The sequence below is a fragment of the Micrococcus sp. iso_239 genome (assembly GCF_056173395.1).
In genome coordinates this window covers 114342-170304 of record NZ_CM149672.1, presented here as the reverse complement: position 1 = coordinate 170304, position 55963 = coordinate 114342, and the positions used below count along the sequence as shown (strand labels likewise).

The following is a 55963-nucleotide window of genomic DNA, read 5'->3' as shown; positions in this document are numbered from 1 at the left end:
GCAGGAAGCCGCGGTTGGGCTCGTGGGCGTACGGCACCGGGCCGGCGCCGCGCCACCCCGCCCGGCGCAGCGCGTCCAGACCCCGGTGGTAGCCGACGCGGGCGTACGCATAGGAGTCCACGGTCCGGCCCTCGACCCACGCGTCCTCCGCCATGAGCGCCCACACCAGGGAGGACTCGGGCGCCACCGGCACGATGTCCTCGGGCAGGTCACCTGCCTCGAGCCGGGCCAGCACCTCCGGCTCCTCCGGCAGGCGCGTGGCCGGCGGCTCCATCAGGTTCTTGCCGATCAGGGACTCGGACATGGGATGCCTCTTCTCCTCGCGGACGATGCGGTCGCGGCCGAGTCTATCGACGGCGCCGGACGCCGGACGGATCGCCGTCCCCGCGTCCAGGACGGTCCGGTACCGTAGGCGCAGCGTCCGTCCGCAGCCCCACGCTCCCGGGGCCGGGCCGCCGATGCCGTCGAAGGAGCCTCCATGACCCACCCCGCGCCCGCCCGCCGCCGTGCCCCGCTGGCCGTCGGCGTCGCCGCCCTCGCCCTCGCCCTGGCCGGCTGCGGCTCGGCCGGCCAGTCCGGTGAGCCCGCCTCGTCGACCGCCGCGGCGCCCAGCGGATCGGCGGCCTCGGCCGCGGCCGGCTCGGCCACGGAGAGCCCCACCGACCCCGCGTCCGCCGCGGCGTCCCGCGTCCGTGAGGCCCTCGCGTCGGAGTCCGCCGAGGGCACCCCGCGCGCCGAGCCGCGTCAGGCGTTCGAGACCGTCGGCCCGGGCATCAAGGACGGCGCCGCCACCGAGGCCTGGAAGAACACGGCGGCGGTCCGCAACGACACCGTCTCCGTGATGGACTGCACGCGCGACGTCCTGGACCAGCGCACCCTGGACGCCGTCGCCACGCACATCCCGGACAGCTCGAACATCGAGATCGTGCAGCTGTTCGCCTCGCAGGACGAGACCCACGAGTTCCTCACCTGTGTCTACAACGGCTACTTCGAGTACAGCCCCGGCATGCCCCTGGCGCAGGTCCACTACCAGCACAACCTCGACGGCTCCCGCCTGGAGTGGTGCCAGGAGGAGCCCGCCGCCGTGGCGGACGAGTACACGTTCGACCCGAAGACCGGCAAGGGGCTGCTCGCCCTGCTCCGTCCGGGCATGGTCGGCGGCCAGGACGGCGCCCCCCTGCTGCCCCAGCGCACCGCGTGGGCCTGCTCCGAGGACGGCAGCGAGATGGTCTCCGTGACCATGGGCTCCATGGAGGGCTTCGGGGACGCCAACGGCGGCCTCACCCAGGTGAAGAACTCGCCGGTCGCGCAGAGCACCACCCTCGTCACCGAGACCCGCGACCACCTCGCGGACACCGTGCTGAAGGACGCCGGTGAGTTCCAGGAGGTCATCAAGCTCAGCTCGCCGTTCTTCCTGAACGCGCAGATGGACGAGGAGACCCTGGCCCAGGCCCGGGAGATCCCCACCGGCCGCGTGCCCGACGAGCTGCTGAACAACCAGTCCACGATCGACCGCCCCGAGGGCGCCCCCGGCCCCGTGGCCCCGGGCCAGCCGCCGCGGCCGTTCCAGGGTGCCGCGCGGGAGGCCGCCGAATCCCAGCGGGCCGCGGAGGCGTCCGCCTCGGCGTCGGCCAGCCCGTCACCGACGAAGTCGGCTTCGGCCTCGGCCTCGCCGTCCCCCTCCACGTCCGGGGACTGACGTCCCGGCACGACGACGGCCGGTCACCTCGTGAGGTGACCGGCCGTCGTCGTGGGGCCCGGCGGATCAGGCCTTCGCCGCGGCGTCGTCCTGACCGGCGAAGTGCCGGCGGTACGCGCCCAGGGTGAGGAACGCCGGGTACTCCGGCGGCAGGGCCGACTCGCAGAACACGCGCACCGCGTCCTCGAACCGGTGGCCCTCGGGCAGCGGGCCGGCGAGGATCCGAGCGTGCTCCTCGCGGATCAGCTGCTCCATCCAGCCGCGGTTGGCGGTCCGCACGCCGCCCTCGGTCAGCTGCACACCGGTGCCGTTGTGTGCCCACTGCCAGATCTGGGACCGGGAGATCTCCGCCGTGGCGGCGTCCTCCATGAGTCCGTGGATCGCGGCGGCGCCGTTCCCCCGCAGCCAGGACTCGATGTAGCGGATCCCGACCTCGATGTTCATCCGCACGCCGGCCTCGGTCACCGAGCCCGTGGTCGCGGCGACGTCGAGCAGGGCGGCCTCGTCCGGCACCACGTCCTCGCGGCGGCGGGTGCGGATCTGGTTCGGGGCCTCGCCGAGCACGGCGTCGAACTCCTCCCGGGCGACCGGCACGAGGTCCGGGTGCGCCACCCACGAGCCGTCGAAGCCGTCGCCGGCCTCGCGGGCCTTGTCCGCGCGCACCTTCTCCAGCGCGGCGGCGTTGGCCTCCTCGTTCCGGCGGTCCGGGATCACGGCGGACATGCCGCCGATCGCCGAGGCGCCGCGCCGGTGGCAGGCCCGGACCAGCTGCTCCGTGTAGGCCCGCATCATCGGCTGGGTCATGGTCACCTCCGAGCGGTCCGGGAGGACGAACTCGGCCCCGCGGTCCCGGAAGTTCTTGATGATGGAGAAGATGTAGTCCCAGCGGCCGGCGTTGAGGCCCGCGGCGTGGTTGCGCAGCTGGTACAGGATCTCCTCCATCTGGAACGCCGCGGTGATCGTCTCGATCAGCACGGTGGCCCGGATGGTGCCCTGGGGGATGCCCAGCTCGTCCTGCGCCGCCACGAACACGCAGTTCCACAGCCGCGCCTCGAGATGGGACTCGAGCTTGGGCAGGTAGAAGTACGGGCCGTGGCCGCGGCGGATCAGCTCGTCGGCGTTGTGGAAGAAGTACAGGCCGAAGTCCACGAGGGCGCCGGCCATCGGCTCGCCGTCCACGCGGATGTGGTCCTCGAGGAGGTGCCAGCCGCGCGGGCGGACGATGATGGTCGGCCGGTCCGTGAGCTCGCGCTCGCGCAGCCGGTACTCCTTGCCCTCGGGGGAGGTGAAGTCGATCTGGTCGCGGATCGCGTCGAACAGGTTGACCTGCCCGTCCAGCATCCGGTCCCAGGACGGCGTCGAGGAGTCCTCGAAGTCGGCGAGCCAGCCCGAGGCGCCCGAGTTGAGGGCGTTGATCGTCATCTTCCGATCCACGGGGCCGGTGATCTCCACGCGGCGGTCCTGCAGGCCGGGGGCCAGCGGCGCCACACGCCAGGAGTCGTCCTCGCGGACCCGGCGGGTGGACCGCAGGTAGTGCGGGTTCCAGCCGTCGGTGATGCGGCGCCGGGTGTACTCCCGCTCCTCGAGCAGCCGCCGGCGGCGGTCCTCGGCCAGCCGGTGCAGGCGGCCGAGGAACGCCAGCGCCTCGTCCGTGAGGATCTCGGCCTGCCGCCCGTCGACCGGCCCGTGGACGGTCACCACGGGGGCGGCGCCCTCGGGGATGACGACGGGGATGGCCTGGGTGCTCACGTCATGCGGCAGGGGCGTGTGCTCCCGAACGTCGTCGGCATGGATCTCGTGCAGGGTGGGGGTCGTGGTCTGCGGGCTCATGGGACTGCCTCCTCGCGGTCTCGGCTGAGCGGATCAGTGGAACTGGCCGGACTCCGTGGAGCCCGCCAGGGCCACCGTGGAGCTGTCCGGGTTGATGGCGGTGGACACGGCGTCGAAGTAGCCGGTGCCGACCTCGCGCTGGTGCTTGGTCGCGGTGTAGCCGCGGGCCTCGTCGGCGAACTCGCGCTCCTGCAGCTCGACGTACGCGGACATCTGGCGCTCGTTGTATCCCTTGGCCAGGTCGAACATCGAGTGGTTCAGGGCGTGGAAGCCGGCCAGCGTGATGAACTGGAAGGTGTAGCCCATGGCGCCCAGCTCGCGCTGGAACTTGGCGATGGTGTCGTCGTCGAGGTTCTTCTTCCAGTTGAAGGACGGCGAGCAGTTGTAGGCCAGCATCTGGTCCGGGAACTCGGCCTTGACGGCCTCGGCGAACTTCCGGGCCAGCTCGAGGTCCGGCGTGCCGGTCTCCATCCAGATCAGGTCCGCGTGGGGGGCGTAGGCCTTGGCGCGGGCGATGCAGGGCTCGACGCCGTTGCGGACCTTGTAGAAGCCCTCCGCGGTGCGCTCACCGGTGATGAACTCGGCGTCGCGCTCGTCCACGTCCGAGGTGATCAGGGTGGCCGCCTCGGCATCGGTGCGGGCGATGATCACGCTGGGCACGTCGGCGACGTCGGCGGCCAGGCGGGCGGCGTTGAGCGTGCGGATGTGCTGGCCGGTGGGGATGAGCACCTTGCCGCCGAGGTGGCCGCACTTCTTCTCGGAGGCCAGCTGGTCCTCCCAGTGCACACCGGAGGCGCCGGCGGTGATCATCGACTTCATGAGCTCGTAGGCGTTGAGCGGGCCGCCGAAGCCGGCCTCGGCGTCGGCCACGATCGGCACGAGCCAGTCCTCGACGCTGCTGACGCCCTCGGCGTGCTCGATCTGGTCCGCGCGCAGCAGGGCGTTGTTGATGCGGCGCACCACCTGCGGCACGGAGTTGGCCGGGTACAGGGACTGGTCCGGGTACGTGTGGCCGGAGAGGTTGGCGTCCGCGGCGACCTGCCAGCCGGAGAGGTAGATGGCGCGCAGCCCGGCCTTGACCTGCTGGACGGCCTGGTTGCCGGTGAGGGCGCCGAGGGCGTTGGTGAACTCACCGCGGGCGTTCTCGTCCTTCAGCTGGGTCCACAGCTTCTCGGCGCCGCGGCGGGCCAGCGTGTGCTCCTCCTGGATGCGGCCGCGGAGACGGACGACGTCCTCGGCGGTGAAGCTGCGCTCGACGCCGGCCCAGCGGGGGTTGTTGTCCCAGTCGTGCTGGAGCTGTTCGGCGGAGGCGGGAGTGGAGTGGTGGGGCTGGGTGGTCATGGCGTCCTCCTGAGGATCGGTCCGGTTCGTGAAGGGTTCGGTGCGACGTGTCCGTCGCTGCCGTTGACATCCACCTTGGCCCCGGGCAAGGCCCTCTGGAGCACAAAATCGGTGGAAACTCCGGCCGTTCCTGCCACTGGGTCAGAACGTGACAGTCCTTGCGCCCCCATGTGGCATGGATCACGGCAACGGCCCCCCGCTTGTCAAGAATGTGACTTTCTTTCCGAAACACGTGATCTCCTCCCCGGTTCCGTCTACAGTTCCGCGCATGATGACCCGCCCGCTTCCCGAGGACAGCGCGACCGTGGACACCGTCGCGCTGGGCCGCCGCGTCCGGCACCTGCGCAAGCAGGCCGGCCTCACCCTGGACCAGCTCGCGGAGCGCACGGGAGTCAGCGGCTCGCACCTGTCCCTCGTGGAGAACGCCCGCCGCGAGCCGCGGCTCTCGCTGGTCCAGCGGATCGCGGAGGTCCTGGGCGTGCCGGTCGAGGACCTGCTGACCGGCCGGGCCCCCACCCGTCGGGCCGAACTGGAGATCGAGGTCGAACGGTTCGCGCGCTCGGAGCACTACGCCTCCCTCGGCCTGCCGCCGCTGCGCATCGGGCCCCGCACCCCCACCGAGGTCCTCGAGGTGATCGCGGGGCTGGAGGCCGAGCTGCGCCGTCGTCTGGAGGAGCAGGCCGCCACGCCCGAGGAGGCGCGCCGCGCCAACGCCCAGCTGCGCGCCCGGATGCGCGCGGTGGACAACCACTACCCCGATCTCGAGGCCGAGGCGCATCGACTGCTCGACGCGATCGGCCACACGGGCGGGCCGCTGGGCCTGCACGCGGTCTCGGAGCTGGCCGAGCACCTCGGCTTCACCCTGCGCTTCGTCCCGGACCTGCCGCACTCCACGCGCTCCGTCACGGACCTCAAGCACGGGCGCATCCACATCAGCGGCTCCCGCTCCTCGGACCACGACCGCCGCACCGTGGTGCTCCAGGCCCTCGCCGCCGCCGTCCTGGGCCACGGCGAGCCGCGGGACTACGAGGACTTCCTCGCCCAGCGTGTGGCGGTGAACTACCTGGCGGGCGCGCTGCTCATGCCGCAGCGGGCGGCGTCGTCGCTGCTGCGGGCCGCCCAGAAGCGCCGGGACCTGTCCGTGGACGACCTGAAGGACGCGTTCGGCGTCTCCTACGAGGCCGCCGCGCACCGGTTCACCAACCTGGCCACCGTGGACCTGGGCATCCGCTGCCACTTCCAGAAGGTCCACGAGACCGGGGTGATCCACAAGGCCTACGAGAACGACGGGATCGTGTTCCCCGCCGACCACACCGGTGCGATCGAGGGCCAGCAGGCGTGCCGGAAGTGGGGCGCACGGCAGGCCTTCTCCCGCAACGACCGGTTCCGCGCCCACACGCAGTACACGGACTCGCCCAACGGGACGTTCTGGTGCACCTCGATGATCGAGAACGGCCCCGACGGGCTGTTCGCCCTCTCCGTGGGCACCCCGTTCGAGCATGCCCGGTACTTCCGCGGCGCGGACACCCGCCACCGGGTCACCTCCACGTGCCCCGATCCGCGCTGCTGCCGCCGCCCCGACCCCGAGCTCGAGGCCGCGTGGGGCGGGCACGTGTGGCCCGCGGCCCGCATGCACGCGCATCTGCTGGCGGCCATGCCCACGCAGACCTTCCCCGGTGTGGACGAGCGTGAGGTCTTCGAGTTCCTCCAGGCCCAGGAGGAGCGGGAGGGCTGAGGACGACGCCGGCCCGCACCCTCACGCGAGGGTGCGGGCCGGCGCGGCGGACGGCGGGGTCAGCCGATGCTCTTGCCGGCCGAGTTCAGCTCGGTGCAGGCCTGGACCACGCGGGCGGCCATGGCCTCCTCGGCCTTGGCGCCCCACACGCGGGGGTCGTACTGCTTCTTGTCGCCGACCTCGCCGTCGACCTTCAGGACGCCGTCGTAGTTCTCGAACATGTGCCCGGCCACCGGGCGGGTGAACGCGTACTGGGTGTCCGTGTCCACGTTCATCTTCACGACGCCGTACTCCACCGAGTCGGCGATCTCCTGGGCGGCGGAGCCGGAGCCGCCGTGGAACACGAGGTCGAACGGGCGCTCCTTGCCGAACTTCTCGCCCACGGCCTGCTGGATCTCCTGCAGGATCTCCGGGCGCAGCTTCACGTTGCCCGGCTTGTAGACGCCGTGCACGTTGCCGAAGGTCAGCGCGGTGAGGTAGCGACCGTGCTCGCCGAGGCCGAGGGCCTCCACCGTGGCGATGCCGTCCTGGACGGTGGTGTAGAGCTTCTCGTTGATCTCGTGGGCCACGCCGTCCTCCTCGCCGCCCACGACGCCGATCTCCACCTCGAGGATCTGCTTGTTGGCGTGGGTGCGGGCGAGCAGCTCGCGGCCGATCCGCAGGTTCTCCTCGAGGGTCTCGGCGGAGCCGTCCCACATGTGGGAGTTGAAGATCGGGTCGCGCCCGGCCTTCACCTCGGCCTCGGAGGCGTCCAGCAGGGGCAGGACGAAGCCCTCGAGCTTGTCCTGGGGGCAGTGGTCCGTGTGCAGGGCGATGTTCACGGAGTACTTCTTGGCGACCTCGCGCGCGAACGCCGCGAAGGCCAGCGAGCCGGCGACCATGTCCTTCACGGAGGAGCCGGAGAAGTAGGCGGCGCCGCCGGTGGAGACCTGGATGATGCCGTCCGAGCCGGCCTCGGCGAAGCCGCGGATGGCGGCGTTCAGGGTCTGGGAGCTGGTGACGTTGATCGCCGGGAAGGCGAAGGCGCCGTTCTTGGCGGCGTCGATCATCTCGGCGTACTTCTCCGGGGATGCGATGGGCATGCTGCAGCTCCTAGGCGTCGTCGACTCGGGCAGGCGGGGGAGCGCGGCGGACGCGCCGCCCTCGGGCTCATCCTATCCGCGCGGCCGGACCCGCCCCAGGGTCCCGGACCCGACGGCGCCGCCGGCCTGGGCACGGCCCCGCCGCCGGCCTAGGATGAGCTGCGTCACATTCGCATCCGAGAGACCGGAGACCGCCATGGCCCCCGCCCACCGCCCCTCCCGCCCCCTCGCCCTGGCCGCCGCCCTGGCTGTCGTCGCCGGGTTCGGCGCGCCACACGCGGCCCTGGCCCAGGAGTCCGCCCCGGCCCCCGACGCGCCGGAGGTGAGCTCCGCCGTCGAGGACCTCTCGCAGCCGGCCACGGCGGCCGAGGACGCCCGCTGGAACGCGGCCCGGGACGCCCTGGCGGCCGCCTCGGCCGACAACCCCTTCTACCTGCCGCCCACCGTCGTGCCCGCGACCCCCGGCGCCCTGATCCGCACCGAGCCCACCGCCTTCTACCTGGACCCGGTGCGGCTGGTGCAGGTGCCGGCGCACGCCACGCGCATCATGTACGCCTCGCAGGACGCCCAGGGCCGACCCATCGCCGTGACCGGCACCGTGCTGACCCCCACCGCCCCGTGGACGGGCGGCGGCGAGCGCCCCGTGATCAGCTACGCAGTGGGGACCCAGGGGGCGGCGGACCGCTGCGCCCCCTCCCGCACCCTCTCCACCGGCGTGCAGTACGAAGGCGTGGGGATCACCTCCCTGCTGAGTCGCGGCCACGCCGTGGTCGTCACCGACTACGAGGGCCTGGGCACCCCGGGCACGCACACCTACATGGTCCGGGAGGCCCAGGCGCACGCCGTCCTCGACGCGGTGCGCGCGGCCGCCCAGGTGTCGGGGTCGGGCGTCACCGCGACCGCGCCGGTCGCGCTCGCGGGCTACTCGCAGGGCGGCGGGGCGGCCGCGGCCGCCGCCGAGCTCGCGTCCGACTACGCCCCGGAGCTGGACCTCAAGGGCGCCTACGTGGGCGCCCCGCCGGCCGACCTCGTGCAGGTCGCGGACCGGATCGACGGCGGCCTGTACGCGGCCTTCCTGCTCTACGCGATGGCCGGGCAGCTCGCCGCGTACGACGTGGACCCGGCCACGCATCTCAACGAGACCGGCCTGACGGCCCTCGCCGGCGCGGCCGAGACCTGCATGGTGGGCGGCCTCGCCTACGCGCACCTCGACTCCGCCACACTGACCCACACGGGGCAGGACTTCCCTGAGCTCGTCCGCTCCGATGCCGAGCTGGCCGGGATCCTCGCCGAGCAGCGGATCGGCGCACCGGGCCGCCGTCCGGACGTGCCGGTGATGATCGCGCACTCCGTCACGGACGACGTCATCCCGTACCGCACCGGCCGCGACCTGGGCCGCCGCTGGTGCGCGGAGGGCGCGCGGGTGCGTTTCGACCCGCTCCTCACCCCGACCCACGTGGGCGGCCACGTGGCCTCGCTGCCGCGGATGGGGGCGTTCCTGGACGCGACCCTCGCCGACCGCTGGACCGCCGACTCGTGCGGGTGGTTCTGAGCCTCGGCTAGCGTCGGGGCCAGGACCGTCCCGCCCACCGAAGGAGCAGTCATGCGCGCCGAGCAGGTCACCGATCCCATCGCCTACCACGGCGAGGGCCCCGTCTGGGCCGCCTCGTGGGGCAGCGCCGCCGAGGGCGTGACCGCCGGCGGCGGCCTGCGCTGGGTGGACATGCTCGCCGGGGACGTCCTGTCCCTGCGCACCGACGGGACGGTGGACCGCACGCACGTCGGCGACGTGGCCGCCGCGCTGCGCCCGCGTGCGGGGGGTGGCGCCGTCGTCGCGGTGGAGCGGGGCTTCGCCCTGATCTCGCCCGAGGGCGAGCTGACGACGCTGCCCGAGCTGTGGGGCGCGGACGCCGGGATCCGGATGAACGAGGGCGGCTGTGACCCGGACGGCCGGTTCCACTGCGGCACCATGGCGTACGCCAAGACCCCCGGCGCCGCGAACCTCTACCGGCTCGCCCCCGGCCCCGACGGCGGCGCCGGCGAGGTGGACGTCGTGCTGACCGGCGCGACGACGTCCAACGGCCTCGAGTGGAGCCCGGACGGCACGCGGGCCTACTACAACGACACCCCCACACGGCAGGTGGCCGTGTTCGACTACTCCCGCGAGGAGGGCCTGACGAACCGCCGCGTGCTCGTGGACGTGCTCGACGGCGAGGGCAAGCCGGACGGGCTCACCGTGGACGCCGAGGGCGGGATCTGGGTGGCCGTGATCAGCCACGGGCAGATCCACCGGTACACGCCCGAGGGGACGCTCGACGAGGTGGTGGAGGTGCCCGTGCAGAAGACCACGGCGTGCACCTTCGGCGGCGACGACCTCGGCACCCTGTACATCACCACCTCCTGGGAGAACCTGGAGCGCGGCGAGGACCCGCTGGCCGGGGCCCTGTTCGCCGTCCGCCCGGGGGTGACGGGCCTGCCGGCCCGCCCCTTCGCGGGCTGAGGCCGTCACGCCGCACATCGTCGGCGCGGTCCTGCGCCACCCTGCGCCGTCCTGCGCCGTCCTGCGCCGCGAGCCAGACGATTCTGCGGCCCAGAGTCTCCTTTCAGCGCGGAATCGTCTGGCTCGCGCCGGACTCAGGGGACGGCCGCGTGCTGCCGGATCCACGCGTGCATCGCGATGCCGGCGGCCACGCCCGCGTTGATCGAGCGGGTGGAGCCGTACTGCGCGATGGACAACACCGCGCTCGACGCCGCCCGCACCTCCGCCGAGAGTCCCGGCCCCTCCTGCCCGAAGACGAGCACGCAGGCACGCGGGAAGTCGAAGGTCTCCACCGGCACCGACTCGGGGAACAGGTCCACGCCGAGCACGGGCAGCCCCTCCCCCGCCGCCCACTCCGTGAACGCCGCCACCGTCTCGTGGTGGCGCACGTGCAGGTAGCGGTCGGTGACCATGGCGCCGCGCCGGTTCCAGCGGCGCCGCCCGATGATGTGCACCCCGGCGGCGTTGAACGCGTTGGCGGTGCGCACGACGGTGCCGATGTTCAGGTCGTGCTGCCAGTTCTCGATGGCGACGTGGAACGGGTGCCGCCGCGCGTCGAGGTCCGCGACGATCGCCTCGAGGCGCCAATAGCGGTAGCGGTCGAGGACGTTGCGGCGGTCGCCGTGCGCGAGCAGCTCCGGGTCGTAGCGGGGGTCCTCCGGCCACGGGCCGAGCCACGGCCCGACGCCGACCTCGCGGGGCACGGTGCCGTCCTCGGCCGGCGCGGGCTCGCTCAGCGGCCGGCCTCGGACCGGTCGACGGCCGCCCAGGCGGCCCCGGCGGACACCGCCGCCACGGAGAGCACCGCCGGCCACGCACCGATCTTCTTGGCCAGCGGGTGGGAGGCGCCGAAGCCGCCGAGGTACAGGGCGGCCAGGCCTCCGGCGACGGCCGGCCCCCGCGTGGCCAGCCACGTCCGGCCGGCGTACAGGCCGGCGGCTGCCAGCACGACGCCGCCGAGCGGGCGGATGCCGGTCTCACGGGCGGTCAGGTAGCCGCCGATCAGACCGAACGCGGTGACCGGGGCCGTGGAGACGGCGTGGGCGGGGAGCAGGGTCTTGCCGTCACGGACGACGGGTGGGGCATGGCGCGGAGTCTTCATGGCGCCACCGTAGCGCGCGCATCCTGGAATACGCCGGGGGCCGCCGTCGGCGGAGAATGTCCTAGTGAGCATCATCGACAACGCCGTGTATGTGGACGGGCGGCGCGTCCACACCCCCTCCACCCTCGAAGACACCTGGGAGGCGTGCGAGCGCACCGGCGGCATGGCCTGGCTGGGCCTGTACCGCCCGGACATGGCCGAGCTCCAAGCGGTCGCGGAAGAGCTGCGCCTGCACCCGCTCGCCGTCGAGGACGCCCTCACCGGGGGCGAGCGCGCCAAGCTGGACCGCTACGGCGAGGACTCGTTCATGGTCCTGCACCCGGCCCGCTACATCGACCGCACCGAGACCGTGGAGTTCGGCGAGCTGAGCGTCTTCACCGGCGAGCACTACGTGGTGACGGTGCGTCACGCGGAGGAGCCTGACCTGGCCGCTGTGCGTCGGTTCCTGGAGACGGAGGGCCGCGAGCGCCTCGCGATGGGGCCGTGGCAGGTCACCCTGGAGATCCTGGACCGGGTCGTGGACGACTACTTCCCCGTGGCCGACGGCCTCGAACAGGACATCGAGGAGATCGAGGGCCAGGTCTTCGCCGGCGACGGGCACGTCTCCCGGCGCATCTACCAGCTCTCCCGCGAGGTGCTGAACTTCCAGCACGCCATCCGCGCGCTGCCGTCCATCGTGGAACAGCTCCAGGAGGAGGTGCGCACCCGCCTGCACGAGGACACCCGCCGCCTCGACGCCGACGGCCTGCCCCGGCGCGACGACGCCCACGCCTGGGAGGACGAGGAGCTCAGCGATCAGGCGCGCCTCGAGGTGGAGAACCTGCGCCGCCTGCGTGACGTCCACGACCACACCGTCCAGATCAACGAGCGCGTGACGACCATGCGCCAGATGCTCCACAGCGCCCTCGAGCTGGACTCGACGCTGGCGTCGAAGCGGCTGTCCGAGCAGTCGATCGCCCAGAACGAGCAGGTCAAGCAGATCTCGTCCTGGGCGGCGATCATCTTCGCGCCGCAGCTGGTGGGCTCGGTCTACGGCATGAACTTCGACGGCATGCCCGAGCTGCACTGGACGTTCGGCTATCCGTTCGCCCTGGGACTCATGCTGGCGGTGGCCCTCACGCTGTTCGTGCTGTTCAAGCGCGCGGACTGGCTCTAGGCGGGCGGCGCGCGGGGCAGTCCGAGGCTCAGTCGAGGCCGAGCTCGTCCTTGCCGAACGCGTACAGGTACGGCACGTCCGCCTCCTCGGCCACGCGCTCGGCGGCGCCGGTCGCACGGTCCACGATCACAGCCACGGCCTGGACGTCGCCGCCCGCGTTGCGCACGCCCTCGACGGCGGTGAGCGCGGAGCCGCCCGTCGTCGAGGTGTCCTCCAGCACGACGACGCGGCGCCCGTCCACGCCCGGGCCCTCCACCTGCCGGCCCATGCCGTACGACTTCTGCGCCTTGCGCACCACGAACGCGTCGAGCGCGCGGCCCGCGGCGCCGGCCTGGTGCATCATCGCGGTGGCCACGGGGTCGGCGCCCATGGTGAGACCGCCCACGGCGTCGAACCCGATCCCGTTCTCCTCGAGCAGGCGCAGCATCACGCGGCCGATCAGCGGGGCGGCCTCGTGGTGCAGGGTGACACGACGCAGGTCCACGTAGTAGTCCGCCTCCTTGCCGGAGGACAGGGTCACCCGGCCGTGCACCACGGCCAGCTCCTGGATGAGCTGCTTGAGCCGCTCGCGGTCCTGCTGGGGCGTGGGGACGGTGGGGGTCTGCGCGTCGGTCATGCCGCCCATGCTAGTGCGGGCCCGACCGCCCCTGCCGCTTCCGTCCCGGACTGGCTAGGCTCAGGCCATGAGCGAGATCCAGCACGACGACGCCGTCCAGCATCCCTCCGGCCTGCCCCTGGCGCACTGGCTCACCCTCACCGAGGGCCTGATCGCGGCGCGCGTGGCCGAGAGCCTCGAGGAGCACGGCCTCACCCGCGCCCAGTGGCAGTTTCTGAACACCCTCACGGTGGCCCCGCAGTCCCGCGCCGAGCTCGAGGCCGGCTTCGAGGAGGAGCAGCGCGGCGCGGTGTCCGGTCAGATCGAGGAGCTGGTCGAGTCCCGCTGGGTGACGGTCGAGGGCGACCTCTACACCCTCACCGCCACGGGCCGCACCGCGGGCGCCCGCGTCGGTGAGGCGGTCGAGGCCCTGCGTGCCGAGGCGACGGCGGACGTCCCGCGGGACCAGATCGACGACGCCGTCCGCGTCCTGCGCCGCATCGCCCGCAACCTGGGGCACCCGGACGCGTGAGCCGTCGTCGCCGACCGACCCTGTCCCCGTGCGCGGGGCCGGTCCTACGCTGACCGGCATGCGTGAACTCCAGCAGCGGATCATCGCCGAGCAGTGCGTCCTCCCTGAGATCGACCCCGCGGCCGAAGTCGAACGGCGCGTGGCCTTCCTCGCCGACTACCTCGCGGCCACGGGCGCGTCCGGCTTCGTCCTGGGCATCTCCGGCGGCGTGGACTCCACCGTGGGCGGCCGGCTGGCCCAGCTCGCCGTCGAGCGTCGCCGCGCCCAGCTCGGCGTCCCGGACGCCGTCGCCCTGGGCGGCCCCGGCACCACCCCGCCGGGTGAGGCGGGGGTGGGCGCCGACGTCGTGCCCTCCCGCGAGAACCCCCGGTTCACCGCCGTGCGCCTGCCCTACAAGGTGCAGCACGACGAGGCGGATGCCCGGGCCGCCATGGACTTCGTGGGCGCGGACCAGGACGTCACCCTGAACATCGCGGAGGCCGTGCAGGGTCTGGCCGCCGCCTTCGCCGAGGCCGTGGGGGAGCCGATCTCGGACTACAACCAGGGCAACGTGAAGGCCCGCATCCGCATGACGGCCCAGTACGCGGTGGCCGGCGCCCACGGGCAGCTGGTGATCGGCACGGACCAGGCGGCGGAGGCCATCACGGGCTTCTACACGAAGTTCGGCGACGGCGGCGCGGACGTCCTGCCGCTGGCTGGCCTGAACAAGCGGCAGGTGCGGGCGCTGGGCCGCGAACTCGGCGCCCCCGAGCCCCTGTGGAACAAGGTGCCCACCGCGGACCTGCTGGACGGCACGCCGGGCCAGACGGACGAGGCCGAACTCGGGATGACGTACGAGGACATCGACGACTACCTCGAGGGCAAGGACGTCCCCACCGAGGTCGCGGAGAAGCTCGAGGGCATCTGGCTCCGCAGCCGCCACAAGCGCACCACGCCGGTGACGATCCACGACGACTGGTGGCGCTGAGGCGCCGATCCCACGGTGTCCGCGCCCTTCGATAGCCTGGCCGGGTGAAGATCGCCACCTGGAACGTCAACTCCCTCCGTGCCCGCGCCGACCGCGTCGAGGCCTTCCTCGAGCGCCATGACATCGACGTCCTGGCCATCCAGGAGACCAAGTGCCGGGACGAGAACTTCCCGTGGGAGCTCTTCGAGCGCGCCGGCTACGAGGTGGTGCACAACGGCACCTCGCAGTGGAACGGCGTGGCCATCGCCTCCCGCGTCGGCCTGAGCGACGTGCAGCGCGGCTTCCCCGGCCAGCCGCACTTCGGCAAGGGCGGCGTGGACCCGCAGGAGGAGTCCCGCGCCATCGGGGCGACCGTGGGCGCCGAGGCGGCCGACGGCGTCGCCCCGGTGCGTCTGTGGAGCCTGTACGTGCCCAACGGGCGCGGCCTGGAGAACGAGCACATGGGCTACAAGCTCGAGTGGCTGCGCGTGCTCCAGGAGCACGCGGCCGCTCGCCTCGCCGAGGACCCGGACACCCGGCTCGCCCTGGCCGGCGACTGGAACATCGCTCCGCAGGACGAGGACGTGTGGGACATCGAGCTGTTCCAGCGCGAGGGCTACACGCACGTCTCCCCGGCCGAGCGCGCGGCGTTCCACGCGTTCGAGGACGCCGGGCTGGTGGACGTGGTGCGCCCGCGCCACCCCGGCCCCGGCGTGTACACGTACTGGGACTACACGGGCCTGGCCTTCCCCAAGAAGAAGGGCATGCGCATCGACTTCCAGCTGTGCTCCCCCGCCCTCGCACGGACGGTCACGGACGCCTGGATCGACCGCGAGGAGCGCAAGGGCAAGGGCGCCTCGGACCACGCGCCCGTGGTCGTCGAGCTGGGCTGAACCACGGACGAGCCCGCGATGACCCACGACGACGGCGGCCCGCCCCCGGGTGTCGCGCGCGGCACCGCGCACCTGCGCGTCTTCCAGCCGCTGGCCGCGTTCCCGGACGCGGTCCAGGCGCGGCTGATCGCCGGCGGCCACCGCACCCGTGCCGAGGTCGAGGCCGAGGCGGCCGAACGGGCCCGGCGTCGCCTGGCCCGGCCCGTGGCCGACCCGTTCCCGGAACCCGGTGAGGACGACCTGGTGCGGGTCCTCCAGGACGAGCACCGCTCCGCCTTCTACTGCCCGGACGAGCGGGGCCTGCGCGCCGAGATGGCCGCGGCCATGCTCGAGGAGACGATGCTGCCGCGGCTGCACGAGGCCGCCATCCCGCCGGCGGCGCGCGCCATGAACCGCGGCCGCGCGCTCGTGGCGCTCGAGGACGAGTGGGGCCTCTCCCCCGACCCGGACGCGGCGGGCCAGGACCCGCAGGACGAGGGCGGCGCGCCGGAGCACCACCGCGTGCAGACGCGCACGGCCACGTGGGGTGTGCCGCACGGCTGGCTCACGGTGTTCGACCCCGAGGAGCCGGTGAAGCGCCTCGTGGACGGCGAGCGCACGGCGTACCGGCGCGCCCCGATCGTGGCCGCCCGGGAGCGGGCCGGGCACGCGGCGGCGGTGCTCGCGCGGCACGCCCCGGATGCGGAGCTGATCGGCGAGCTCACGGTGATGGTGGAGTGGCTCGGCGCGTTCCACCCCGACTCGTGGATCGAGCTGGACTACGGCGGCCTCACGCGGCACGTGTGGCCGGACGACTCCGTCTTCGACCTGTGGACGCTCATCGACGCGCTCGAGGAGGGCGACGAGGCGACCGCCGGCGTCGCACAGGAACGACTGAACCGGCGCTGGGCCGCCGTCGGGATGCTGGCCAGGCTGACCTGAGCCGGCCGCCGGCGCACCGGGGTGGGGCCGACCCGGGTGCTCGAGACGCACACCACGCCGCCGACGCCGCTCACGCGGGGCGCGCGCTCCCGCGTCGGGCCTAGGGTGGATCCCATGACCACGCAGCGCCTGAGCACCCCGCCCTCGGAAGCCCGGAACCGGCCCGTCACCCCGTGGTGGGTGGACGCCGTGATCTACCAGGTGTACCCGCGCTCCTTCGCGGACGCGGACGGGGACGGCATGGGCGACCTGCGCGGCGTCACCTCGCGCCTCGACTACCTGGCCCAGCTCGGCGTGGACGCGATCTGGCTCTCGCCCTTCTACCTCTCCCCGCAGCACGACGCCGGCTACGACGTCGCGGACTACCGCGCCGTGGACCCGCGGTTCGGCACGCTCGCGGACGCGGACGAGATGATCGCCGCCGCGCACGAGGCCGGCATCCGCGTGGTCGTGGACCTCGTGCCGAACCACACCTCGTCCGAGCACGCGTGGTTCCAGGCCGCCCTGGCCGCCGCCCCCGGCTCCCCCGAGCGCGCCCGCTACCACTTCGCCGAGGGCCGCGGCGAGCACGGCGAGCTGTCCCCCAACAACTGGGAGTCCACGTTCGGCGGCGGGGCCTGGACCCGTGTGACCGAGGCGGACGGCACCCCGGGCCAGTGGTACCTGCACCTGTTCGACACCACGCAGCCGGACCTGAACTGGGAGAACGAGGAGGTGCGCGAGGAGTTCCGCTCCATCCTGCGGTTCTGGCTGGACCGCGGCGTGGACGGCTTCCGGGTGGACGTGGCCCACGGGCTCATCAAGCAGCCCGGCTACCCGGACGCCGAGCACTCCCGCATGGGCATGGTCACGGACGCGGGCGAGGACGCCGACCCCACGTTCGACCCGGACACCTTCGAGCCGCTCACCCCGTTCATGGACCAGGACCGCGTCCACGAGGTCTACCGGGACTGGCGGCGGGTCCTGGACTCCTACGACCACGAGCCGATGATGGTGGCCGAGGCGTGGGTGGCCCCGCTCTCGCGGATGTTCCGGTACGTCCGCCCCGGCGAGATGCACCAGACCTTCAACTTCACCTACCTCATGGCCGGCTGGGACGCCGCCTCGCTGACCCACGCGATCGACCGGTCCTTCGAGCAGGCCGGCCGGGTCGGCGCCCCGAACACCTGGGTGCTCTCGAACCACGACACGGTGCGCCACGCCTCCCGCTACGGCCTCGCCGACCCGAGCTCCTACCCCGCCGGCATCACGGCCGAGGACGAGCAGCCAGACGAGGCGGTCGGTCGCCGTCGGGCCCGCGCCGCCGCGATGGTGGAGCTGGGCCTGCCCGGCTCCGCGTACATCTACCAGGGCGACGAGCTGGGCCTGCCCGAGCACACCACCCTCGCCGCCGAGCACCGCCAGGACCCGTACTTCTTCCGCACGGACGGCAAGGAGCCCGGCCGCGACGGCTGCCGCATCCCTCTGCCGTGGGCCGCCGACGAGCCGTCCTACGGCTTCTCGACCCCCGCGGACGACGACGGCCCCGCGTCCGCCGCCGAGGGCGTCGCCGCGCCGTGGCTGCCCCAGCCCGCGTCCTTCCGAGCGCTGGCGGCGGACCGGCAGGTTGGCGTCGAGGGCTCCGTGTTCGAGCTGTACCGGCGTCTGCTGCAGATCCGCGGCGAGCTCGACCTGGGCACGGGCACGTTCGCGTGGTCCGAGCACCACGACCCCGCACGCGGGGTGCTGGCGTTCACGGTCACCTCGGGCGGTGGCCGGCACCTGGGCTCGGGCGAGCCGATCCCGGCGCGCACCGTGCTCGTGATGGCGAACCTGTCGACCGATCCCGTCGACCTGCCCGCGGGCCATTCCCGGGCCCTGTTCTCCCTCGAGGAGGCGGAGGCCGTGCAGGACGGGCGGCTCGCGCACGACGCCGCCGCGTGGCTGCTCATGGACTGAGCCCGGCGCGCCCCGGGACCCGCCGGGGCACCCCGGACCTTCCGCGGGGAATCCGCGGTGGGCGAGGTCACATCATCCGGCCCGGCCGGACGAACGCGACGTAACGTCCACGATGACTCGCATCACACCGGACAAAGTGGCATGAACGCTGTGTCACGAGTCACCATGGCGTGTCCTGATCCACCCCCCTTCGAGCGGAGACTTCACGTGAGCACCTCCCCCTTCGGCTCCCGCGTCGCCGAGACCGGCGCGGCCACCGCGGACCGCGGGCAGCTGCACCGCGGCCTGAGCCAGCGGCACATCATGTTCATCGCCCTGGGCACGGCGGTGGGCACCGGCCTCTTCTACGGCTCGGCCGGCGGCATCCAGGCCGCCGGGCCGGGCGTGATCCTGTCCTTCCTCGTCGCGGGCGCCGCCGTGTTCCTCGTGATGCGCGCCCTCGGCGAGATGACGCTCCGGGAGCCCGTCTCCGGGTCCTTCGCCGCCTACGCCTCCCGTTATCTCGGCCCCTTCGCCGGCTACGTGACCGGCTGGACCTTCGTCTTCGAGCTGGCCGTCGTGATCGTCGCGGACACCGCCGCCATCACCACGTACATGGCGTTCTGGTTCCCGGGGGTCCCGGCCTGGGCCTGGGTCGCGGCCACGATCCTCGTGGTCGGCCTGATCAACTTCACGCACGTCGGCAACTTCGGTGAGGCCGAGTTCTGGCTGACGCTCGTGAAGGTCGGGGCCATCGTGGCGATGATCTTCGGCGGTGTGATCCTGCTCTTCACCGGCGCCTCCACCGCGGACGGCACCCAGGCCAGCCTGGCGAACCTCGTGGACCACGGCGGATTCCTGCCGCACGGCATCCTGGGCGTGCTGACCGCGCTCACCATCGTGACGTTCTCCTTCGGCGGCATCGAGACCCTCGGCGTGGCCGCGGGCGAGGCCAAGAACCCGGAGAAGGTGCTGCCCAAGGCCATCAACACGGTGCCGATCCGCATCCTGTTGTTCTACGTGCTGACGATGGCGGTCATCATGGCCCTCGTCCCCTGGAACCAGGTGGACGGCAAGGCCAGCCCGTTCGTGCAGATCTTCGAGGGCCTCGGCGTCCCCTTCGCCCCGCACCTGCTGAACTTCGTGGTGCTCACCGCCGCCGTCTCCGCGATCAACGCCTGCATCTACGCGTCCGGTCGCCTGCTCTACGCGATGGCCCACGACGGCCAGGCACCCCGGGCCTTCACCCACACCAACCGCGGCGGCGTGCCGTGGCTGTCCGTGGCCGTGATGCTGGGCGTGATGGTGCTCGGCGCGGTGCTGATCACCGTGGACCCGAACGCCTTCAGCCTGGTGGCCGGCGTCGCCTCGTTCGCCGTGGTGCTGACCTGGGCCATGATCTTCCTGTCCCACCGCGCCATGCGCAGGCGCGTCGCGGAGCAGGGCGCGGAGCCGTCCCCCTTCCCCATGCCGCTGGGCGGCGTCGGCACCTACCTGGGCCTGGCGTTCGTGGCCACCGTGGTGATCACCATGGCCACCATCCCGGATTCGCGCCAGGCGCTCATCATCGGTCTCGTGTGGGTCGCGGTCCTGACCCTCGCCTGGTTCGTCACGGGCACCCGCACGTCGGCCGCGGCCCACGACCGCACCGGCACCCTGCCGGTGGTCCGCACCCGCCAGTCCCACGAGGACTGACCCCCACGACGACGACGGCCCCTGTCCCGCGCGGGACAGGGGCCGTTCTCGTCGGGGCCGGGAGGGCGCCCGGGGGCGGACGTCAGTGCCCGTGGCGGCGCAGCCGGGTGCGGCGCGGCCCCTCCGAGGCCGGGACGCCGGCGGCCGCATCGGCGATCCGCTGCTGGTGGTCCCGGCTGAGCGAGGCCCACCACTGCGAGGCCGCCACGGGGCCGGCGTCGACCACCTCGTCGTCGTCGGACTCGAGGCCCAGGCGGTCCTTGATGGAGGCCAGCATGGCCTGACGGCGCACCGCCTCCACCCGCGCCACGGAGTAGCCGAGCGAGCGGAACGTGGCCAGGCAGATCAGCAGCATCAGCACGGAGAACGGCAGGCCGATGGTGATGGCCAGGACCTGGATGGCGGACAGGCCGCCGGCGGCCAGCAGGGCCGCGGCCATGAGCGAGGTGGCGATGGCGAAGAAGATCTTCACCGTGGCCTTCGGGTTCACGTCGCCGCCGGTGGCGAGCATGCCCATCACCAGCGAGCCCGAGTCGGCGGAGGTGATGAAGAAGATGCCCGAGAGGATGATGGCGCCGACCACGAGCATCATGCCCGCGGGCAGCTGCTCGAGCACCTGGAAGAGCGCGGTGTTCGAGTCGATGGCGCCGTCCGCGCCCACCACGGAGGTGTACCCGGCCGGGCGGGTGGTCTCGAGGAAGATCGCGGTGCCGCCCAGGATGCCGAACCAGACCACGCAGACCAGGGTGGGCACCAGCAGCACGCCGGCGATGAACTCGCGCACGGTGCGACCGCGCGAGATGCGGGCGATGAAGATGCCGACGAACGGCGTCCAGGACATCCACCAGCCCCAGTAGTACGCGCTCCAGCCGGCCTGCCACGCGTCGCCCTCGGCGCCGTAGAACGCGGAGACGTTGAGCGAGTTCGCGAAGAAGTACTGCATGTAGGAGCCGAGGGACTGCACCATCTCCTTGAGCAGGAACGCGGTGGGCCCCACGATCGCGATGAACAGCAGCAGTCCGGCGGCCAGGATCAGGTTGGTGTTGGACAGCCACTTCATGCCGCGCTCGACACCGGAGACCACGGTGTAGAGCACCACGCAGGTGACCGCGCCGATCATGGCGTACTCGAGCCAGGGGCTGTCCTCGGGCACGATGCCCAGCGCGCGCAGGCCCGCGGACATCTGGGTGACGCCGAGGCCCAGCGAGGTGGCCACGCCGAAGACGGTGCCGATGAGGGCGATGTTGTCGATCAGGTGGCCCCAGCCGCCGCGCACGCGGCGCTCGCCGATCAGCGGCTCGAAGGCCCAGCGCAGCGCGAGGGGACGGCCACGCCGGTGGATGGCCAGCGCGACCGCCACGCCCACCACCGCGTAGATCGCCCAGGGCTGCAGGCCCCAGTGCAGGAACGTGGTGGCCAGCGCCGACTGGGCGGCCTCCGCCTGGGTGGGGTTGGCGGCCGCCACGTCGGGCCGCGGCGAGGTGAAGTGCATGAGCGGCTCGGTCATGCCGAAGAACACGAGGCCGATGCCCATGCCCGCCGCGAAGAGCAGGGAGAACCAGGACAGCGTGGAGAACTCGGGCTTCTCATCGGGCTTGCCCAGGGTGATGTCGCCCTTGCGGGAGAACGCGAGGTAGCCGCAGAACAGCACGAAGAACAGGGCGACGAGGGCGTACCACCACGAGAAGTTCGTGATGATGGCCTGCTGGACCAGGCCGATGCCCACGGTCATCTGCTCGGGGGCGAGCAGCGTGGCCCCCACGAAGGAGAGCACGATGACCGCGGAGGGCCAGAACACCCACGGCAGCAGGACGCGGTCGCGGGCGGCCGCGGCGGAGGTGGCAGGGGCGACGGCGCCGTCGGCCGTGGGGGCGGAGGAGGGGCGGGTGTCGGCCCGCTCAGGATCCAGTGGATTCTTCAAGGGCGGTGTCGGATCGCTCATCCTCCCGACCCTACGTGGTCCCGCGCGCCGGCCCCCCGCCTGAGACGCGGCCGAGTGGACGGTCTCACCCGGCCGGGTGACCGCGCCCACAGCCCCGGCGCGGGCGCCCCCTGGTGAGGCGTGGGCGGCCTCACTAGGGTGTGGGGCACCACGACGACGGCGGCGCCGGACGGGCCCGCCCGTGAGAGGAAGGACCCGCACCATGACCGACGTCCCCTTCGAGGACCGCGAGGACGAACGAGAGCTCGAGACGGACCTGCTCGCCGATCCCAACGCCGCCGGCGACCCCGAGCCGGAGGACGGCCGCGACGGCCAGCCCGTGCGCGGCGGCTCGGACGACCCGCAGCACCGGGCCGGGGAGGGACGTGCCCCGGACTCCCTGCGCAATGCGGAGTCCGCCGCCATGCACATCGAGGAGGACGCCCAGGACCGCACGCGTGCGGACGAGGGCGACGTCGAGATCCTGTGAACGCCCCTCAGCCCCGGTCGGGGACGAGGCCGGTGCGCAGGAGGGTGAGTGCCTCGTCCTGCCCGAGGAGCGGCTGACGCATCTCGTCGCGGAGGAAGTCGAGCATCGCCGCGGCCAGCGCCGGCTCCTCGGAGGCGATCGCGTCCGTCGCGATCGCGGCGTGGAAGTCGAGGGCGAACGCGGCCGTGGCGGTCTCGGCGATGCAGCTGTGGGTGGAGACGCCGCACAGCAGGAGCCGATCCACCCCGCGGCCCCGCAGCTCGGCCGCCAGTCCTGTGCCGTGGAAGGCGGAGTCCCGGGTCTTCACGACCTCGACGGCGTCCGGGGCGGCCGCCGCGACCCCGTCGAGCAGAGCGGCCTGCCGGGTGCCCGGGAAGGCGAAGCCCTCGTCGTCGGCCAGCATGTTCAACGTCCACGTGGAGCGGTCCCGCGCGTGCTCGGTCCGCACCAGGAAGACGGGACGGCCGGCCTCGTGCGCGGCCCGGAGCAGTTCCACGACCGCCGCCGTCAGCTCGGACTGATGGGCGGCCAGCGCGGGATGCTCGAAGTAGCTGTGCTGGACGTCGATCACCACGAGCGCGGTCTCGCCGCCGGTCGCGCGGGCGGAGGGGGAATCGGGCATCGACCCAGTGTGCCCACCGCGTCGCCGCCTGTCAGCGGCCCGTCGCCCCGGACGACGAAGGCCCCCCGCGTCTGCGGGGGGCCTTCTCGAAGTGGTGGCTCCGACCGGCGTCGATCCGGTGACCTTACGATTTTCAGTCGTACGCTCTACCAACTGAGCTACAGAGCCCGGCGACCTTCGTCACCAGGACCATGCGTCACCGGACTCCGTTTCCGAATGCCGGTGATCGGACGATCCGAGCGACCCTGACGGGACTTGAACCCGCGACCTCCGCCGTGACAGGGCGGCGCGCTAACCAACTGCGCTACAGGGCCATGTTCTGTTGTTCTCGCCGCTTTCGCAACGAGTGGAAACTCTAGCAGAGCCTCCGAGCGTCGTGCAAATCCACGCTCCACGTGCCGTTCCGGCCGCCGAGGGCGGCCGTTCTGCGTACCCCCAACGGGATTCGAACCCGTGTCGCCGCCGTGAAAGGGCGGTGTCCTAGGCCTCTAGACGATAGGGGCAGGTCCGATGTCGAGATTCCCGAGGTGGACCCTGGGAGTCTATGGTGGCCGCACACCCTCCGGCAAGTCCGGCCGCCGGCCGGCCGCCCTCCGCACCGCGGAGCCCCGCACCCCCAGGAGCCGCCGTGGACCACCGCCCGTCGCCCGACCAGCCCGCCGCCACGTGGATGAGCGAGCAGGAGTTCGACGACGCCGTCTCCGCGGCCCTCGCCCGTATCCCCGACGAGCTGGCACGGCTGCTGACGAACGTCGTCGTGGTGGTGGAGGACGAGTACGAGCCGCAGCGCTGGGAGGACCCGGCCACCGAGCTGTTCGGCCTCTACGAGGGCGTGCCGCTGACCGAGCGCGCCGAGTTCGCGTGGCAGATGCCGGACCGGATCGTGGTGTTCCGCGGCCCGCTCACCCGCCACTGCACCTCCCGCGCCGAGCTCGAGGACGAGATCACCGTCACCGTCATGCACGAGGTGGGGCATTTCTTCGGCATCTCCGAGGAGCGCCTCCACGAGCTCGGCTGGGGCTGAGCGCCGGTCAGGACCCCGACTGGTCCTGGACCGGGCCGAACGAGGCGCGGCGGCCGAGGCGGACGTCCTCGCGGAACGGGACGACGAGCACCGGACCCTTCGCGTGGTCCGCGACGCCGCGGCTGGTGGAGCCGACGATCGCACCGGCGAAGCCGCCCAGACCGCGCGTGCCCACCACGGTGAGGCGGGCGGTGGCGGTCTGGTCCACCAACACGTCCACGGGGGTGCCGTCCACGAGCTCGGTGAGGACCTCGAGACCGGGGAACTCGGAGCTGATCCACGCGGCGCCGGCCTCGAGACGCTCCCGCAGCTCCCGCTCGCGGGCCTCCTCGTCCAGGCTGACCGCCAGCCACGCGGCATTCGCGCCCAGGGGCGGGACGGCGCACACGAGCTTCAGCGGGGCCTGGCGGAGGCGGGCCTCCTCAGCGGCCTCGAGAGCGGCGGCACGGCCCTGCTCGGAACCGTCGACGCCCACCACGACGGCGGTCCTGTCCCCCGCGCGGCTGGCCTCGACCCCGGCGGGGATGATGGCGACCGGGCAGTGCGCGTGGCCGGGCAGCGCGGCGGCCACCGAGCCGAGCAGGCGGCCCATGAAGCCGCCGCGGCCGCGCGCGCCCGAGACGAGCAGGGAGGCCTCGGCGGAGAGCTCCACGAGGACGCCGGCCGCGTCCCCGATCTCCACACGCAGCTCCGGACGCACCCCGTCGGCGTCGAGCTTGCCGGCGACCTCCTCCAGGAGGGCCTGCACGCCCTCGCGGAGACGGGAGTCGTCCAGGACGGCGCCGCTGGCGTCCGCGCCGTAACCCCAGTACGCGGGGATCGAGTAGGCGGTGACGAGGGTCAGCGGCTCGCCGCGCAGGCCGGCCTCGCGCTGGGCCCAGCGGGCGGCGGAGACGGACTGGTCGGAGCCGTCCACACCCACCAGGACGCCGAGCGGTGCGTCCTCACGGCGGGTGGCGGCGGGCTGGGTCTGGGCGGACATGGCGACCTCCTCGAGTCGGACTCGACGGGCCCCGGGCGGACCCGGCCGAGTGCCTCCAGTCTACGCCTCGGGGCCCGGGACGAGTCCCGTGATCCCGGGCGCGACGCCCGCGGGGAAGCCGCGTGGATCCTCCGCGAGCCGGGCCGGGAAGGCGTCCATGCGCAGGGCACGGGCCAGGCGGTCGCGGGGGTCGGAGCCGGGCGGGGCGTCCGCGGCGGGGCGGGCCACGGGGGCGTCCGAGGCCGCCACGATGACGTTGCCGCGGCGCCGCCCCTTGAGCATGGGCGGATCCGCGATCACCTCGACGTGCTCGAACGCGGCGACGACGGCGGCCACGTCCGCCCGCACCGACGTCAGGTCCGGCCCGCCGCCCACGTTGAGCACGTACAGCCCGCCGGGGGCGAGGACCCGCGCGGCGGCGCGGGCCGCGTCCAGGCCGGTGAGGCCCGGCGGGGTGATGTGGCGGGCGCCCGTCAGGTCCGTGGGGTCCGGGGCGAAGACGTCGCGGATGATCAGGTCGCGGCTGGCCGGGTGGGCCGTGGCCAGGACCTCGGCGGCGTCGGCCACGCGGATGCGCAGGGCCGGGGCGCGGGGCAGGCCGAAGCGCTCACGCGCGAGGGCGGCCAGGCCGGCGTCGATCTCCACCGCGGTCTGATGGGAGCCGGGGTGCGCGTGGTCCACCCAGCGGGCGAGGGCGCAGCCCGCGCCGCCCAGGTGCAGGGCCCGCAGCGGCGTGGGCTCCGGCCAGTGCGCGCGGACGGCCGCGACGGCCCAGCGCATGTACTCGAAGCCCATCCGCTCGGGGTGGTCGGGGTCCAGCGGGGAGGACTCGACCCCGTTGACGTACAGCACGAACGCGCCGGGCTCGTACGGGTCCTCGCGGATCTCCGCGGTGCCGTGGCTGATCTCGTGGACGCCGGGGACGATCCCCTCCGGCTCCGCGGCCCGGCCGCGCCGGGCGGCCGACCCCCGCGACGACGAGGACGCCGCCGACGACCGACCCGACGACCGACCCGACCGCCGGCTCACGCCCCCACGCCTTCGTTCGGGAAACGGGAGCCTCCAGAGGCGCCTTCGTTCGGGGAACGGGAGGTCCCCCGACCGCTTCCGTTCGAGGAACGGGAGCCCGACGCCCGCCCGGAGCGAGTCCGCCGCTCAGCCACGACGCACCATCAACTGCTCGTGCAAGCCCGCCCACGGCCCGGTCATGGGCTCGGGCCCACCCTCGGGCGCGAAGCCGTGCTTCGCGTAGAAGGCCACCGCGCGCGGATTCTCGGCGAGCACGCGCAGGACCGCCGGACGCTTCCCGACGACGGCGTCCAGCAGGAGCGCACCCAGGCCCGTGCCGTACGCCTCAGCCAGGACGTAGAGCGCCATGAGCTCGAGGTCGGGCAGGCCCCCGCCCTGGCTGCGCCGCGGGCCCGCGAGCGCCATGCCGAGCAGCCGGCCGCCGTCGTCGGCGACCCACAGCTCCCGGTCCGAGCCGACCAGCGCGGCCCACCCCGGGACCTGCTCCGGCACGCCCGCGTCCACGGCGTCCAGGTGCGCGGCGGGCAGCAGCCCGCCGTAGGCCTCGCGCCAGGCCTGTGCCTTGACGCGCAGCAGGGGCTCGACGTCGTCGGACGTGGCCGGTCGCACGGTGACGGCCATGGCGGACCTCCTGGGCATGTGGGGCTCCCGTTCCTCGAACGAAAGCGGTCGGGGGACCTCCCGTTCCTCGAACGAAGGTGCCTCCCGAGGCTCCCGTTTCTCGAACGGAAGTGGGGGTGGGCGGGGGTGGGGGGCTGGGGGTCAGCCGGGATCAGCGGGCGTCCGCCGCGTCCCCGTTCCCGTCCTCGGCGAGCGCCGCCTCGAGGCGCTCGAGCTTGCCGTCCAGCTCGCCCGAGTGGCCGGGGCGGATGTCCGCCTTGAGCACGAGCGAGACCCGGGAGCCGTACGAGGAGACCGCGTCCACGGCGCCGCGCACGACCTCCATCACCTCGTCCCAGTCGCCCTCGATCTCCGTGAACATCGAGGAGGTGCGGTGGGGCAGGCCGGAGGCGCGGACCACGGCGACGGCGGCGGCCACCGCCCGGTGCACGGAGGCGGTGTCCGCGTCCCCGGGCAGGTGGGCGGAGTCGGCGGGCTGGCCGGAGGGAGCGACGGAGAAGGCGACGATCATGGCACCAGTGTGCCCGCTGCGCCGCCCGTGGTCACCGGCCAGGGCCGGCCGAGTCGGAGCCCACCCGGCCGGCCACCCGGTCAGCCCCCGATCAGCGGCTGCAGGGCCTTCCACAGCTCGTTCACGCCGATCGCCACGAACACGGCGGCCGTCAGGCCCAGCAGCGTGTTGCGGATCCAGCCGTTGCGGAACTGGGCCGGCACCTCCTTCTTGTTGTTCAGGAACAGCAGCGTCACGGCCAGGAACGGCATGAACAAGGCGCCGAGCGTGCCGTAGAGCAGGATCAGGAAGATCGGGCGATCCAGGAACAGCAGGGTCATCGGCGGGAAGGTCAGCCACAGCAGGAAGAAGCGGCCCGGCTTCGAGGCCAGCGAGGGGGCGTCGTCCTGGTCGAGCTCGTCCGCGGGGCGGCGGAAGTTCGTCCAGAAGTCCGCGAACATCAGGGAGACGCCGTGCCACACGCCCAGAAGCGAGGAGAAGGACGCGGCGAAGAAGCCCACCAGGAACACCACGGAGTACGCCTGGCCGTAGCGCTCGGCGAGCACGTTGCCGACGTCGAGCAGGCCGCGGTCACCGGAGGAGATCGCCAGGCCGGCCGAGTGGAGCAGCTCGACGCCCATGATCATGGTGGCGATCACGAAGATGCCGGTGAGGATGTACGACGTCGCGTTGTCGAACTTCATCACCCGCATGTACTTCGGGACGTTCCAGCCCTTCTCCCGCAGCCAGTAGGCGTACGCGCCGAGGGTGATGGTGCCGCCCACGCCGCCGGCCAGGCCGAGCACGTAGAACATGACGTCCGGGTCGCCGGACGGGATGCGCGGGACCAGGCCGGCGAGGATGTCGCCCACGTTGGGGGCGGTGAGCGCCGCGGAGAGCAGGACGGTCAGGAACATGACGCCGATCAGCACCGCCATGAGCTTCTCGATCAGCCCGTACCGGTTCAGCCACACCAGGCCCAGGCCCACGAGGCCCAGGCCGATCGCGTAGACCTTCATGTCCACGCCCGGGAACAGCGCGGCCAGGGGCAGCGCGGCCGAGCTCATGGCGGTGGCGCCGTACACGAAGCCCCAGATCAGGATGTAGGGGCCGAAGTACCAGGAGGTCCAGGAGCCCAGCGAGCGCCAGCCCTGGAAGATCGTCTTGCCGGTGGACAGGTACCAGCGGCCCACGCCCTCCACGAGCACGATCTTGAAGATCACGCCCAGGATCACGGCCCACAGGAGCATGTAGCCGTAGCGGGAGCCGGCGGTGAGGGTGGCCACGAGGTCCGCGGCGCCCACGCCCGTGGCGGCCGCCACGATGCCGGGTCCCAGCGAGTTCCACTTCGGCCGGATGGGGGTCTCGTTGAGCTCGGCGTCCGTGAACCCGATGATGTCGGGGTTGTGCACGGGGCGGCCGCGGTCGGCTCTCGTTGCCATGGGAGGGTCCTTAATGCTTGACGGGGCGAGTGCAGTCATGTGTATTACGCGCGTGAGAGACACGCCTCACTCACGTCGATCCGCGTCGGCCGGGACGGGCCCCGACGCCGCGGCCTCGGTACCGTGAACGACGAGCCCCGTCCTCCACCGGAAGGTCCGCCATGCCCCAGGGAATCTTCGTCTCCACCACGTCCACCGGCGCCGGCAAGTCCCTCGTCAGCCTGGGCCTGGCCGACTCGCTGTACCGGCGCTCCGGCACGGTGGGCTACTTCCGCCCCGTGGTGCCCGGCGACGACGTGGAGACCGACCCCATGGTGCTGCTGATGCGCGAGCAGTACGGCCTCTCCCCGGAGCAGGCCCGCGGCGGCCTCACCGCGGCCGAGGCCCGCACCCTCATGGCCGAGGGCCGCGGCGACGAGGTCCAGCAGCGCTGCGTGGAGCAGTACGACGCCATGCGGGCGGCGGGCGGCGTCGTGGTGGTGGAGGGCACCGACCTGATCAGCCCGGACCCGGCCGCCGACCTCGACCTCAACGCCCAGCTCGCCCGCAACCTCGGCACCCCCGTGGTCGCCGTGGTCTCCGGCGCGGACCTGACACCCGAGCAGGCGGCCGACGTCGTGGACCTGGCCCGGCGCACCCTCGACGACGCCGGCGTCGAGCTGCTGGCCGTCATGGTCAACCGCGCGGACCCCCGTGACCTCGACGCCGTCGGCGCGGCCGTGCGCCCCGGCCGCCACGCCTGGCCCGTGTACGTGCTGCCCGAGCTGACCGAGCTCGCGCACCCCTCGGTGGCCGAGGTGGCGGACGCGCTCGGGCTCGAGCAGATGGCCGGGCAGGAGACGCTGGACCGCGACGTCGCCGAGGTCAAGGCCGTCTCCATGGAGGGCGGCAACTTCCTCGAGGTCCTGCGCGAGGGCGCGCTCGTGATCGTCTCCGGCGACCGCTCCGACGCGATCCTGGCCACCGTGGCCTCCTCGCTGACCCCGGACTTCCCCACCCCCTCCGGCATGATCCTCACCAACGGCATCCTCCCGAACCGCCAGCTCCAGCGGCTCTACCTGGGCGCGGCCTTCCCCGTGTTCGTCACCCACGACGACACGTTCACCACCGCCGCGAAGGTCTCCCGGGTGCGCTCCGAGCTCTCCAGCGCCCAGCCCCGCAAGACCGCCGCCGCCCTGGGCACCTGGCACCAGCGCGTGGACGGGGACGAGCTGCTGGCCCGCTTCGACCTGCCACGCACCGACGTCGTCACCCCTCTGCGCTTCCTGCACGAGCTGATCTCCCGCGCCCGCGCGGACCGCCGCCGGATCGTGCTGCCCGAGGGCGAGGATGCCCGCGTGCTGCGCGCCGCCGAGATCCTCCAGCGCCGCGACGTCTGCGACCTCGTGGTGCTCGGCCCGGCCGCCGCCGTGCGGGAGCTGGCCTCCCGCGAGGGCGTGGACCTGAGCGGGATCGAGCTCGTGGACCCCGCCGACTCCCCGGACCTGGAGCGCTACGCGCAGGAGTACGCCCGGCTGCGCGCCCACAAGGGCGTGGACGCCGAGCGCGCCCGCGAGGTCATGCAGGAGGGCGCCTACTTCGGCACGATGATGGTCCACCTGGGCGACGTGGACGGCATGGTCTCCGGCGCCGCCCACACCACCGCCAACACCATCCGCCCCGCGCTGGAGTTCGTGAAGACGAAGCCGGGCGTCTCGATCGTCTCATCGGTGTTCTTCATGCTGCTGCCGGACCGCGCCCTCGTGTACGGCGACTGCGCCGTGAACCCGGACCCGGACGCGCAGCAGCTCGCGGACATCGCCGTGGCGTCCGCGGCCACCGCCGCCCAGTTCGGGGTGGACCCGCGCGTCGCCATGCTCTCCTACTCCACGGGCGCCTCCGGCTCCGGGCAGTCCGTGGACAAGGTCCGCGCCGCCACGGAGCTCGTGAGGGAGCGTGCCCCCGAGCTGAAGGTGGAGGGCCCGCTGCAGTACGACGCCGCCGTCAACGCCTCCGTCGCGGCCTCGAAGATGCCCGGCTCCGAGGTGGCCGGCCAGGCCACCGTGTTCGTGTTCCCGGACCTGAACACCGGCAACAACACCTACAAGGCCGTCCAGCAGTCCTCCGGGGCGGTCGCCGTCGGGCCCGTGCTGCAAGGCCTGAACAAGCCCGTCAACGACCTCTCCCGCGGCACCACCGTGGAGGACATCGTCAACACCGTCGCCATCACCGCCATCCAGGCCCAGGCCCAGGGCTGACGCCCCGGAAGGAGTCCCCCGTGCTCGTCCTTGTCATCAACTCCGGCTCGTCGTCCCTGAAGTACCAGCTCCGTGAGCTGGCCGACGACGGCACGGACGCCCCGGTGCCCGTCCTCGCCCAGGGCCTGGTGGAGCGCATCGGCGTCCCCGGCTCCGGCGTGCCGGACCACGCCGCCGCCCTCGAGCAGGTGGAGGCCGAGCTGGCCGAGGCGACCGGCGGGCGCACCATCGACGCCGCCGGCCACCGCGTGGTCCACGGCGGCGAGCGGTTCACCGCCCCGGCCCGGGTGACCAACGAGGTGATCCGCGCGATCGAGCGCCTCGCCCCGCTGGCCCCGCTGCACAACCCCGCCGCCGCCCAGGGGCTGCGCGCCATGGCCGAACGCTGGCCGGACATGCCCCAGGTGGTCGTGTTCGACACCTCGTTCCACCAGACCATGCCCCGCGAGGCCTGGCAGTACGCCCTGCCGGACGAGGTCTACACGGAGCACGGCATCCGCCGCTACGGCTTCCACGGCACGAGCCACGACCTCGTCACCGGCCTCGCCGCGGAGCATCTGGGCATCCCGCGGGGGGAGTTCCGGGCCGTGGTGCTGCACCTGGGCAACGGCGCCTCCGCCACCGCCATCCGCGACGGCGTCTCCGTGGACACCTCCATGGGCTACACCCCGCTGGCCGGCCTGGTGATGGGCACCCGCTCCGGCGACCTGGACCCCTCCGTGGTCACCCACCTCATGCGGAACCACGGCTACGACGCCGAGGAGCTGGACACCCTCATGAACAGGCGCTCGGGCTTGCTGGGCCTGGCCGGGGAGGCGGACATGCGCCAGGTGCTGGAGAACGCCGCCTCCGGGGACGGCCGCGCCCGCAACGCCCTGGACGTGGCCTCCTACCGGCTGGCCAAGTACGTGGGCGGCTACCACGTGGCCGTGGGCGGGGCGCAGGCGATCGTGTTCACCGCCGGGATCGGCGAGAACTCGGCTCCGTTCCGGGCGCGCGTGCTCGACCGGCTCGAGGCGCTCGGGGTGGCCTACGACGCCGAGGCCAACCGCGCCCGCGTGGCCGGGCCCCACACGATCTCCGCGCCGGAGTCGGCGATCCCGGTCCTCGTGGTCCCCACGGACGAGGAGCAGGCGATCGCCCGCTTGACGTGGGAGCTCGCCCGCTGAGCACCGCGCCCGACCGTCCGACCGACGCCCAGCGACATCGCCGCCGGTCCTCCCGGCAGTGATGTCGCTGCGGCTCGGTCGACACGAACGGGGCGCTTCTGCACCCGACCGTCCGGCCCGGTCAGCGCTCACACGTGCGTCCCGTCCGCCTCCACCGCGATGCCCAGCTCGTTGCCCGGGATCGAGGCGAGCAGGCGGCGGGTGTACGGGTGCCGGGGGTTGGTGAAGACCTCCTCCGAGCTGGCCGCCTCCACCACCTCGCCGTCCTTCATGACGCACACGTAGTCGGAGATGAGCCGCACCACCGCCAGGTCGTGCGAGATGAACAGGTAGCTCAGCCCCAGCTCGTCCTGCAGGCGGCGCAGCAGCGTGAGGATCTGGTCCTGCACGAGCACGTCCAGCGCGGAGACCGGCTCGTCGCACACGATCAGCTCGGGGTTCAGCGCGAGCGCCCGGGCGATCGCCACGCGCTGGCGCTGTCCGCCCGAGAGCTCGGCGGGGTACCGGCGGTGGAAGTGGGAGGGCAGGGCCACCTGGTCCATGAGCTCGAGCACGCGCGCCCGCCGCTGCGTGGCGTTGCCCCGCCGGTACGTCTGCAGCGGCTCCTCGATGATCCGGCCCACCGTGAACGAGGGGTTGAGCGAGGAGAAGGGGTCCTGGAACACGGCCTGCACGCGCTGCCGGAAGTCCTTGAGCCCCTCCCCCTTCAGCGCCAGCACATCCCTGCCCTCGAAGGTGATCTCGCCCGAGGTCGGCTCGATCAGCTTGAGCAGCATGCGCGCCGTCGTCGTCTTGCCGGAGCCGGACTCGCCGACGATCGAGACGGTCTTGCCGCGCGGGATCTTCAGGGAGACATCCTTCACGGCGGTGAAGTCCTCGTGCCCGCGCACGGGGTAGACCTTGGTGAGGTCGCGGATCTCCACCAGCGGGGTGAGGTCCTGCTTCGCCAGGGCCACCGTGGTCAGGGCCGCGGTGTCGTCCTCGGCCAGTGCGGCGGGCGCGGGATCGAAGGCCTGGGGCAGCAGGCGGGCCGCCGCCACCGACGGCGCGGCCGCCACGAGCGAGCGGGTGTAGGCGTGCTGCGGGTCCTCGAGGATGGCCCGCGCGTCGCCGGACTCCACCACGCGTCCGCGGTGCATCACCACGAGCTGCTGCGCCCGCTCGGCGGCGAGGCCGAGGTCATGGGTGATCAGCAGCACGGAGCTGCCGAGCTCGCGGGTCATCTCGTCGATCTGGTCCAGGATCACCTGCTGCACCGTCACGTCCAGGGCGGAGGTCGGCTCGTCCGCGATCAGCAGCTGCGGCCGGCACGCCAGGCCGATGGCGATCAGCACGCGCTGGCGCAGGCCGCCCGAGAGCTCGTGCGGGTACTGCTTGGCCCGTCGCGCGGGCTCGGGGATGCCGGCGCGCTCCATCACCTCGACGACGGCGGCCCCCACGTCCTTCTTCGTCGCCATGCCGTGGGTCAGCAGGGTCTCCCCGATCTGCTGACCCACCCGGGTCACGGGGTTGAGGTTGGACATCGGGTCCTGTGGCACCAGCCCGATCCGGCGGCCGCGGATGCCGCGCATCCGCGACTCGGGCAGGCCCACGAGCTCCTCGCCCGCGAAGCGGACGGAGCCTGCCGCGACCCGGCCGTTTCCGGGCAGCAGGCCGATCGCGGCCATCGCGGTGGTGGACTTGCCCGAGCCGGACTCGCCCACGATCGCCAGCGTGCCGCCGGCCGGGAGCGTGAGGGACGCGCCCTCCACGGCCTGCACGGTGCCCTGCTGGGTGGTGAACTCCACATCCAGGTCGCGGATCTCCAGCAGCGGGGCGCCGGCCGCGGGGACCGCGGGTGTCGTGCCGGGGCCGGGCGCGCCGTCGTCGTGCTTGGGGTCCATGGTCAGCGCCTCCGGGAGGTCGGGTCGAGGGCCTCGCGCAGGGACTCGCCCAGCAGGGTGAAGCCGAGCGCGGTGATGGCGATGCACAGGCCGGGCAGGAACGCGAGCCACGGGTTGATGCCCAGCTCGGCCTGCGCGTAGGTGAGCATGCGGCCCCACTCGGCGGTCTCGGGGCGGCCGCCGCCGAGGCCGAGGAAGGACAGGGCGGCCGCGTCGATCACGGCCGTGGCCAGGGTGAGCGTGGCCTGCACGATCACGGGGCCCAGCGAGTTCGGCAGCACGTGGGACATCGTGATCCGTCCGCGCGAGAGGCCGAGGGTCTGCGCCGCGAGCACGTAGTCCGACCCCTTCTGCGTGAGCATCGAGGACCGCAGCAGTCGCGCGAACACGGGCACCTGCGCCACCCCGATCGCGATCATCACCGCGAACGGGGTCTGCCCGAGGATCGCCGCGATGGACACCGCCAGCAGCAGGTTCGGCACCGAGAGCAGGATGTCCACGACGCGCATCACCACGGAGTCCACCCAGCCGCCGAACGTGCCGGCCAGCAGGCCGAGCAGCATGCCGCCGGCCAGGCCGAACGCCGTCGAGATGACGCCGATGAGCAGCGAGGCCTGCGCGCCCCAGATCAGCTTGGAGAGCACGTCCCCGCCGAAGCGGTCCAGGCCCAGCGGGTAGCCGGCCACCTCGCCGGGGCCGGGCACGTGGGTGGGGCGGATCTCGCGCATGCCGGGTGTGGCCGTGCCCGCGTACGGGGCCAGCACCGGGGCGAGGACGGCCACGAGCACGAAGAGCAGCACGATCACGGCGCCGGCGATCGCCGCCGGGTTGCGGCGCAGCCGCTGGAACGCGGCGCCCCACACGGAGGTGCCGCGGGTGTCCGCGGCGGCCTCGGTGGTCGCCTGGGTGGCCCCGGCCTCGACGGGCGCCAGCGCGTGCTCGACGGCGTGCTCGGTGGGTCCGCCGCCGGGGCTGGGGGGCAGGTTCACGCTCATGAGACACGCACCCTCGGGTCGATGAGGCCGTAGGAGACGTCCACGACCAGGTTGATCAGCGAGTAGAGCAGGGCGATGAAGATGATGAAGCCCTGCAGCACCGGGAAGTCGAGCTGGAAGATCGCCTGCGCGAGGAACCGGCCGATCCCGTTGAACGCGAACACCGTCTCGGTGAGCACCGCCCCGGAGATCAGCAGGCCCAGCTGCAGGCCGAGCGTGGTGCTCACCGGCAGCAGGGCGTTGCGCATGATGAACCGGTTTCGGATCAGGCGCGGGGCCAGGCCCTTGGCGCGGGCCGTGCGCACGAAGTCCGCGTCCTGCACGTCCAGCACGGAGGCACGGGTGATGCGCGCGATGATCGCCAGCGGGATGGTGCCCAGCGCGATGCCGGGCAGCACCAGGTGGGTCAGCGCGTTCAGGGCCGCGTCCCACTCCGCGGTGATGATGCCGTCCCACACGTAGAAGTTCGTGTAGTGGGTGGCGTCGATCCGCGGGTCCTGCCGGCCGTCCGTGGGCAGCCAGCCCAGCTTCACCGCGAACACCCACTTGAGGATGAACGCCAGGAAGAACACGGGCACCACCACGCCGACCAGGGACAGCACGACGGCGACGTCGTCCTGCCACCGGCCCACATGGCGGGCCGCCCAGTAGCCGAGCGGGATGCCGATGGCCACCGCGAACACGATCGCGAAGACCGAGAGCTCCAGCGTGGCCGGGAAGCGGTCCGCGAACTCCTCGACCACGGACCGGTTCGTCATGGTCGAGGTGCCGAAGTCGCCGCGCAGCAGCCGCCCCATGTAGGTGAGGTACTGCTCGAGCAGGGGCTTGTCGAAGCCGTACGCCGCGTTCACGCGGGCCACGGCCTCGGGGGTGGCGCGGTCGCCGAGCAGGGCGGTGGCGGGGCCTCCGGGCAGGCTGCGGACCCACACGAACAGCAGAACGGACAGTCCGAACAGGGTGGGGATCAGCAGCAGCAGGCGCTTGCCGATGAGTCTGAGCACGAGGGGCCTCCATGCCGGCGCGGGGGCCGGGCCGGTCGGTGCGAGGGACGGGCGGTGGCGGGCGGGCCGGCGACGACGGCGCCGGGGCGCGGCGCCGTCGTCGCCGGTGGGGCGGGTCGTCCCCGGCCCGCCGGGCTCACTCGGTCAGGTCGATCTCGTTGAAGACCTCGTCGTTGACCGGGCTCGCCGGGTAGGAGGCCACGCGCTTGTCGAAGGCCAGCGACGGGGCCGGGTGGGCGAGCGGGACCGCCGGGACGATCTCGGAGATCTGCTCGTTGATCTCCTGGTACTTCGGCGTCTGCTCCTCGAGCGTCGGGATCTGGCGGGCCTCCTCGAGGGCGGAGAACAGCTCCTCGTCGGTGAAGCCGAACTCGGGCTTCTCCTGGCCGAAGAACACGCCCACGAAGTTGTCCGTGTCGTTGTAGTCACCGGTCCAGCCGAGCAGGTGGATGCCGTGGTCCGAGGTGCCCTGCACCTGGTCGAGGTAGTCCGGGCTCCACTTGGCCGGCTTCGCGTTCACCGTGATGCCCACCTCGGCCAGCTGGCTCGAGAGGTTGGAGAACGCCTGCTCGGGGGTCGGCATGTACGGGCGCGAGACGCCGGTGGGGTAGTTGAAGTCGATCGTGAAGCCGTCCGGGTAGCCGGCCTCGGCGAGCAGCGCCTTGGCCTTGGCGGGGTCGTGCTCGTACGTGGTGACGTCCTCGCTGTACCCGTTCACGGACTTCGGGATGAACTGGGTGGCGGGCTCCGTGCCCTCGGGGAGGGTCTGCGCGATGAGGGCGTCCTTGTCGATCGCGTGGGCGATCGCCTGGCGCACCCTGACGTCCTGGAGCTCCTCCTTCTCCTGGTTCAGGCCCAGGTAGAGGATGGTGAACGGGTCGCGGGCCACCACGTTGAAGCCGGCCTCGGACAGGGCCGCGGTGTCCGCGGGGGCCACGAGGTCGTAGCCGTCGATGTCCCCGGCCTCGAGCGCCTGACGGCGGGCCACCGGGTCGTCGATCACGCGGAAGGTGATGTCCGTGACCTCGCCGCCCTCGCCCCAGTAGTCCTCGTTGGCGGTGAGCTTGACGTCCTCGCCCACGCTCCAGGACTCGAACTTGTAGGGGCCGGTGCCGGTGGGGTGTGCCCGGGCGTACTCGGACATCTGGGGCGACTCGGCGGTGCCGCCGACCTCGTCCGCCTTGTACTCCTCGAGCGCCTTCGGCGACTGCATGGCGAAGGCCGGCAGGGACAGGGAGGAGATGAAGCCCGCGAACGGCTGCGCCAGCGTGATCTTCACCTCGTGCTCGCCGGTGGCCTCGCACTCCTTGTAGACGGCGTCCTCGGGCTTGTCCGCGAAGCCGCGGAACAGCTTGCCGTAGTAGTACGAGAGGGTCTCCGACTGCTGGATGCCCGTGAAGTTGTACCAGCGGTCGAAGTTGGCGCACACGGCCTCCCCGTTGAACGGCTCGCCGTCGTGGAAGGTCACGCCCTCCTTCAGCTGGAACGTGTGGGTCAGGCCGTCCTCCGAGGACTCCCAGGACTCGGCCAGCAGCGGCGCGGGGTCCGCGGTGCCCGGCTTCGTGCCCACGAGGCCCTCGAAGATCTGACGGGAGACCCGGAAGGTCTCGCCGTCGGAGGCGAAGGCCGGGTCCAGGGTCTTCGGGTCGGAGGAGGCGGCGAAGATGAACGAGCCGTCCACTTGGGCGGCGTCGCCCCCGCCCGAGCCGCCGGAGCCGCCGCCGTCGCGCTGGCTCTGGGCGCAGCCGGTGACGAGCAGGGCGCCGGCCGCGGTGAGCGCGGCGGCGGACAGGAGTCGGTGACGCAGACGGGTGGCCATGGGGGCTCCTCCGGGAGAGGTCTCAGCCGAGACGCGGGTGCGAGGGGACCGCGCCGTCGGGTGTGACCTCGGGCACGCTCCTGGACGTGACTATAGCCACAAGCGCGGGCAGGAACGCAACGCAGGCCGCGTCTGCGCGTGCGGCACGGCGCCCTCAGGCCCCGGTGGGCACCCGCTCCCGACGCGCGGCGGCCCGCTCGCGGACCCAGCGCAGCACGTCCTCCGGACGGTTGGTGGTGAGCTCCTGCACCCCCTGGGCGAGGAGGAACTCGGCGTCCTCGCGCTCGTCGACGGTCCACACCCGCAGGCGTCGCCCCGCCGCCAGCCACGCCTTCACGTCCGCCAGGTGCTCCCGCACGTAGGCCACGGAGGGCCCCGCCAGCCCGGCTCGGCCGCGCCAGACGAGCGCCTCGGACCCGGCCAGCGACTGACGCGCCGCCGCACGCACCGCCGCCCGGCTCAGCGGCCCCCGCGCGAGCCGGGTCGGCAGCTCCGTCGGCATGAGGTCCATCAGGGGGCAGAGGGGGTCCGTGCCGGCCAGCGGCGCCACGTGGCGCAGCGCGTCCGGATGGAAGCTCATGAGGGACACCTGCACCTGACCCACCCGGCCGGTCTCCGGGTCCCAGCCGGCCCGCAGCAGCTCCCGCAGCACCCGCTCCTCGAGCTCGTGCCCGAACGGGGAGGGGTGCTTGAGCTCGACGGCCAGGCGCAGCGGCCGGTCCGCGGCCGTCGCGATCGCCAGGAGGTCGGCCAGGGTGAGCACCTGCTCCCCCGCGTCGCCGTACGCGGCGGGCGGCGCCGTCGTCGTGGCGGGCTCGGCCCCCGGACGCCGGGCGTGCCACGAGACGACGTCGAGGCCGCGCAGACGATCCAGCGTGTGGTCCGCGACCGCGCCGTGCCCGTCCGAGGTGCGATCCACGGTGGGGTCGTGCCAGCAGACGACCTCACGGTCCCGCGTGAGCTGGACGTCGCATTCGAGACCGTCCGCGCCCACGGCGAGGGCGTGGAGCATGGCGGCGCGGGTGTGCTCGGGGAAGGCGGCGGAGGCACCGCGGTGGGCGATCACGAGGGCGGGCACGCCGCCAGGCTAGGGAGCGCGTGTGCCGACCACGTCACCGCAGGGTGCCCGGCTGGTTAACTGGTGGGGACCATTCGGTGCACGCGATCAGGAGCCTCCCGTGTCCTTCTCCCCCGACCCCGCCCAGCAGCTGCTCAGCGCCGGTGCCCTCGAACGCGCGGCGGGCCTGCGGCGCATGAAGGCCGTCGCCCTGGGGCTGCTCATCCTGCTGGCCGTGGTGTTCGTGGTCGCGTTCCCGTTGCAGGACACCCACCCGGTGTGGGGCTACGTGCGCGCCGCCGCGGAGGGCGGCATGGTCGGCGCACTGGCGGACTGGTTCGCGGTCACGGCGCTGTTCCGCCACCCGATGGGTGTGCCCGTGCCGCACACCGCCCTGATCCCGCGGAAGAAGGACCAGCTCGGCGCCGCGCTGACCGAGTTCGTGCAGGAGAACTTCCTGGACTCGGAGGTCGCCCACGAGAAGGTCGACGGACTGAAGGTGGCCGAGGCCGCCGGCGGCTGGCTGCGCCGTGAGGAGAACGCGGCTCGCACCGCCCGGGAGATCGCGACGGCGGCCCGGGGCGCCATGGCCGCGGCCGACGACGACGCCGTCCAGGAGCTGCTGCGCCAGCTGATGGAACGCCACATGGTGGCCCCGGACTGGTCCCCCACGCTCGCAGGCGTGCTGGAGGACGTGGTGGCCGGACGGCACCACGAGCGCGTGGTGGACCTCGTGGTCGCCCACACCGGGGACTGGGTGGCCGCCCACCCCGAGCTGTTCGTCGAGACGGTGCGCCGTCGCTCCCCCGAGTGGAGCCCGGACCTCGTGGACCGCCTCCTCGCCGAGAGACTGCACGCCGAGACCCTCAAGTATCTCGCCGGCATCCGCCGCGACCGGGAGCACGAGGCCCGCCGCGCCGTCGACGACTGGCTCGACCGCCTCGCCGACGAGATGCGGAACGAGCCCGCCACCCGCGCCTCGGTGGAACGGTTCAAGCGGAACCTTTTCGCGGACGAACGGCTGCGCGCGTGGGCCGGGCGGGCCTGGGTCTCCCTGCGGGACTCGCTCCTGGACGCGCTCGAGGACCCGTCCTCCGACCTGCATCGCGCGCTCGTGGCCGCCCTGCGCGACCTCGGCGCCCGCCTGCAGGAGGACCCCGAGCTGCGCGACCGCGTGGACGGCCACGCCCGCCGCGCCGCGGCGTATGCGCTGAGCTCCTACGGCCCGGCGCTCACCGGGGTGATCGAGGAGACGGTCGCCCGCTGGGACGGCGAGCAGACCGCGCGCACCCTCGAGCTGTTCGTGGGCAAGGACCTGCAGTTCATCCGCATCAACGGCTCGGTCGTCGGCGCGCTCGCGGGCCTGGCGATCCACGGGGTGGCCACGCTGTTCCTCTGAGCCGCCGCGCCCGCCCCGCACTTTCGAACGCGAGATGGGGCGAATGGGCGCTTTCGAACGTGAGATAGGGCCTCTCTCACGTTCGAAAGCGCGGGGGCGGAGCCGAAGGATGCGGGGGCGGGGCCGTCAGGCGGCGGGCTTGCCCTTCTTCTGCCTGTCGTCCTTCTCGTCCTTGCCGCCGGGCAGGGCGCGACGGATCGCGCCGAGGACGCCGCCGTCGTCCTTGGCGCCCGCCGACTCCCCCCCGGCGCGCCCCTGTGCGGCGCCCTCGCGGATCTCGCCGGGGATCACCATCGGCAGGGGGCCGAAGAGCTCCGCGGCGTTCTCCATCACGGCCTTGCCCATGGCGCGGTTGCCCACGCCGCCGATCACGGCGCCCACGCCGAACGGCACGGCGCGGCCCACGAAGCCGGCACCCTGCCGCAGGAGCATCTTGCGCATGAACGTCCTCTTGAGGCGATCCACCACGAACGCGCTGATGCCGGTGCCCGATGCGGTGCCCGCGAGCGCGTTGAGGCTGGACTGCGGGTCGTAGGGACGGCCGGCCTTGGCGGCGGCCTCGCGGAGCAGCTCCTTGGCGTCGTCGCCGAGCATGAGGCCCATGACGAGGGCCTGGGCGCGCTGCGGGTCCTGCGTGGTGATGCCGTGCAGCTCGGCGAGGGACTGCGCGTAGAGGGCGGTGGCCTCCATGAAGCCGGCGACCGCGACACCGGACAGGCCGAGCGCGGCCACGGTGCCGATGCCCGGGACGATCGCGGTGCCGCCCACGGCGGCACCGGCCCCCGTGACGGTGGTCAGGTACTGCTGCCCGAGCCGCTCGGCGAGACGCTCCGGGCTCTCCCCCGGGTGCTTCGCCGCCATGCGCTGGATGTTCTTCAGGACCAGGGGGCGCTGGACCGCCAACACCGTGGAGAGGGCCTTCTCGAAGCCCTCCGTGGGCTCGCCGTTCTCATCGAGTGCCGACTTCAGCCCGAAGTCCTTCACCTTCCCGGACGCGTACCGGCCGATCGTCGAGTTCTTTGCCATGCGCGCCACAGTATCGGCGCGCGACCCCCGCGGTCAGGACCCGGGCGTCGCCGCGCGCAGGGAGTGCTCGAGGAAGATGCGCACGTCACGGACCTCGTCGGGGCCGGTCCCGTGCAAGATCCCGGGGTAGGTGCGCACGGTCAGGCGGGTGTGCTCCTCGGCCCACGCGCGGGTGTGGGCGACGGCGTCCGGATGGATCACGGGATCCTCGGCGTCCCGGCCCCAGAAGAACGGGCGCGGGCCCGGTCCCTCGGCCGGGGAGTCGAGCATGGCCAGCAGCTCGTTGTCGACGGCGAAGCCGCTCAGGCCCACACCGCAGGTGAACGCCTCGGGGCGCAGACGCAGGACCGTCGTCGCCATGGCCATGCCCTGGGAGAAGCCGAGCACCGAGACCGTGCGGAAGCCGGCCGCCACGACCTCCTCGGCGGAGAGCACGTCGAACACGCGGTGGGCGGCGGCGAGCACCTGGGCGAAGTCGGACTGCAGCAGCAGGTCGAGCAGGAACCAGCCGTGCGCGCCGGGGTCGCCCGGGCCTTCGGAGGCCGTCTCGTCGATCTCGAAGCCGCCGCGCACCGCCAGGCCGGTGCACCGCTCCGGGAGCATCGGGAAGTGGCGGCGCGCCGCGCGGACCTCGTTGGAGCCGTAGCCGTGGAACACGAGCACCAGGTCCGTGCCCGCGCGCTCCGCCGGCGGGCGCGACCACACCACGCTGTGGCCGGAGCTGATCGTCTCGGTGACTGGTGCGGGCGTGGGGCTCATGGCTCCATCCTAGGGAGAGGCCCCTGACCGGGCGTCATGCCTGGTCAGGGGCCGCTCTCCGGTGGGCCCTGCGGGGATCGAACCCGCGACCGGCGGATTAAAAGTCCGATGCTCTGCCAGCTGAGCTAAAGGCCCCCACCCGCGGCCGACGACGACGGCGCGCGGCCGACGACGGCGACCCTCACGGGTGCCCTCCGATGGTAGCCCAGGCGTCCGGGGCACTACCGTGGACGGGGCCGCCGCCTCCGGCGACCACATCCCCACCCCGATGCGCCCTCGAAGGGAGCCCGCCCATGGCACGTCACCGCCTGCCCGCCGGCCGCGGCGCCAGCTCGAGCGCCTCGGGCGTGCTGCGCCCCCACCGGCCCCGCCTCTCGGAACCGCAGGAGCTCACGCACTTCGCCGGCGGCGAAGACCCGCAGGAAGTGGCCGCGGCGGCCTCGCGCCTGGCCCACGCCCTCGTGGCCGGCGGCCGCGCGGAGGAGGACCCGGCCATCGTCGAGCGGCTGGTCGGGCTGGTCCGCGAGCTGGGCGTCGAGACGCTCGCCGAGCTGTGGGCGGACGCCCCGCCCGTCTCGCTCGCCGGCGCCCTGTGGCGCCTGTACGCGCTCCAGGAGGCGACGACCCGCGACGGCGAGCGCTGGGCCGCCTGGTACCGCGCCGGGCATGCCGCCTACGCCTCGCGCGTCGTGGCGGGCGCCGTCGAGCCGCCGGGGCCGGCCGAGCTGCGCCGCCTCACGGACACGATCCTCACGGGCGCCTACCGCTCCGAGATCGACGTCGCGTTCGAGCGCGCCGCGGCCTACGCCCGCGTCGTGGCTCTGGGCCAGGTCGAGCACGCCGAGGGCTCCGAGGCCGCCGCCCCGGACCGCGCCGCCGCCCTCACCCGCCGGGCCGCGCGCCTGGTCAGCACCGCCGACGCCCTGGAGGCGGCGGGTCGAGCGTTTCGGGACGGATCGCTAGACTGAAGGGGACGGCGCCGGGCCGCTGGTAACCCCGGGCTCCAACACATAGCCGCTGCGAGCGGCCTTCCGCCGAGAGGCGTTCCCGGTCCGGCGTCGTCGTCGACCCCTTCGCCACCCGTCGACGAGAGAGCGACCGCTGCCCATGTCCCCCCGCATGCCCTGGCTCGTCACGCGCGACACCCCGGCGCTGCGCCACATGGCGGACCTCGCCGAGGCCCTGCACCGGTCCGTGCATCTGGTGGCCCAGGTCGCGGGGACCCGCGGACCCGAGGCGGACCGTGCCGCCCGTGAGCTCGAGGAGCTCGACTCGTCCTCGAGCGCCACCCTCATGGCCTTCCTCACCGCGCTGCGCAGCGCCTACGTGACTCCGCTGCCCCGTCAGGACCTCTACCGGCTGGCCAGCGGCGTGCACGCGACCACCCGGCGCGTCGTGTCGGCGGGCGTGCTGATCCAGCGGGCCGACCTCGAGGAGCTGCCGACGCACGCCCTCGACGTCCTCGAGACCGTGGGTCGTCAGGCCGAGCTGCTCGCCCGCGGCGCCGCCGAGATGCGCGACCTCGACGCACTGGAGGCCACGTGGATGCAGCTGCTGCGCGCCTCCCGCCGCACGGAGCGGATCATGGTCGAGTGGCTCGCCGACCTCGGCATGGACCTGCTGCAGCGCGACTACAACCGCCAGCGCGAGGTCGCCTGGGCGCTGCACGCGGCGCTCGAGGCCCTCTCCCGCGTGAACATGGACCTGGGCATGGTGCTCGTCCGTGAGTCCTGAGCCGGTGGAGGCGCCGTGACCGCGGGGCTCGCCGTCGTCCTCGTGCTGCTGTGCGCCGTCGGCGCGCTGATGGGGTTCCGCGACGCCCCCAACGCCGCGGCGCTGCCTGTCCGGCACCGGGCGCTGACACCGCGCGGGGCCCTCCTCCTGACCGGAGCGGTCAACACCGTGGGCGCGCTGCTGGGCATCGGGCTCATCACGCTGAGCGTGCACTACTTCACCTCGCCCGCGGTGCGCAGCGAGATCGGCCCCCTGGCCGTGGGCGTGTCCTGCGTGGTGACCCTCGTGTGGGGTCTGCTGCTGTGGTGGCGGCGCCTGCCCGGCTCCAGCACGCACGCGCTGATCTCCGCGCTGGCGGGCAGCCACCTCGCCGTGCGCCTGAGCCTGCACATCGACGTCGCCCACACCATCTTCGACCTCGTCCGCGCCGAGGTGCTGCTCAGCCTGCTGCTCTCGCCCCTGATCGCGTGGGCGCTCGCCCGCCTGCTCACCGCGCCCGCCACGCGGCTCGCCACCCGCGGCACCACGGTCAACGTCCAGCACCGGGCCCGCGTCGCGTTGGGCATCTCCGCCAGCGCCATGGCCATGGGCCACGGCCTGCAGGCCGGTCAGCGCATGGGGGTGCTGTGGGCCGCCGTGCTGGTGGGGTCCGGGTCCGTCCTGGCGCCGGACGCCCTGACGGCCGAGTTCGTGGGGGGCGCGTTCCTGTTCGCCCTCGCGGTCGGGCTCGGCACGCTGGGCGGCGCCTGGCGGATCGCCTGGACCCTCACCGAGCGTCTCGTGCGCCTCGACCCCCTGCGGGCGTCCGTGGCCGCCGTCATCCCCGCGGGCCTGCTGTTCGTCGGATCCCTGGTGTTCCACCTGCCCCTGTCCTCCACCCACACGGCGACGGCGGCCATCGTGGGCGCCGGCCAGACGCAGACCTACGCGTCCGTGCGCTGGCCCACCGTGCTGCGCGTGGTCGGCTGGTGGCTGCTCACGCCGGTGGCCTGCGCCCTCCTCGGCCTCCTCGGCACGCTGGCCCTCCTCCCGCTGGCCTGAGGCCGCGCCCGACGACGACGCCCGGCCCCGCAGACGCCGCGACCCCGCCCGGCGTGCGGCCGGACGGGGTCGGGGACGGAGCGCGGGGCGGCTCAGCCGAAACGGCCGGAGACGTAGTCCTCGGTCTGCTGGCTCGAGGGGTTGTTGAAGATGACGTTGGTGTCGTCGTACTCGATCAGCTTGCCGGGCTTGCCGACGCCCTGGATGTTGAAGAACGCGGTCTTGTCCGCCACGCGCGCGGCCTGCTGCATGTTGTGCGTGACGATGATGACCGTGTACTCCTCCTTGAGCTCGTTGATCAGGTCCTCGACGGCGAGGGTGGAGATCGGGTCGAGCGCGGAGCAGGGCTCGTCCATGAGGATCACGTCGGGCTGCACCGCGATGGAGCGGGCGATGCACAGACGCTGCTGCTGACCGCCGGAGAGGCCGGAGCCGGGCTTGTCGAGGCGGTCCTTGACCTCGTTCCACAGGTTGGCGCCGCGCAGGGACTTCTCCACGAGCTCGTCCGCACGGGACTTGTTCAGGCGGGTGCCGTTGAGCTTGTAGCCGGCCAGCACGTTGTCCCGGATGGACATCGTGGGGAACGGGTTCGGGCGCTGGAAGACCATGCCGATCTGGGAACGGACGCGGACCGGGTCCACACCGGGCCCGTAGATGTCCTCGCCGTCGAGCAGGAGCTGGCCGTCCACGGTGGCGCCGGGGAGCACCTCGTGCATGCGGTTGATGCTGCGCAGGAAGGTGGTCTTGCCGCAGCCGGAGGGGCCGATGAAGGCGGTGACGGAGCGGGGGGCGATGTCGATGTTGACGCCCTCGACGGCCTTGAACTTGCCGTAGAAGACATCGACGTCGATGGCCTGGATGCGCTTGGACATGAGTGGTTCTGTTCCTTCGTGGAAGTCTCTGGGGGGGGTGCGACGGGGTCGGGGCCGGCCGCCCGGGGGATTCCGGGCGGCCGGGCCTCACCGGCCCTTCTTGGGGGCGAACGCCTTGGCGATGAACCGTGCCGCCAGGTTGAGCAGCATGACGATGGTGACGAGCAGCAGGGCGGCTGCCCAGGCGCGGGCGGTCGAGGGGTCCGCCGCCGTAGGCGAGGTCGGGGCGACCAGCTGGCGGTAGATGTACACCGGCAGCGCGGTCATCCAGTTGTCGAACGGGTTCCAGTTGATGCTGGTGGCGAAGCCGGCCGTCACGAGGATCGGCGCGGTCTCGCCCGCCACGCGGGCGATGGCCAGGGTGACGCCGGAGGCGATGCCGGAGATCGCGGTGGGCAGGACCACCTTGGCGATGGTCTGCCACTTGCGCACGCCGAGGGCGTAGGCGCCCTCGCGCAGCTCGTTGGGCACCACACGGAGCATCTCCTCCGTGGATCGCACGACCACGGGGATCATGAGCACCGAGAGCGCGATCGCGGCCGTGAGACCCATCTGCACGGACTGCAGTGCGGTGGACTTGCTGCCGGTGACCAGGGTCAGGACCCACGTGATCGCGGCGTAGGCGAAGAGGCCGGCCACGATCGAGGGGATGCCGGTCATGACGTCCACGAAGAACACGATGGCGCGGGAGAACCAGCCGCCGCGGCTGTACTCCACCAGGTAGATGGAGGTGAGCATGCCGATCGGCACGGAGATCAGGGTCGCGATGATCGTGATCACGACGGTGCCGATCAGGGCGTGGCCGAAACCGCCCGCGAGCCCGCCGGCGGGCTTGCCGTCCTCCACCCACGCCGAGTCGTCGATGCCGGTGATGCCCTTCATGTCGTACGCCATGATCTGCGGGTTGGCGATCAGGGTCGGCAGACCGGCGGAGAGGACCGACCACAGCACGGAGACCAGCGGCACCAGGGCCACGAGGAACGCCAGCCACACGAGGTTGCGGCACAGGCCGTCCGCGGCGCGGCGCCGGTTCTCCATCACGCGGGTGGCCACGTAGAGCCCCGCGATGTAGAGGATGGCGGCGATGATCACGAAACCGGCGACGTTGAAGGCGCCGCTGAGCAGCACGGTCAGGCCGGCGGCGACGACGGCCGCGGCAGCTGCGACGGCCATCCAGGTCCAGCGGGGCTTCTGACCCTCGGTCAGGGAGTGACGCCGCGGCGTCACGCTGTCCTCGGTGGCCCGGGGAGAAGTCGAGACAGTGCTCATGTCAGTTGGCTCCCGAGAATTCCTTGTGCTTGTTCACGATCGCGCGGGCGATCATGTTCACCGCCAGGGTGATGATGAAGAGCATGAGACCGGCAGCGATCAGCTCGTGCAGGCGCATGTTGAACGCCTCGGGGAAGTTGAGCGCGATCTCCGACGGGATCGTCTGGTTCCTGCCGGACTCCACGAGCGACCAAGAGAAGACGCCGCCGGAGAGCACCATGGTGACCGCCATGGTCTCGCCGAGCGCGCGGCCGAGGCCGAGCATGATCGAGGAGACGATGCCGGCCCGGGCGAACGGGAACACGGTCATCTTGATCATCTCCCAGCGCGTGGCGCCGAGGCCGAGCGCGGCCTCCTCGTGGAGCTTCGGGGTCTGGGTGAAGATCTCACGGCAGAGCGCGGTGATGATCGGCAGGACCATCACGGCCAGCACGACGCCCGAGGTCAGCAGGGTGCGGCCCGTGGTGGTGGCCGAGCCGCCGAAGAACGGGATGAAGCCCAGGTTCTCGTTGAGCCAGCCGTAGATCGGCACCATCAGCGGAGCGAGCGTCAGCCAGCCCCACACGCCGTAGACCACGGAGGGGATCGCGGCCAGCAGATCGATCACGAAGCCCACCGACTGCGCGATGCGCGGGGGCGCATAGTGCGAGATGAACAGGGCGACGCCGATCGCGACCGGGGTGGCGATGAGCAGAGCGATGATCGACACCATCACGGTGCCGGCCATGAGCGGCCACACGTACTGGAAGAAGGAGTCCGCAGACACGAGCTCCGCACCCGGCTGCAGGGCAGGCCATGCCTCCGTCAGGAGGAAGACCGCCACGAAGGCGAGCACGAGCAGGATCAGGACGGCGGCCGCCAGGGCCCCGCCGGAGAGGAGCTTGTCTCCGGCGGCTCCGCGGCGGGGGCCGCGCAGGCTGGACGGCTTCGGTGCCGCCTCGTTGGTGGTTGAGGACACAGTGCCTTCCCTCAGATCGACGTGCGTGGTGATGGACGGGCCGCGACGAACGAGCGCCCTGACGCGGCTTCAGCCGCCGGGCCCGTGGGGCCCGGCGGCCGAAGCGGCGGCGGGTCAGCCGACAAGAAGCGACATCAGCCCTTGACCGAGATGGCCTCGATGCGCTCCATGGCCTTCTTGCGGGTGTCCTCGGAGATCGGGGCGTTGCCCGCGGACTCCTCGGCGGTCTTCTGACCGTCCTCGGACACGACGTACTCGGCGAAGGCCTTGACCTGGTCCACGGTCTCCTGCGACTCGTACTGGTTGCAGTAGATGTGGTAGGAGACCAGCACGACGGGGTACACGCCGGACTCGTCGGTGGCGCGGTCGAGCTCGATCGAGCCGTCCTCCTTGGCCTCGGACTTCTCGACGGTCGCGGCCGCGGCCTCGGCGGAGTACTTCACGTACTCCTCGCCGACCTTCACGGACACGGTGCCCAGCTCGCCCACGGCGGAGGCGTCGGCGTAGGTGATGGCGCCCTCGGTCTGGGAGGCCAGGCCCACGACACCCTTGGTGCCCTGGGCGGACTCGGCGGTGATGTCGGACGGCCAGGTCTCGACCTCGTCGTAGGACCAGGCATCGCCGGCGGCCTCGGTGAGGTAGGCGGTGAAGTTCTCGGTGGTGCCCGAGTCGTCGGAACGGTGCACGACGGTGATCGGGGTGTCGGGCAGCTCGACGCCCTCGTTCTGCGCGGCGATGGCCTCGTCGTTCCAGTTCTTGATCTCGCCGGAGAACACCTTGGCGATGGTCTCGGCGTCCATCTTGACGTCATCGACGCCCGGCAGGTTGTAGGCCACGGCGATCGGGGAGATGTAGGCCGGCACGTGGAACGCGCCCTCGTCGCCGCAGTTCTTCTTGGCGGACTCAGCCTCCTCCTCCTTGAGGGCGGCGTCGGAGCCGGCGAAGGAGGTGGCACCGGCGAGGAACTTCTCACGACCGGCACCGGAGCCGTCCGGGGAGTACTGCACGGTCAGGTTCGGAGCGGTCTCGGTGACGCCCTGGGTCCAGGCGGTCATGGCCGCCTCCTGCGAGGAGGCGCCGGCGCCGACCAGGTTGCCCTGGACCTCGGAGGTGGTGCCCTGCTCGCCGCCGGCGGAGCCGGAGGCATCGGAGCCGCCGTTGCCGCTGTCCGCGGAGGAGCAGGCGGTCAGGGCGATGGCGGCCACGGACAGGAGGGCGGCGGAGCGGCCGAAGCGGAGAGCCTTCACGAAGAGCCTCTTTCAATCGGATGACGACGGTGAGGGCAGAGCGTCCGGCTGGCCCGGTTCTGCACCGCACTCGACCGTACGGTCCCGAGGTGAATCGAGTGCTCGGCCGGGGTGAACAGATGGTGAACTGGGGCGGCATTCGTAGGATCTGGCTGTGCAGTGGGTCACAATGCCTGGTTGAGCCTCGCACGGCGGGGGTTCCGCGGCGTCGGACTAGGCTGGCCGCATGACGGACCGCTTCGCCACCGCCACGGGCACGGTGCCGATGGTCGACCCCCAGACCCGCGGGGAGCGCCTCGGCCGCTTCCTGCGTCGGCGCGCCCGTGCGGGTTGGTCCCGCGTCCGCTCCTCCGTGGGCCAGGCCGCCCTCGTCGCGGTCTGCGCGGTGGGCGCCTATTGGTTCGCGGAGACCGTCCTGGGCCACCAGCAGCCCCTGTTCGCCTCCACCGCCCTGCTGATCGCCCTCGGCTTCCAACGGGAGCCGAAGCTGCGCAAGGTGGCCGAGGTCGCCGTCGGCTGCACCGTCGGCATCCTGATCGGGGACCTGCTCATGGTCGGGCTCGGCCGCGGCCTGTGGCAGGCCTCGGTGGTCCTGTTCGTGTCCGTGATGGTGGCCCGGTTCCTGGACTCCGGCGCCACGTTCACGATGCAGATGTCCCTGCAGTCCGTCCTCGTGGTCCTCCTGCCCATCGGCACGGGAGGGCCGTTCGTCCGCAGCCAGGACGCGATCGTGGGCGGCGTCCTGGCCCTGCTCGTCACGTTCCTCTCGCCCCAGGACGTGCGCCGTCCCGCGGTGCGTCAGCTGGGTGGGCTCTACGACTCGATCGCCACGGTGCTGCGCGACCTCTCCCGGGCCCTGCGGGAGGACGACTCCCGCACCGCCTGGATGGCGCTCGTGGCCAGCCGCGGCACGCACACCACGCTGGAGGCGCTGCGCAAGGAGCTGCGCGTCACACATGAGCAGACCGTGTTCAACCCGCTGCACCGCTCCTCGCGCTCCTTCGTGGAGGACGCGGTGAACGCGGCGGACCGCTCGGATCTGGCGGTGCGCTCCCTGCGGATCGTGGCCCGGCGGGTGGTCTCGGCCCTGGACGAGGGCGTGCTCGACGACGACGTCCGCGAGCGCCTGGCCGCCTGGTTCGACGACGCCGCGGACGCCGTCGAGATCCTGCACCGGTCCCTCGTGGAACCCCAGGCCGAGGGCCGCCATCGCTCGCTGTCCGTGGCGCGGGACGCCCTGGGGGCGTCCGCCTCCGCGTTGGACCCGCACCAGCTGGGCGGCGGATCCGTGCACGGCGAGGCGCTCGTGATGCTGCTGCGGCCCATGATGGTGGACCTCATCGAGGCCACGGGCGCCGAGCACGACGAGGCGCGGGCCTACCTGCCCCGCGTCTGAGCCCGACGGCGGCGCGCGGCCCCGGCGGTCGACGTCGGGCCGCCTGCGGGCCGGTTAACACGTCCGCCCCGGATCCTAGAGTGGGCGCATGGCCACCAAGACCGCCCCGAAGCGCGCCCCCGGATACCGCTGCACCGAGTGCGGCTGGACCACCGTGAAGTGGGTCGGACGCTGCGGGGAGTGCCAGTCGTGGGGCACGGTCGAGGAGATCGGCCTGACGTCCACCACCGGCCGCACGCGCGCGGCCACGGTCGCGGAGGTCGCGCCGCGCATCGCGGACGTGGACGCCACGCTGGCCTCGTTCCGCTCCACGGGGGTGCGCGAGCTGGACCGCGTGCTCGGCGGCGGCCTCGTGCCGGGCGCGGTGATCCTGCTGGCCGGCGAGCCGGGCATCGGCAAGTCCACGCTGCTGCTGGACGTGGCCGCCCAGACGGCGCGCGGCGCGGGCGGCGGCGGTCCGCGCTCGGTGCTGTACCTGACGGGTGAGGAGTCGGCGGCGCAGGTGCGCTCCCGGGCAGACCGGATCGGGGCGATCGCGGACACCCTGCGTCTGACGGCGGAGACGGACCTGGGCCGGGCGCTGGGGCAGATCGAGCGGACGGACCCGGAGCTGGTGGTCGTGGACTCCGTGCAGACCCTGCAGTCCACCGAGGTGGACGGGATCGCCGGGGGCGTCAGCCAGGTGCGCGAGGTGGCGGCCAGCCTCATCCGCACGGCCAAGGAGAAGGGGATCACCACGGTCCTGGTGGGCCACGTGACGAAGGACGGGACCATCGCGGGTCCGCGGCTGCTCGAGCACCTCGTGGACGTGGTCTGCCAGTTCGAGGGGGACCGCCACTCACGGCTGCGCCTGGTGCGTGCGGTGAAGAACCGCTTCGGGCCCACGGACGAGGTCGGCTGCTTCGACCTGCGGGAGGACGGCATCGAGTCCCTGGACGACCCCTCCGGCCTGTTCCTCTCGGGCGTCTCGGAGCCGGTCGAGGGCACATGCGTGACGGTGACGCTCGAGGGCCGGCGCCCGCTCGTGGCCGAGGTGCAGTCCCTGCTCACCCCGTCCGCCGGCGGCAGCCCGCGCCGCACCGTCTCCGGCGTGGACGCGGCGCGCGTGAACATGCTCCTGGCCGTGCTCCAGCGCCGGGCCCGTTTCGCCCTCGCCCAGGACGACTGCTACGTGGCCACCGTGGGCGGCGTGCGACTCTCGGAGCCCGCCTCGGACCTGGCCGTGGCCGTCGCCGTGGCCTCGGCGAAGCTCTCGGCCCCCGTCCCGCAGGGGATGATCGCGGTCGGTGAGCTCGGGCTGGCCGGGGAGGTGCGCCCCGTGCCCGGCATCGGGCGACGGGTGCGTGAGGCCGCCCGCCTGGGCTTCACCCGCGCCCTGGTCCCCCGCTCCCCCGAGCCGCTCGGGGACGTCCCGGCGGGCTTCACGGTGGCGGAGGTCGGCTCAATCGGCGAGGCCCTCGCCACGATCCCCACGTGGACCGGCGGCGGCCCGGCCGCGCGTCCGGAGGTCGGCCCCGGCCGCTGACGACGCGCCCGGCTCAGCGGGACGGCGACGGCGACGGGTCGGTGGTCGTGGCCGGTGCCGCGGACGGCGAAGCCGACGCCGATGCTGAGGCGGACGCCGAGGCTGAGGCCGACGCCGGAGCTGAGGCGGACGCCGACGGGGAGGCGCTGCCGCTCGAGGAGGGGGTGGCCGAGGAGGGGGTGGCCGAGGAGCCGCCGTCCTGGGCCCCCGGGGCGAGCTCCTCGAGGATCTTCAGCGCGACGGGGCGGGAGGTGACGTCGCCGAGGCTGACCGTCAGCAGATGGGGTCCGGGCTCCGCGAGAGCGCCGAGTCGGCCGCAGTCCTGGCTCGAGGCACGGCCGGACCAGCGGTACACGGCGGTGAGCTCCTCGTGCGGGTACAGCACCCGCTGGGCCTCCGCGGGGTCCGCCTGGCAGATGCGGGTGGAGAAGACGTCGTCGCCCTCGGCCGTGCGGATCCTGAACTCCTGTCGGGCCGTGCCCACATCCGTGCGGCACGGGGTCGAGGAGAGGTTCGTGATGCCCAGGCGCAGCTCGGCCTCCTCGCCCCGCTGGTACTCGGACCGGTCCGCGGAGGCGGTGATCCGCAGGTCCGAGGGCTGGCACTCGGCCGCGTCCTCGAGGGCCACGGTGGGCGAGGCGGAGCCGGACTCGGCGTCCGTCGCCGGGGCGGGCGACGGGGAGTGCACCGGCGTCGGGGCGGCGGAGGGGTCGGCGTCCTCGGAGGAGAAGGCGCCGATCCCGGCGCGGACGAGCGCCACGACGGCCCACCCCACCAGGAGCAGGAGCACGAGGGCGAGCAGGGCGGCCACGAGCCGCCGGCGGCGGTAGACGGCGGGGGACGGCTTCGACCCGGGGGAAGTCGGACGAGACGGCATGCGATCCAGGGTAGGCGGCGGCGCACCCTACAGTGGACGCCATGCCCGCGCCCGCCCCCCTCGTCCCGCCCACGGTGGACGTGCCGCGCCTGCACGACGCGGTGCTGGGCTGGTTCGCCGTCCACGCCCGGGACCTTCCCTGGCGCAGCCCGGACTGCTCCCCGTGGGGCGTGCTCGTCTCGGAGATCATGCTCCAGCAGACACCGGTCGTGAGGGTGCTGCCCCGCTGGCGGGAGTGGCTGGAGCGCTGGCCCACCCCCGCGGACCTGGCCGTCGCCCCCACCGCAGACGTGCTCACGGCCTGGGACCGGCTCGGCTACCCGCGCCGGGCCCTGCGCCTCCAGGAGGCCGCCCGGGCCGTCGTCGAGCGCCACGACGGCCGGGTGCCGGCCGACCCCGCCGCCCTGCGCGCCCTGCCCGGCATCGGCGAGTACACGGCCGCGGCGGTCGCGAGCTTCGCGTTCGGCATCCCCGAGACCGTCGTGGACACCAACGTGCGCCGGGTGATCGCGCGCGCGGTCGCGGGTGAGGCCCTGCCCGGCAGGTCGCTGACCCGCGCCGAGATGCGCCGCGCCCAGGACCTGATGCCCGAGGACCCTGCCCGCGCCAACGCGTGGAACGCGGCCGTCATGGAGCTCGGGGCCCTCGTCTGCACGGCCCGCTCCCCCGCCTGCGACCGCTGCCCCCTGGCGGAGACGTGCGCGTGGGTCGCGGCGGGCTCCCCGCCGCCGGCGGAGGTGTCGCGCGGCCAGGCCTGGGCCGGCACGGACCGTCAGGTGCGCGGGGCCGTGATGGCCGCCGTCCGCGAGCACGGGCGCGTGGCCGAGGCGGAGGTGCCCGCCGTCGTCGTGACCGGGGGGCGGCTCGGGTCGCACCGCCCCGACGACGCGCAGTGGGCGCGCTGCGTGGCTGGGCTCGTGTCGGACGGGCTGCTGGCCCGGGACGACGACGGCGGCCTCACCTTCCCGGCCTGACCTCGCCGGGGTACGGGGCGGCCCGCGGTGCGGCGGCTCAGAGGCGGCGGATCATCCGCGTGTTGCCGAGCGTGTTCGGCTTGACCCGGGCGAGGTCCAGGAACTCGGCGACGCCCTCGTCCGTGGAGCGCAGCAGTTCCGCATAGACCTCCGGGTCCACGGCGGACTGGTCCGCCATCACCTCGAAACCGTGCCGGCGGAAGAACTCGACCTCGAAGGTCAGGCAGAAGACCCGCTCGACGCCCACGGCCCGCGCACGGTCCAGCAGCTCCTCGATGAGCAGGTGCCCGACGCCGGCCCCCCGGTGGGCCTCCGAGACGGCGAGGGTGCGGACCTCGGCGATGTCCTGCCACATCACGTGGAGGGCGCCGAAGCCGGCCAGGGTCCCGTCCGCCTCCTCGGCGACCACGAACTCCTGGATGGCCTCGTAGTAGGCCACAGCCTCCTTCTGGAGCAGCACGCGCTCCCGCGCCAGTGGCTCCACGAGCGCCTGGATGACCGGGACGTCCTGGGTCCGCGCCGAGCGGAGGGTGAGGGGGCGGTCGGCAGGCATGGGGTCCAGTCTAGGCACGGACATCCCGACCCCGGAGAGACGGGAGCCCCCGTCCCGGCGGACCGGGCGGGGGCTCCCGCGGCGTCGACGGCAGGCTCAGGCCTGCTGCTCGCCCTCGTCCCCGGACAGGAACTTCTCCTGCGCGCCGTCGACACCCTTGTTCACGGTGTCGGCGTGCTCGCCGAGCTTGTCACCGTGCTGCTCCTGAGCGTTGTCCACGGCCTCGTCGATCTTGTCCGAGTGCTGGTTTGCGAGGTTGTTCAGGTCACCGATACCCATGGGCGGCCTCCTTCTTCTCGGGGCTGCTCCGCGGCCGTCCCGGCGAGCGCCGGGTCGAAGCGGAGACAGGACCACCGTCGAGCGGTCACAGACCACGCTGGCACCGATCCCGCCGCGAGGGAACCCCTCTCGTGCCTCCGGGGAGGCGGTCCGGTTCAGCGGTCCTTCGAGAGGCCGTCCTTGATGCCTACGGCGGTGTCGCGGACCTCGGCCCCGGCGTCCCGCGGGGGCACGACGACGGCCCGCCGCCTCCTCCCCGAGGGGAGGAGGCGGCGGGCCGTGGGCACCGGACGCGCGGTCCGGCGTCTCGGATCAGGCCCCGCGGGTCACGCGGAGCGGGCGGCGTCCACCGGATCGCCGGCACCGGACTCGAGCTCGGCCAGGTCCGCGCCCTCCAGGGCCTCCCGGCCGCCGGAGAACGTGAACGTCAGCTCGGCGCCCTCCCCCTCGCCCGTGGTGTCCACGGTGATGAGGGAGCCGGCCGGGATCTCACCGAAGAGGATCTTCTCCGAGAGCTGGTCCTCCACCATCTGCTGGATGGTGCGGCGCAGCGGGCGGGCACCCATGGCCGGATCGTAGCCGCGGTCCGCGAGCAGTTCCTTGGCGGACTGGGTGAGCTCGATGGACAGGTCCTGCTCCGCCAGGCGCTTGCCGAGGCGGGAGATGAACAGGTCCACGATCTGCACGATCTCGTGCTTCTGCAGCTGCGGGAACACGATCACGTCGTCCACACGGTTGAGGAACTCGGGGCGGAAGTGCTGGCGCAGCTCCTCCTTGACCTTGCCCTTCATCCGCTCGTACCCGGTGGTGGTGTCCGTGGCCGACTGGAAGCCGGTCATGACGCCCTTGGAGATGTCCCGGGTGCCGAGGTTCGTGGTCATGATGATCACGGTGTTCTTGAAGTCCACCACACGGCCCTGCGAGTCGGTCAGGCGACCGTCCTCGAGGATCTGCAGCAGGGAGTTGAAGAGGTCCTGATGGGCCTTCTCCACCTCGTCGAACAGCACCACGGAGAACGGACGGCGGCGGACCTTCTCGGTGAGCTGGCCGCCCTCCTCGTAGCCCACGTAGCCGGGAGGGGCACCGAACAGACGCGAGACGGTGTGCTTCTCCTGGAACTCGGACATGTCCAGCGTGATGAGCGCGTCCTCGTCCCCGAAGAGGAACTCCGCGAGGGACTTGGCCAGCTCCGTCTTGCCGACGCCGGTGGGGCCGGCGAAGATGAACGACCCCGAGGGGCGGTTCGGGTCCTTCAGGCCCGCGCGGGTGCGGCGGATGGCGCGGGACAG

51 protein-coding genes and 4 tRNA genes (2 of these 55 only partly in view) are annotated in these 55963 nt (G+C 72.9%); 22 read left to right on the top strand and 33 right to left on the bottom strand.

Annotated features, from left to right (window positions below; all coding sequences use genetic code 11):
* On the bottom strand, nucleotides 1–304 hold the 5' portion of the coding sequence (locus tag AC0VX2_RS00795; RefSeq protein WP_129867025.1) for a DUF3151 domain-containing protein. It extends 140 nt beyond the left edge of the window; only the first 304 of its 444 coding nucleotides appear in the window; it begins with the start codon at nucleotides 302–304; the stop codon falls past the left edge of the window.
* 174 nt (nucleotides 305–478) lie between these two features.
* On the opposite strand from AC0VX2_RS00795, the gene AC0VX2_RS00790 reads away from it, so the two are divergent.
* Nucleotides 479–1699, top strand: coding sequence for a hypothetical protein (locus tag AC0VX2_RS00790; protein ID WP_141843450.1), 1221 nt, complete (start codon nucleotides 479–481; stop codon nucleotides 1697–1699).
* A 66-nt stretch (nucleotides 1700–1765) separates the two neighbouring features.
* Here the strand turns inward: AC0VX2_RS00790 and aceB are convergent, their stop codons facing one another.
* A complete protein-coding gene (gene aceB / locus AC0VX2_RS00785; protein ID WP_080772563.1) occupies nucleotides 1766–3529 on the bottom strand; it encodes a malate synthase A in 1764 nt (587 codons plus the stop codon).
* Nucleotides 3530–3562: 33 nt separating this feature from the next.
* Complete coding sequence (gene aceA, locus AC0VX2_RS00780) at nucleotides 3563–4870, bottom strand: isocitrate lyase (protein WP_012750705.1); 1308 nt, start codon at nucleotides 4868–4870, stop codon at nucleotides 3563–3565.
* A gap of 268 nt (nucleotides 4871–5138) precedes the next feature.
* Between aceA and AC0VX2_RS00775 the strand changes: the two genes are divergently transcribed.
* Complete coding sequence (locus AC0VX2_RS00775; RefSeq protein WP_044658650.1) at nucleotides 5139–6605, top strand: helix-turn-helix domain-containing protein; 1467 nt, start codon at nucleotides 5139–5141, stop codon at nucleotides 6603–6605.
* 59 nt (nucleotides 6606–6664) lie between these two features.
* Here AC0VX2_RS00775 and fbaA read toward each other — a convergent pair whose 3' ends face one another.
* The gene (fbaA, locus tag AC0VX2_RS00770) at nucleotides 6665–7687 is read right to left on the bottom strand and encodes a class II fructose-bisphosphate aldolase (RefSeq protein WP_060974268.1); all 1023 of its coding nucleotides are present in this window, start codon (nucleotides 7685–7687) and stop codon (nucleotides 6665–6667) included.
* Between the two features lie 196 nt (nucleotides 7688–7883).
* Here fbaA and AC0VX2_RS00765 point away from each other — a divergent pair, with 196 nt between their 5' ends.
* Together AC0VX2_RS00765 and AC0VX2_RS00760 are read left to right on the top strand one after the other, a co-directional pair.
* Entirely contained in the window at nucleotides 7884–9239 is a 1356-nt protein-coding gene (locus AC0VX2_RS00765) for a lipase family protein (protein WP_377663016.1), read from the top strand.
* A 51-nt stretch (nucleotides 9240–9290) separates the two neighbouring features.
* Complete coding sequence (locus tag AC0VX2_RS00760; RefSeq protein ID WP_020626752.1) at nucleotides 9291–10187, top strand: SMP-30/gluconolactonase/LRE family protein; 897 nt, start codon at nucleotides 9291–9293, stop codon at nucleotides 10185–10187.
* Between the two features lie 134 nt (nucleotides 10188–10321).
* Here AC0VX2_RS00760 and AC0VX2_RS00755 read toward each other — a convergent pair whose 3' ends face one another.
* Nucleotides 10322–10963: a TrmH family RNA methyltransferase gene (locus AC0VX2_RS00755; protein WP_043281109.1), complete on the bottom strand. Its 642-nt coding sequence runs from the start codon at nucleotides 10961–10963 to the stop codon at nucleotides 10322–10324.
* Nucleotides 10960–11328, bottom strand: a complete 369-nt coding sequence (locus AC0VX2_RS00750) for a hypothetical protein (protein ID WP_036334633.1) — start codon at nucleotides 11326–11328, stop codon at nucleotides 10960–10962. Before AC0VX2_RS00750 ends, AC0VX2_RS00755 begins: the two co-directional genes overlap by 4 nt.
* A gap of 64 nt (nucleotides 11329–11392) precedes the next feature.
* Here AC0VX2_RS00750 and AC0VX2_RS00745 point away from each other — a divergent pair, with 64 nt between their 5' ends.
* Nucleotides 11393–12484, top strand: coding sequence for a magnesium and cobalt transport protein CorA (locus AC0VX2_RS00745; protein ID WP_169577803.1), 1092 nt, complete (start codon nucleotides 11393–11395; stop codon nucleotides 12482–12484).
* A gap of 28 nt (nucleotides 12485–12512) precedes the next feature.
* Here the strand turns inward: AC0VX2_RS00745 and pyrE are convergent, their stop codons facing one another.
* Nucleotides 12513–13109, bottom strand: a complete 597-nt coding sequence (pyrE, locus tag AC0VX2_RS00740) for an orotate phosphoribosyltransferase (RefSeq protein ID WP_098093807.1) — start codon at nucleotides 13107–13109, stop codon at nucleotides 12513–12515.
* Between the two features lie 58 nt (nucleotides 13110–13167).
* Here pyrE and AC0VX2_RS00735 point away from each other — a divergent pair, with 58 nt between their 5' ends.
* The 6 genes from AC0VX2_RS00735 to AC0VX2_RS00710 all read left to right on the top strand — a co-directional run bounded on the left by AC0VX2_RS00735 (nucleotide 13168) and on the right by AC0VX2_RS00710 (nucleotide 19983).
* Nucleotides 13168–13611 carry a MarR family winged helix-turn-helix transcriptional regulator gene (locus tag AC0VX2_RS00735; RefSeq protein ID WP_036340247.1) on the top strand — a complete coding sequence of 148 codons (444 nt, stop codon included), beginning with the start codon at nucleotides 13168–13170 and terminating at the stop codon, nucleotides 13609–13611.
* Nucleotides 13612–13669: 58 nt separating this feature from the next.
* A complete protein-coding gene (gene nadE, locus AC0VX2_RS00730; RefSeq protein ID WP_101965641.1) occupies nucleotides 13670–14578 on the top strand; it encodes an ammonia-dependent NAD(+) synthetase in 909 nt (302 codons plus the stop codon).
* 44 nt (nucleotides 14579–14622) lie between these two features.
* Complete coding sequence (locus AC0VX2_RS00725) at nucleotides 14623–15450, top strand: exodeoxyribonuclease III (protein ID WP_036340253.1); 828 nt, start codon at nucleotides 14623–14625, stop codon at nucleotides 15448–15450.
* Nucleotides 15451–15468: 18 nt separating this feature from the next.
* A complete protein-coding gene (locus tag AC0VX2_RS00720) occupies nucleotides 15469–16371 on the top strand; it encodes a DUF8083 family protein (protein ID WP_060973769.1) in 903 nt (300 codons plus the stop codon).
* Nucleotides 16372–16485: 114 nt separating this feature from the next.
* Complete coding sequence (locus tag AC0VX2_RS00715) at nucleotides 16486–18309, top strand: glycoside hydrolase family 13 protein (RefSeq protein ID WP_161788082.1); 1824 nt, start codon at nucleotides 16486–16488, stop codon at nucleotides 18307–18309.
* A gap of 207 nt (nucleotides 18310–18516) precedes the next feature.
* Nucleotides 18517–19983 carry an amino acid permease gene (locus tag AC0VX2_RS00710; protein ID WP_049147815.1) on the top strand — a complete coding sequence of 489 codons (1467 nt, stop codon included), beginning with the start codon at nucleotides 18517–18519 and terminating at the stop codon, nucleotides 19981–19983.
* A gap of 82 nt (nucleotides 19984–20065) precedes the next feature.
* Here AC0VX2_RS00710 and AC0VX2_RS00705 read toward each other — a convergent pair whose 3' ends face one another.
* Nucleotides 20066–21925: a BCCT family transporter gene (locus tag AC0VX2_RS00705; RefSeq protein WP_069941068.1), complete on the bottom strand. Its 1860-nt coding sequence runs from the start codon at nucleotides 21923–21925 to the stop codon at nucleotides 20066–20068.
* Nucleotides 21926–22127: 202 nt separating this feature from the next.
* Here AC0VX2_RS00705 and AC0VX2_RS00700 point away from each other — a divergent pair, with 202 nt between their 5' ends.
* A complete protein-coding gene (locus AC0VX2_RS00700) occupies nucleotides 22128–22394 on the top strand; it encodes a hypothetical protein (protein WP_041103606.1) in 267 nt (88 codons plus the stop codon).
* Nucleotides 22395–22401: 7 nt separating this feature from the next.
* Here the strand turns inward: AC0VX2_RS00700 and AC0VX2_RS00695 are convergent, their stop codons facing one another.
* The 4 genes from AC0VX2_RS00695 to AC0VX2_RS00680 form a co-directional block, all read right to left on the bottom strand.
* Nucleotides 22402–23016 carry a cysteine hydrolase family protein gene (locus AC0VX2_RS00695; RefSeq protein WP_069941069.1) on the bottom strand — a complete coding sequence of 205 codons (615 nt, stop codon included), beginning with the start codon at nucleotides 23014–23016 and terminating at the stop codon, nucleotides 22402–22404.
* Nucleotides 23017–23108: 92 nt separating this feature from the next.
* Nucleotides 23109–23184: transfer RNA gene (locus AC0VX2_RS00690), tRNA-Phe, on the bottom strand.
* Nucleotides 23185–23256: 72 nt separating this feature from the next.
* Nucleotides 23257–23330: transfer RNA gene (locus tag AC0VX2_RS00685), tRNA-Asp, on the bottom strand.
* Between the two features lie 116 nt (nucleotides 23331–23446).
* Nucleotides 23447–23519, bottom strand: a tRNA-Glu gene (locus AC0VX2_RS00680).
* A 125-nt stretch (nucleotides 23520–23644) separates the two neighbouring features.
* On the opposite strand from AC0VX2_RS00680, the gene AC0VX2_RS00675 reads away from it, so the two are divergent.
* A complete protein-coding gene (locus AC0VX2_RS00675) occupies nucleotides 23645–24040 on the top strand; it encodes a metallopeptidase family protein (RefSeq protein ID WP_010079615.1) in 396 nt (131 codons plus the stop codon).
* 7 nt (nucleotides 24041–24047) lie between these two features.
* Here AC0VX2_RS00675 and AC0VX2_RS00670 read toward each other — a convergent pair whose 3' ends face one another.
* The 5 genes from AC0VX2_RS00670 to AC0VX2_RS00650 all read right to left on the bottom strand — a co-directional run bounded on the left by AC0VX2_RS00670 (nucleotide 24048) and on the right by AC0VX2_RS00650 (nucleotide 28604).
* The gene (locus AC0VX2_RS00670) at nucleotides 24048–25022 is read right to left on the bottom strand and encodes a universal stress protein (RefSeq protein ID WP_070708964.1); all 975 of its coding nucleotides are present in this window, start codon (nucleotides 25020–25022) and stop codon (nucleotides 24048–24050) included.
* 60 nt (nucleotides 25023–25082) lie between these two features.
* On the bottom strand, nucleotides 25083–26051 hold the full coding sequence (locus AC0VX2_RS00665) for a spermidine synthase (protein ID WP_020625367.1): 969 nt from the start codon (nucleotides 26049–26051) through the stop codon (nucleotides 25083–25085).
* Between the two features lie 126 nt (nucleotides 26052–26177).
* Entirely contained in the window at nucleotides 26178–26672 is a 495-nt protein-coding gene (locus AC0VX2_RS00660; protein WP_020625366.1) for a GNAT family N-acetyltransferase, read from the bottom strand.
* Nucleotides 26673–26823: 151 nt separating this feature from the next.
* Nucleotides 26824–27183: a thiamine-binding protein gene (locus AC0VX2_RS00655; protein ID WP_020625365.1), complete on the bottom strand. Its 360-nt coding sequence runs from the start codon at nucleotides 27181–27183 to the stop codon at nucleotides 26824–26826.
* Between the two features lie 80 nt (nucleotides 27184–27263).
* Entirely contained in the window at nucleotides 27264–28604 is a 1341-nt protein-coding gene (locus AC0VX2_RS00650) for an Nramp family divalent metal transporter (RefSeq protein WP_041103600.1), read from the bottom strand.
* Between the two features lie 161 nt (nucleotides 28605–28765).
* Here AC0VX2_RS00650 and pta point away from each other — a divergent pair, with 161 nt between their 5' ends.
* Entirely contained in the window at nucleotides 28766–30841 is a 2076-nt protein-coding gene (gene pta, locus AC0VX2_RS00645) for a phosphate acetyltransferase (RefSeq protein WP_020625363.1), read from the top strand.
* Between the two features lie 20 nt (nucleotides 30842–30861).
* Nucleotides 30862–32010 carry an acetate/propionate family kinase gene (locus AC0VX2_RS00640; RefSeq protein ID WP_020625362.1) on the top strand — a complete coding sequence of 383 codons (1149 nt, stop codon included), beginning with the start codon at nucleotides 30862–30864 and terminating at the stop codon, nucleotides 32008–32010.
* Nucleotides 32011–32138: 128 nt separating this feature from the next.
* On the opposite strand, the gene AC0VX2_RS00635 is transcribed toward AC0VX2_RS00640, so the two are convergent.
* From AC0VX2_RS00635 to AC0VX2_RS00615, 5 genes are all read right to left on the bottom strand, one after another.
* Nucleotides 32139–33893, bottom strand: coding sequence for a dipeptide ABC transporter ATP-binding protein (locus AC0VX2_RS00635; RefSeq protein WP_144868685.1), 1755 nt, complete (start codon nucleotides 33891–33893; stop codon nucleotides 32139–32141).
* Between the two features lie 2 nt (nucleotides 33894–33895).
* Nucleotides 33896–34888, bottom strand: a complete 993-nt coding sequence (locus AC0VX2_RS00630) for an ABC transporter permease (RefSeq protein WP_069941073.1) — start codon at nucleotides 34886–34888, stop codon at nucleotides 33896–33898.
* Entirely contained in the window at nucleotides 34885–35889 is a 1005-nt protein-coding gene (locus tag AC0VX2_RS00625; RefSeq protein ID WP_069941074.1) for an ABC transporter permease, read from the bottom strand. Before AC0VX2_RS00625 ends, AC0VX2_RS00630 begins: the two co-directional genes overlap by 4 nt.
* Nucleotides 35890–36025: 136 nt before the next feature.
* Nucleotides 36026–37708, bottom strand: a complete 1683-nt coding sequence (locus AC0VX2_RS00620) for an ABC transporter substrate-binding protein (RefSeq protein WP_041103597.1) — start codon at nucleotides 37706–37708, stop codon at nucleotides 36026–36028.
* A gap of 154 nt (nucleotides 37709–37862) precedes the next feature.
* Nucleotides 37863–38786 carry a glycerophosphodiester phosphodiesterase gene (locus AC0VX2_RS00615; RefSeq protein WP_101965645.1) on the bottom strand — a complete coding sequence of 308 codons (924 nt, stop codon included), beginning with the start codon at nucleotides 38784–38786 and terminating at the stop codon, nucleotides 37863–37865.
* Between the two features lie 100 nt (nucleotides 38787–38886).
* Between AC0VX2_RS00615 and AC0VX2_RS00610 the strand changes: the two genes are divergently transcribed.
* A complete protein-coding gene (locus AC0VX2_RS00610) occupies nucleotides 38887–40164 on the top strand; it encodes a DUF445 domain-containing protein (protein WP_061867608.1) in 1278 nt (425 codons plus the stop codon).
* 126 nt (nucleotides 40165–40290) lie between these two features.
* Here AC0VX2_RS00610 and AC0VX2_RS00605 read toward each other — a convergent pair whose 3' ends face one another.
* From AC0VX2_RS00605 to AC0VX2_RS00595, 3 genes are all read right to left on the bottom strand, one after another.
* Entirely contained in the window at nucleotides 40291–41190 is a 900-nt protein-coding gene (locus AC0VX2_RS00605; RefSeq protein ID WP_101965646.1) for a hypothetical protein, read from the bottom strand.
* Between the two features lie 33 nt (nucleotides 41191–41223).
* Nucleotides 41224–41949: an alpha/beta hydrolase gene (locus AC0VX2_RS00600; protein WP_036383543.1), complete on the bottom strand. Its 726-nt coding sequence runs from the start codon at nucleotides 41947–41949 to the stop codon at nucleotides 41224–41226.
* A 62-nt stretch (nucleotides 41950–42011) separates the two neighbouring features.
* Nucleotides 42012–42084, bottom strand: a tRNA-Lys gene (locus AC0VX2_RS00595).
* A 158-nt stretch (nucleotides 42085–42242) separates the two neighbouring features.
* Between AC0VX2_RS00595 and AC0VX2_RS00590 the strand changes: the two genes are divergently transcribed.
* The 3 genes from AC0VX2_RS00590 to AC0VX2_RS00580 all read left to right on the top strand — a co-directional run bounded on the left by AC0VX2_RS00590 (nucleotide 42243) and on the right by AC0VX2_RS00580 (nucleotide 44724).
* Entirely contained in the window at nucleotides 42243–42917 is a 675-nt protein-coding gene (locus AC0VX2_RS00590) for a hypothetical protein (RefSeq protein ID WP_041103592.1), read from the top strand.
* A 139-nt stretch (nucleotides 42918–43056) separates the two neighbouring features.
* Entirely contained in the window at nucleotides 43057–43683 is a 627-nt protein-coding gene (locus tag AC0VX2_RS00585; RefSeq protein ID WP_036314859.1) for a hypothetical protein, read from the top strand.
* Nucleotides 43684–43698: 15 nt separating this feature from the next.
* Nucleotides 43699–44724 (top strand): inorganic phosphate transporter, encoded by a 1026-nt coding sequence (locus AC0VX2_RS00580; protein ID WP_475432598.1) that lies wholly within the window; start codon nucleotides 43699–43701, stop codon nucleotides 44722–44724.
* A 92-nt stretch (nucleotides 44725–44816) separates the two neighbouring features.
* On the opposite strand, the gene pstB is transcribed toward AC0VX2_RS00580, so the two are convergent.
* The 4 genes from pstB to pstS form a co-directional block, all read right to left on the bottom strand.
* Nucleotides 44817–45596 carry a phosphate ABC transporter ATP-binding protein PstB gene (gene pstB, locus AC0VX2_RS00575; protein WP_036384205.1) on the bottom strand — a complete coding sequence of 260 codons (780 nt, stop codon included), beginning with the start codon at nucleotides 45594–45596 and terminating at the stop codon, nucleotides 44817–44819.
* 87 nt (nucleotides 45597–45683) lie between these two features.
* Nucleotides 45684–46865, bottom strand: coding sequence for a phosphate ABC transporter permease PstA (gene pstA / locus AC0VX2_RS00570; RefSeq protein WP_356972192.1), 1182 nt, complete (start codon nucleotides 46863–46865; stop codon nucleotides 45684–45686).
* 1 nt (nucleotide 46866) lies between these two features.
* Complete coding sequence (pstC, locus tag AC0VX2_RS00565; protein WP_044658633.1) at nucleotides 46867–47823, bottom strand: phosphate ABC transporter permease subunit PstC; 957 nt, start codon at nucleotides 47821–47823, stop codon at nucleotides 46867–46869.
* Between the two features lie 134 nt (nucleotides 47824–47957).
* Entirely contained in the window at nucleotides 47958–49070 is a 1113-nt protein-coding gene (gene pstS, locus AC0VX2_RS00560) for a phosphate ABC transporter substrate-binding protein PstS (protein ID WP_060974250.1), read from the bottom strand.
* 226 nt (nucleotides 49071–49296) lie between these two features.
* Here pstS and AC0VX2_RS00555 point away from each other — a divergent pair, with 226 nt between their 5' ends.
* Together AC0VX2_RS00555 and radA are read left to right on the top strand one after the other, a co-directional pair.
* The gene (locus tag AC0VX2_RS00555) at nucleotides 49297–50466 is read left to right on the top strand and encodes an FUSC family protein (RefSeq protein WP_070709026.1); all 1170 of its coding nucleotides are present in this window, start codon (nucleotides 49297–49299) and stop codon (nucleotides 50464–50466) included.
* A gap of 88 nt (nucleotides 50467–50554) precedes the next feature.
* Nucleotides 50555–51991 carry a DNA repair protein RadA gene (gene radA / locus AC0VX2_RS00550; RefSeq protein ID WP_036384198.1) on the top strand — a complete coding sequence of 479 codons (1437 nt, stop codon included), beginning with the start codon at nucleotides 50555–50557 and terminating at the stop codon, nucleotides 51989–51991.
* A gap of 13 nt (nucleotides 51992–52004) precedes the next feature.
* On the opposite strand, the gene AC0VX2_RS00545 is transcribed toward radA, so the two are convergent.
* Nucleotides 52005–52868 (bottom strand): hypothetical protein, encoded by an 864-nt coding sequence (locus AC0VX2_RS00545; RefSeq protein ID WP_036339123.1) that lies wholly within the window; start codon nucleotides 52866–52868, stop codon nucleotides 52005–52007.
* 41 nt (nucleotides 52869–52909) lie between these two features.
* Here AC0VX2_RS00545 and AC0VX2_RS00540 point away from each other — a divergent pair, with 41 nt between their 5' ends.
* A complete protein-coding gene (locus AC0VX2_RS00540; protein WP_169577770.1) occupies nucleotides 52910–53842 on the top strand; it encodes an HhH-GPD family protein in 933 nt (310 codons plus the stop codon).
* 37 nt (nucleotides 53843–53879) lie between these two features.
* On the opposite strand, the gene AC0VX2_RS00535 is transcribed toward AC0VX2_RS00540, so the two are convergent.
* From AC0VX2_RS00535 to AC0VX2_RS00525, 3 genes are all read right to left on the bottom strand, one after another.
* On the bottom strand, nucleotides 53880–54395 hold the full coding sequence (locus AC0VX2_RS00535; RefSeq protein ID WP_036314832.1) for an amino-acid N-acetyltransferase: 516 nt from the start codon (nucleotides 54393–54395) through the stop codon (nucleotides 53880–53882).
* Between the two features lie 96 nt (nucleotides 54396–54491).
* Nucleotides 54492–54674 (bottom strand): Rv0909 family putative TA system antitoxin, encoded by a 183-nt coding sequence (locus AC0VX2_RS00530; protein WP_036339128.1) that lies wholly within the window; start codon nucleotides 54672–54674, stop codon nucleotides 54492–54494.
* A gap of 326 nt (nucleotides 54675–55000) precedes the next feature.
* Nucleotides 55001–55963, bottom strand: partial view of an ATP-dependent Clp protease ATP-binding subunit gene (locus tag AC0VX2_RS00525; RefSeq protein ID WP_158184786.1) — the end only. The gene runs 1593 nt beyond the window's last position; 963 of the gene's 2556 nt are visible here — the last part of the coding sequence; the start codon falls outside the window, past its right edge — the gene reads right to left on this strand; it ends in the stop codon at nucleotides 55001–55003.

Coding starts and splice junctions, on each gene's coding strand:
- AC0VX2_RS00790 (WP_141843450.1), top strand. CDS start 479: ATGACCCACCCCGCGCCCGCCCGCCGCCGTGCCCCGCTGGCCGTCGGC.
- aceB (WP_080772563.1), bottom strand. CDS start 3,529: ATGAGCCCGCAGACCACGACCCCCACCCTGCACGAGATCCATGCCGAC.
- aceA (WP_012750705.1), bottom strand. CDS start 4,870: ATGACCACCCAGCCCCACCACTCCACTCCCGCCTCCGCCGAACAGCTC.
- AC0VX2_RS00775 (WP_044658650.1), top strand. CDS start 5,139: ATGATGACCCGCCCGCTTCCCGAGGACAGCGCGACCGTGGACACCGTC.
- fbaA (WP_060974268.1), bottom strand. CDS start 7,687: ATGCCCATCGCATCCCCGGAGAAGTACGCCGAGATGATCGACGCCGCC.
- AC0VX2_RS00765 (WP_377663016.1), top strand. CDS start 7,884: ATGGCCCCCGCCCACCGCCCCTCCCGCCCCCTCGCCCTGGCCGCCGCC.
- AC0VX2_RS00760 (WP_020626752.1), top strand. CDS start 9,291: ATGCGCGCCGAGCAGGTCACCGATCCCATCGCCTACCACGGCGAGGGC.
- AC0VX2_RS00750 (WP_036334633.1), bottom strand. CDS start 11,328: ATGAAGACTCCGCGCCATGCCCCACCCGTCGTCCGTGACGGCAAGACC.
- pyrE (WP_098093807.1), bottom strand. CDS start 13,109: ATGGGCGGCATGACCGACGCGCAGACCCCCACCGTCCCCACGCCCCAG.
- AC0VX2_RS00735 (WP_036340247.1), top strand. CDS start 13,168: ATGAGCGAGATCCAGCACGACGACGCCGTCCAGCATCCCTCCGGCCTG.
- nadE (WP_101965641.1), top strand. CDS start 13,670: ATGCGTGAACTCCAGCAGCGGATCATCGCCGAGCAGTGCGTCCTCCCT.
- AC0VX2_RS00720 (WP_060973769.1), top strand. CDS start 15,469: ATGACCCACGACGACGGCGGCCCGCCCCCGGGTGTCGCGCGCGGCACC.
- AC0VX2_RS00715 (WP_161788082.1), top strand. CDS start 16,486: ATGACCACGCAGCGCCTGAGCACCCCGCCCTCGGAAGCCCGGAACCGG.
- AC0VX2_RS00705 (WP_069941068.1), bottom strand. CDS start 21,925: ATGAGCGATCCGACACCGCCCTTGAAGAATCCACTGGATCCTGAGCGG.
- AC0VX2_RS00700 (WP_041103606.1), top strand. CDS start 22,128: ATGACCGACGTCCCCTTCGAGGACCGCGAGGACGAACGAGAGCTCGAG.
- AC0VX2_RS00695 (WP_069941069.1), bottom strand. CDS start 23,016: ATGCCCGATTCCCCCTCCGCCCGCGCGACCGGCGGCGAGACCGCGCTC.
- AC0VX2_RS00670 (WP_070708964.1), bottom strand. CDS start 25,022: ATGTCCGCCCAGACCCAGCCCGCCGCCACCCGCCGTGAGGACGCACCG.
- AC0VX2_RS00660 (WP_020625366.1), bottom strand. CDS start 26,672: ATGGCCGTCACCGTGCGACCGGCCACGTCCGACGACGTCGAGCCCCTG.
- AC0VX2_RS00655 (WP_020625365.1), bottom strand. CDS start 27,183: ATGATCGTCGCCTTCTCCGTCGCTCCCTCCGGCCAGCCCGCCGACTCC.
- AC0VX2_RS00650 (WP_041103600.1), bottom strand. CDS start 28,604: ATGGCAACGAGAGCCGACCGCGGCCGCCCCGTGCACAACCCCGACATC.
- pta (WP_020625363.1), top strand. CDS start 28,766: ATGCCCCAGGGAATCTTCGTCTCCACCACGTCCACCGGCGCCGGCAAG.
- AC0VX2_RS00635 (WP_144868685.1), bottom strand. CDS start 33,893: ATGGACCCCAAGCACGACGACGGCGCGCCCGGCCCCGGCACGACACCC.
- AC0VX2_RS00630 (WP_069941073.1), bottom strand. CDS start 34,888: ATGAGCGTGAACCTGCCCCCCAGCCCCGGCGGCGGACCCACCGAGCAC.
- AC0VX2_RS00620 (WP_041103597.1), bottom strand. CDS start 37,708: ATGGCCACCCGTCTGCGTCACCGACTCCTGTCCGCCGCCGCGCTCACC.
- AC0VX2_RS00605 (WP_101965646.1), bottom strand. CDS start 41,190: ATGGCAAAGAACTCGACGATCGGCCGGTACGCGTCCGGGAAGGTGAAG.
- AC0VX2_RS00600 (WP_036383543.1), bottom strand. CDS start 41,949: ATGAGCCCCACGCCCGCACCAGTCACCGAGACGATCAGCTCCGGCCAC.
- AC0VX2_RS00590 (WP_041103592.1), top strand. CDS start 42,243: ATGGCACGTCACCGCCTGCCCGCCGGCCGCGGCGCCAGCTCGAGCGCC.
- AC0VX2_RS00585 (WP_036314859.1), top strand. CDS start 43,057: ATGTCCCCCCGCATGCCCTGGCTCGTCACGCGCGACACCCCGGCGCTG.
- pstB (WP_036384205.1), bottom strand. CDS start 45,596: ATGTCCAAGCGCATCCAGGCCATCGACGTCGATGTCTTCTACGGCAAG.
- pstA (WP_356972192.1), bottom strand. CDS start 46,865: ATGAGCACTGTCTCGACTTCTCCCCGGGCCACCGAGGACAGCGTGACG.
- AC0VX2_RS00555 (WP_070709026.1), top strand. CDS start 49,297: ATGACGGACCGCTTCGCCACCGCCACGGGCACGGTGCCGATGGTCGAC.
- radA (WP_036384198.1), top strand. CDS start 50,555: ATGGCCACCAAGACCGCCCCGAAGCGCGCCCCCGGATACCGCTGCACC.
- AC0VX2_RS00545 (WP_036339123.1), bottom strand. CDS start 52,868: ATGCCGTCTCGTCCGACTTCCCCCGGGTCGAAGCCGTCCCCCGCCGTC.
- AC0VX2_RS00540 (WP_169577770.1), top strand. CDS start 52,910: ATGCCCGCGCCCGCCCCCCTCGTCCCGCCCACGGTGGACGTGCCGCGC.
- AC0VX2_RS00535 (WP_036314832.1), bottom strand. CDS start 54,395: ATGCCTGCCGACCGCCCCCTCACCCTCCGCTCGGCGCGGACCCAGGAC.
- AC0VX2_RS00530 (WP_036339128.1), bottom strand. CDS start 54,674: ATGGGTATCGGTGACCTGAACAACCTCGCAAACCAGCACTCGGACAAG.